General features: G+C 33.4%; 50 protein-coding genes, 2 tRNA genes and 1 rRNA gene (1 of these 53 running past the window's edge). 35 read left to right on the plus strand and 18 right to left on the minus strand.

Annotated features, from left to right (window positions below; genetic code table 11):
• Positions 1–76, plus strand: a 5S ribosomal RNA gene (rrf, locus tag C1S72_RS14585); the annotation flags it as partial.
• 151 nt (positions 77–227) lie between these two features.
• Here the strand turns inward: rrf and C1S72_RS13975 are convergent.
• Entirely contained in the window at positions 228–1,370 is a 1,143-nt protein-coding gene (locus C1S72_RS13975) for an acyl-CoA dehydrogenase (protein WP_104736364.1), read from the minus strand.
• 92 nt (positions 1,371–1,462) lie between these two features.
• Between C1S72_RS13975 and C1S72_RS13980 the strand changes: the two genes are divergently transcribed.
• The 9 genes from C1S72_RS13980 (at position 1,463) to C1S72_RS14020 (ending at position 8,751) form a co-directional block, all read left to right on the plus strand.
• Positions 1,463–2,530, plus strand: coding sequence for an anhydro-N-acetylmuramic acid kinase (locus C1S72_RS13980; protein WP_104736365.1), 1,068 nt, complete (start codon positions 1,463–1,465; stop codon positions 2,528–2,530).
• A gap of 89 nt (positions 2,531–2,619) precedes the next feature.
• On the plus strand, positions 2,620–3,846 hold the full coding sequence (locus tag C1S72_RS13985; protein WP_104736366.1) for a Glu/Leu/Phe/Val dehydrogenase dimerization domain-containing protein: 1,227 nt from the start codon (positions 2,620–2,622) through the stop codon (positions 3,844–3,846).
• 11 nt (positions 3,847–3,857) lie between these two features.
• Entirely contained in the window at positions 3,858–5,249 is a 1,392-nt protein-coding gene (gene nhaD / locus C1S72_RS13990; RefSeq protein ID WP_104736367.1) for a sodium:proton antiporter NhaD, read from the plus strand.
• Between the two features lie 52 nt (positions 5,250–5,301).
• On the plus strand, positions 5,302–6,003 hold the full coding sequence (locus C1S72_RS13995) for a MotA/TolQ/ExbB proton channel family protein (RefSeq protein WP_104736368.1): 702 nt from the start codon (positions 5,302–5,304) through the stop codon (positions 6,001–6,003).
• A 1-nt stretch (position 6,004) separates the two neighbouring features.
• The gene (locus tag C1S72_RS14000; RefSeq protein ID WP_104736369.1) at positions 6,005–6,397 is read left to right on the plus strand and encodes an ExbD/TolR family protein; all 393 of its coding nucleotides are present in this window, start codon (positions 6,005–6,007) and stop codon (positions 6,395–6,397) included.
• Position 6,398: 1 nt separating this feature from the next.
• Entirely contained in the window at positions 6,399–7,280 is an 882-nt protein-coding gene (locus C1S72_RS14005) for an energy transducer TonB (protein ID WP_104736370.1), read from the plus strand.
• A 6-nt stretch (positions 7,281–7,286) separates the two neighbouring features.
• A complete protein-coding gene (locus tag C1S72_RS14010) occupies positions 7,287–8,504 on the plus strand; it encodes a bifunctional folylpolyglutamate synthase/dihydrofolate synthase (RefSeq protein WP_104736371.1) in 1,218 nt (405 codons plus the stop codon).
• A 64-nt stretch (positions 8,505–8,568) separates the two neighbouring features.
• Positions 8,569–8,643, plus strand: a tRNA-Val gene (locus C1S72_RS14015).
• Positions 8,644–8,676: 33 nt separating this feature from the next.
• A tRNA-Val gene (locus tag C1S72_RS14020) sits at positions 8,677–8,751 on the plus strand.
• Between the two features lie 57 nt (positions 8,752–8,808).
• On the opposite strand, the gene C1S72_RS14025 is transcribed toward C1S72_RS14020, so the two are convergent.
• Positions 8,809–10,098: a UDP-N-acetylmuramoyl-tripeptide--D-alanyl-D-alanine ligase gene (locus C1S72_RS14025; RefSeq protein WP_104736372.1), complete on the minus strand. Its 1,290-nt coding sequence runs from the start codon at positions 10,096–10,098 to the stop codon at positions 8,809–8,811.
• Between the two features lie 67 nt (positions 10,099–10,165).
• Positions 10,166–11,860, minus strand: a complete 1,695-nt coding sequence (gldJ, locus tag C1S72_RS14030) for a gliding motility lipoprotein GldJ (RefSeq protein ID WP_191860764.1) — start codon at positions 11,858–11,860, stop codon at positions 10,166–10,168.
• A 263-nt stretch (positions 11,861–12,123) separates the two neighbouring features.
• Between gldJ and porU the strand changes: the two genes are divergently transcribed.
• From porU to C1S72_RS14065, 7 genes are all read left to right on the plus strand, one after another.
• Positions 12,124–15,996 carry a type IX secretion system sortase PorU gene (gene porU, locus C1S72_RS14035; protein WP_104736373.1) on the plus strand — a complete coding sequence of 1,291 codons (3,873 nt, stop codon included), beginning with the start codon at positions 12,124–12,126 and terminating at the stop codon, positions 15,994–15,996.
• Positions 15,997–16,029: 33 nt separating this feature from the next.
• The gene (porV, locus tag C1S72_RS14040; protein WP_104736374.1) at positions 16,030–17,268 is read left to right on the plus strand and encodes a type IX secretion system outer membrane channel protein PorV; all 1,239 of its coding nucleotides are present in this window, start codon (positions 16,030–16,032) and stop codon (positions 17,266–17,268) included.
• Between the two features lie 94 nt (positions 17,269–17,362).
• Positions 17,363–17,845 (plus strand): cytidine deaminase, encoded by a 483-nt coding sequence (gene cdd, locus C1S72_RS14045; protein ID WP_104736375.1) that lies wholly within the window; start codon positions 17,363–17,365, stop codon positions 17,843–17,845.
• Between the two features lie 90 nt (positions 17,846–17,935).
• On the plus strand, positions 17,936–18,934 hold the full coding sequence (pdhA, locus tag C1S72_RS14050; protein WP_104736376.1) for a pyruvate dehydrogenase (acetyl-transferring) E1 component subunit alpha: 999 nt from the start codon (positions 17,936–17,938) through the stop codon (positions 18,932–18,934).
• A 3-nt stretch (positions 18,935–18,937) separates the two neighbouring features.
• Positions 18,938–20,611, plus strand: coding sequence for a pyruvate dehydrogenase complex dihydrolipoamide acetyltransferase (locus C1S72_RS14055; RefSeq protein ID WP_104736377.1), 1,674 nt, complete (start codon positions 18,938–18,940; stop codon positions 20,609–20,611).
• A 91-nt stretch (positions 20,612–20,702) separates the two neighbouring features.
• On the plus strand, positions 20,703–21,710 hold the full coding sequence (locus C1S72_RS14060) for a M28 family metallopeptidase (RefSeq protein ID WP_104736378.1): 1,008 nt from the start codon (positions 20,703–20,705) through the stop codon (positions 21,708–21,710).
• On the plus strand, positions 21,703–22,386 hold the full coding sequence (locus C1S72_RS14065; RefSeq protein ID WP_104736379.1) for an SDR family NAD(P)-dependent oxidoreductase: 684 nt from the start codon (positions 21,703–21,705) through the stop codon (positions 22,384–22,386). Before C1S72_RS14060 ends, C1S72_RS14065 begins: the two co-directional genes overlap by 8 nt.
• A gap of 3 nt (positions 22,387–22,389) precedes the next feature.
• Here C1S72_RS14065 and C1S72_RS14070 read toward each other — a convergent pair whose 3' ends face one another.
• Positions 22,390–23,088: a class I SAM-dependent methyltransferase gene (locus C1S72_RS14070; RefSeq protein WP_104736380.1), complete on the minus strand. Its 699-nt coding sequence runs from the start codon at positions 23,086–23,088 to the stop codon at positions 22,390–22,392.
• Positions 23,089–23,598, minus strand: a complete 510-nt coding sequence (locus C1S72_RS14075; protein ID WP_104736431.1) for a DUF3124 domain-containing protein — start codon at positions 23,596–23,598, stop codon at positions 23,089–23,091.
• A 104-nt stretch (positions 23,599–23,702) separates the two neighbouring features.
• On the opposite strand from C1S72_RS14075, the gene ctlX reads away from it, so the two are divergent.
• Entirely contained in the window at positions 23,703–24,635 is a 933-nt protein-coding gene (gene ctlX, locus C1S72_RS14080; protein WP_104736381.1) for a citrulline utilization hydrolase CtlX, read from the plus strand.
• Here the strand turns inward: ctlX and C1S72_RS14085 are convergent.
• Complete coding sequence (locus C1S72_RS14085) at positions 24,632–26,701, minus strand: ATP-binding protein (RefSeq protein WP_104736382.1); 2,070 nt, start codon at positions 26,699–26,701, stop codon at positions 24,632–24,634. The genes ctlX and C1S72_RS14085 overlap by 4 nt on opposite strands.
• Before the next feature lie 386 nt (positions 26,702–27,087).
• On the opposite strand from C1S72_RS14085, the gene C1S72_RS14090 reads away from it, so the two are divergent.
• The 3 genes from C1S72_RS14090 (at position 27,088) to C1S72_RS14100 (ending at position 29,768) form a co-directional block, all read left to right on the plus strand.
• Positions 27,088–27,291: a hypothetical protein gene (locus C1S72_RS14090; RefSeq protein WP_104736383.1), complete on the plus strand. Its 204-nt coding sequence runs from the start codon at positions 27,088–27,090 to the stop codon at positions 27,289–27,291.
• A gap of 120 nt (positions 27,292–27,411) precedes the next feature.
• A complete protein-coding gene (gene argS, locus C1S72_RS14095; protein ID WP_104736384.1) occupies positions 27,412–29,190 on the plus strand; it encodes an arginine--tRNA ligase in 1,779 nt (592 codons plus the stop codon).
• Between the two features lie 107 nt (positions 29,191–29,297).
• The gene (locus C1S72_RS14100) at positions 29,298–29,768 is read left to right on the plus strand and encodes a hypothetical protein (protein WP_162920001.1); all 471 of its coding nucleotides are present in this window, start codon (positions 29,298–29,300) and stop codon (positions 29,766–29,768) included.
• Positions 29,769–29,808: 40 nt separating this feature from the next.
• Here the strand turns inward: C1S72_RS14100 and C1S72_RS14105 are convergent, their stop codons facing one another.
• From C1S72_RS14105 to C1S72_RS14115, 3 genes are read right to left on the minus strand one after another with little or no spacing between them, the layout of a single operon-like run.
• On the minus strand, positions 29,809–32,097 hold the full coding sequence (locus C1S72_RS14105) for a TonB-dependent receptor plug domain-containing protein (RefSeq protein WP_104736386.1): 2,289 nt from the start codon (positions 32,095–32,097) through the stop codon (positions 29,809–29,811).
• A complete protein-coding gene (locus C1S72_RS14110; protein ID WP_104736387.1) occupies positions 32,090–32,992 on the minus strand; it encodes a FecR family protein in 903 nt (300 codons plus the stop codon). The genes C1S72_RS14105 and C1S72_RS14110 overlap by 8 nt, the downstream gene beginning before the upstream one ends.
• 54 nt (positions 32,993–33,046) lie before the next feature.
• On the minus strand, positions 33,047–33,562 hold the full coding sequence (locus tag C1S72_RS14115; RefSeq protein ID WP_104736388.1) for an RNA polymerase sigma factor: 516 nt from the start codon (positions 33,560–33,562) through the stop codon (positions 33,047–33,049).
• Positions 33,563–33,663: 101 nt separating this feature from the next.
• Between C1S72_RS14115 and C1S72_RS14120 the strand changes: the two genes are divergently transcribed.
• From C1S72_RS14120 to C1S72_RS14135, 4 genes are all read left to right on the plus strand, one after another.
• Positions 33,664–35,997, plus strand: a complete 2,334-nt coding sequence (locus C1S72_RS14120; RefSeq protein WP_104736389.1) for a LamG domain-containing protein — start codon at positions 33,664–33,666, stop codon at positions 35,995–35,997.
• A 126-nt stretch (positions 35,998–36,123) separates the two neighbouring features.
• Positions 36,124–37,452: a signal recognition particle protein gene (gene ffh, locus C1S72_RS14125; RefSeq protein ID WP_104736390.1), complete on the plus strand. Its 1,329-nt coding sequence runs from the start codon at positions 36,124–36,126 to the stop codon at positions 37,450–37,452.
• A gap of 35 nt (positions 37,453–37,487) precedes the next feature.
• Complete coding sequence (locus C1S72_RS14130; RefSeq protein ID WP_104736391.1) at positions 37,488–37,859, plus strand: four helix bundle protein; 372 nt, start codon at positions 37,488–37,490, stop codon at positions 37,857–37,859.
• 45 nt (positions 37,860–37,904) lie between these two features.
• Positions 37,905–38,786 (plus strand): bifunctional 5,10-methylenetetrahydrofolate dehydrogenase/5,10-methenyltetrahydrofolate cyclohydrolase, encoded by an 882-nt coding sequence (locus C1S72_RS14135; RefSeq protein WP_104736392.1) that lies wholly within the window; start codon positions 37,905–37,907, stop codon positions 38,784–38,786.
• Positions 38,787–38,788: 2 nt separating this feature from the next.
• On the opposite strand, the gene C1S72_RS14140 is transcribed toward C1S72_RS14135, so the two are convergent.
• The 8 genes from C1S72_RS14140 to C1S72_RS14175 form a co-directional block, all read right to left on the minus strand.
• Complete coding sequence (locus C1S72_RS14140; protein ID WP_104736393.1) at positions 38,789–39,211, minus strand: VOC family protein; 423 nt, start codon at positions 39,209–39,211, stop codon at positions 38,789–38,791.
• A 13-nt stretch (positions 39,212–39,224) separates the two neighbouring features.
• On the minus strand, positions 39,225–39,794 hold the full coding sequence (locus C1S72_RS14145) for a hypothetical protein (RefSeq protein ID WP_104736394.1): 570 nt from the start codon (positions 39,792–39,794) through the stop codon (positions 39,225–39,227).
• Between the two features lie 80 nt (positions 39,795–39,874).
• Positions 39,875–40,630 carry a 23S rRNA pseudouridine(2604) synthase RluF gene (gene rluF, locus C1S72_RS14150; RefSeq protein WP_104736395.1) on the minus strand — a complete coding sequence of 252 codons (756 nt, stop codon included), beginning with the start codon at positions 40,628–40,630 and terminating at the stop codon, positions 39,875–39,877.
• 17 nt (positions 40,631–40,647) lie between these two features.
• Positions 40,648–41,445, minus strand: a complete 798-nt coding sequence (locus tag C1S72_RS14155) for an alpha/beta fold hydrolase (RefSeq protein ID WP_230401668.1) — start codon at positions 41,443–41,445, stop codon at positions 40,648–40,650.
• Positions 41,446–41,468: 23 nt separating this feature from the next.
• Positions 41,469–41,834, minus strand: coding sequence for a cupin domain-containing protein (locus C1S72_RS14160; RefSeq protein WP_104736397.1), 366 nt, complete (start codon positions 41,832–41,834; stop codon positions 41,469–41,471).
• 1 nt (position 41,835) lies between these two features.
• The gene (locus C1S72_RS14165) at positions 41,836–42,810 is read right to left on the minus strand and encodes a YitT family protein (protein ID WP_104736398.1); all 975 of its coding nucleotides are present in this window, start codon (positions 42,808–42,810) and stop codon (positions 41,836–41,838) included.
• Positions 42,811–42,832: 22 nt separating this feature from the next.
• Positions 42,833–43,384, minus strand: coding sequence for a hypothetical protein (locus C1S72_RS14170; RefSeq protein WP_104736399.1), 552 nt, complete (start codon positions 43,382–43,384; stop codon positions 42,833–42,835).
• Positions 43,385–43,415: 31 nt separating this feature from the next.
• Positions 43,416–44,951 carry a helicase HerA-like domain-containing protein gene (locus C1S72_RS14175; protein ID WP_104736400.1) on the minus strand — a complete coding sequence of 512 codons (1,536 nt, stop codon included), beginning with the start codon at positions 44,949–44,951 and terminating at the stop codon, positions 43,416–43,418.
• Positions 44,952–45,066: 115 nt separating this feature from the next.
• On the opposite strand from C1S72_RS14175, the gene C1S72_RS14180 reads away from it, so the two are divergent.
• The 4 genes from C1S72_RS14180 to C1S72_RS14195 all read left to right on the plus strand — a co-directional run bounded on the left by C1S72_RS14180 (position 45,067) and on the right by C1S72_RS14195 (position 51,621).
• On the plus strand, positions 45,067–45,699 hold the full coding sequence (locus C1S72_RS14180; protein ID WP_104736401.1) for a 7-carboxy-7-deazaguanine synthase QueE: 633 nt from the start codon (positions 45,067–45,069) through the stop codon (positions 45,697–45,699).
• A 53-nt stretch (positions 45,700–45,752) separates the two neighbouring features.
• Positions 45,753–48,626 carry a sensor histidine kinase gene (locus C1S72_RS14185; RefSeq protein WP_104736402.1) on the plus strand — a complete coding sequence of 958 codons (2,874 nt, stop codon included), beginning with the start codon at positions 45,753–45,755 and terminating at the stop codon, positions 48,624–48,626.
• Between the two features lies 1 nt (position 48,627).
• Positions 48,628–49,272: a response regulator gene (locus C1S72_RS14190; protein WP_104736403.1), complete on the plus strand. Its 645-nt coding sequence runs from the start codon at positions 48,628–48,630 to the stop codon at positions 49,270–49,272.
• 93 nt (positions 49,273–49,365) lie between these two features.
• Positions 49,366–51,621 carry a tail fiber domain-containing protein gene (locus C1S72_RS14195; protein WP_104736404.1) on the plus strand — a complete coding sequence of 752 codons (2,256 nt, stop codon included), beginning with the start codon at positions 49,366–49,368 and terminating at the stop codon, positions 51,619–51,621.
• A gap of 69 nt (positions 51,622–51,690) precedes the next feature.
• On the opposite strand, the gene C1S72_RS14200 is transcribed toward C1S72_RS14195, so the two are convergent.
• Complete coding sequence (locus tag C1S72_RS14200) at positions 51,691–52,233, minus strand: DUF2911 domain-containing protein (RefSeq protein WP_104736405.1); 543 nt, start codon at positions 52,231–52,233, stop codon at positions 51,691–51,693.
• Positions 52,234–52,494: 261 nt separating this feature from the next.
• Here C1S72_RS14200 and asnB point away from each other — a divergent pair, with 261 nt between their 5' ends.
• The 6 genes from asnB to C1S72_RS14230 all read left to right on the plus strand — a co-directional run.
• Positions 52,495–54,156 (plus strand): asparagine synthase B, encoded by a 1,662-nt coding sequence (asnB, locus tag C1S72_RS14205; protein WP_104736406.1) that lies wholly within the window; start codon positions 52,495–52,497, stop codon positions 54,154–54,156.
• Positions 54,157–54,274: 118 nt separating this feature from the next.
• Complete coding sequence (locus tag C1S72_RS14210; RefSeq protein WP_104736407.1) at positions 54,275–55,003, plus strand: DUF6090 family protein; 729 nt, start codon at positions 54,275–54,277, stop codon at positions 55,001–55,003.
• Positions 55,004–55,007: 4 nt separating this feature from the next.
• Positions 55,008–55,763: a DUF6090 family protein gene (locus C1S72_RS14215; RefSeq protein ID WP_162920002.1), complete on the plus strand. Its 756-nt coding sequence runs from the start codon at positions 55,008–55,010 to the stop codon at positions 55,761–55,763.
• A gap of 28 nt (positions 55,764–55,791) precedes the next feature.
• Positions 55,792–56,499: a DUF6090 family protein gene (locus C1S72_RS14220; RefSeq protein ID WP_162920003.1), complete on the plus strand. Its 708-nt coding sequence runs from the start codon at positions 55,792–55,794 to the stop codon at positions 56,497–56,499.
• Positions 56,496–57,275 (plus strand): DUF6090 family protein, encoded by a 780-nt coding sequence (locus C1S72_RS14550; protein WP_104736410.1) that lies wholly within the window; start codon positions 56,496–56,498, stop codon positions 57,273–57,275. Before C1S72_RS14220 ends, C1S72_RS14550 begins: the two co-directional genes overlap by 4 nt.
• A 2-nt stretch (positions 57,276–57,277) precedes the next feature.
• On the plus strand, positions 57,278–57,671 hold the 5' portion of the coding sequence (locus C1S72_RS14230) for a DUF6090 family protein (RefSeq protein WP_104736411.1). Its footprint extends 365 nt past the window's final position; only the first 394 of its 759 coding nucleotides appear in the window; it begins with the start codon at positions 57,278–57,280; the stop codon falls past the right edge of the window.

Here is a 57,671-nt window from a genome sequence, read left to right on the forward strand (position 1 = left end):
CCATTCCGAACAGAGTAGTTAAGCCCGTTAGCGCCAATGGTACTGCATCTCGTGGGAGAGTAGGTCGCCGCCTTTTTTAAGACTCAATCATTTTTTTGGTTGAGTCTTTTTTTTTGCTTGCTTTGAGCAAAAAATATAAGAGTTGTTTAATTAAAAACAAAGATATATTAAACTAAAAAAGCCTAGTAAAAACTAGGCTTAATTATTTGAATTATTTGTCATCTTATTTATCCTCTAATTACACCTCTAGAAATTACAATTTTTTGGATTTCTGAAGTACCTTCATAAATTTGGGTGATTTTAGCATCACGCATTAAACGTTCAACATGGTATTCTTTTACAAACCCATTACCACCATGTATTTGCACGGCCTCCACTGTTTGTTCCATAGCTACTTTACTTGCATATAATTTCGCCATGGCACTAGACATATCGTAATTATTACCCTGATCTTTATCCCAAGCAGCCTTCATGACTAACATTCTTGCTGCTTCAATTTCTGTAGCCATATCTGCCAGTTTAAATGCAATGGCTTGATGATTACAAATTTCAGTACCGAATGCCTTACGTTCTTTAGAATATTTAAGTGCCAATTCATAAGCTCCTGAAGCAATACCCAATGCCTGTGCTGCAATACCAATTCGTCCACCAGATAGTGTTTTCATGGCAAATTTAAATCCAAATCCATCTTCACCAATTCTATTTTCTTTTGGCACTTTTACATCATTAAATTGAAGTGTATGAGTATCACTACCTCTAATTCCTAATTTATCTTCTTTTGGCCCTATATCAAACCCTTCCATGCCTTTTTCAACAATAAAAGCATTTATACCTCGATGACCTTTTTCTCTGTCTGTTTGAGCTATAACTAAATAAACATCAGATCTTCCACCGTTGGTGATCCAGTTTTTTGTTCCATTTATAACATAGTGGTCACCTTTATCAATTGCTGTTGTAGCTTGTGATGTAGCATCACTTCCAGCTTCAGGTTCACTTAAACAGAAAGCGCCTAGATATTCACCAGTTGCTAACTTCGTAAGGTACTTTTGTTTTTGTTCCTCTGTTCCATAAGCCTCCAAACCATAACAAACCAATGAATTATTTACAGATACCATAACAGAAGCTGAAGCATCAATTTTTGATAACTCCTCCATTATTAATACATATGAAATAGCATCCATACCACTTCCGCCATATTTTGGGTCAACCATTATTCCTAAAAAACCTAATTCACCCATTTTACGAACTAATTCGTCCGGGAAGGTTTGCGCGTTGTCACGTTCTATGACTCCAGGTAATAATTCAGTTTGTGCAAAATCGCGAGCAGCATCGCGTATCATCATATGCTCTTCAGTAAGTGTAAAATCCATAATTTGATTTAATTGTTGAATTGATAAAATAAGACTGCAAAGATACTTTATTATTAGCATTTTTTCAATAAGGATTTATATTTTTACAGAATATGACAAAGTCAAACTATAAAGTGATTGGAGTAATGTCAGGAACGTCATTAGATGGAGTAGACCTGATTTACGTCGATTTTACTTACCGAAAAAATAAATGGTATTTTGATATTCTTCAAGCTGAAACAATTAAATATACGAATCAATGGCATGATCTTTTAGGAAAATTAGTTGCTTTTTCCTCTGATGAGCTAAAGCAGATAGATATCGCATACACTCAATTTCTTTCAAAAGTTATAAAAGATTTCATAAGTAAGTATAAAATACTACACATTGATGCTATTTGTTCTCATGGACATACAGCTTTGCATCAACCTGAAAATGGAATGACATATCAAATAGGAAATTTGAATGATCTTTCAAAGTTGACTCAAAATATAGTGGTTTGTGATTTTAGAAAGCAAGATGTCGAACTAGGAGGTCAAGGAGCGCCATTAGTGCCAATAGGTGATGTGTTATTATTTTCAGAATATGATTACTGTCTAAATCTTGGCGGGTTTGCAAATATTTCAACAGACATAAATGGTAAACGTATTGCCTACGATGTATGTCCTGTTAATATAGTTTTGAATCATTACATGAATAAAATTGGAAAGGAATATGATGATAAGGGCAACCTCGCAACTACGGGTAAAATTAATGATAAACTTTTTAGTGAATTAAACGCTTTGAGTTTTTATAATCAGGATTCCCCTAAATCACTAGGATTAGAGTGGGTAAAGGAAAATATGTTTCCACGAATTGATGCTTATAATCTAAATGTAAAAGATATTTTAAGAACGTTTGTTGCCCATATAGCTTTTCAGATTTCAAACGAAATCAGAGATAAGCAAGATGCTAGAGTTTTGATTACTGGAGGCGGAACCTATAATGACTTTCTTATTTCTGAAATAAAAAAGCAAACTAAAAGCACTCTAATTATTCCAGAAATAAATTTAATAGAATTCAAAGAGGCTTTAATTTTTGGGTTATTAGGCGTATTAAAAATTCGTAACGAAATTAATTGTTTGGCGAGTGTTACTGGAGCGAATATAGATCATAGTTCGGGTAAAATATATCTACCTTAAAATTATTGTAAAATTAATATTTAAGGCTTTATAGTTTTTTATATTTGTTGAATTCAAACTGACTAAAGAAATTAAATACCATCAAATAAATGAAAGACTTACTTCATAAGTATGAGAAAAAAGAACCCGAAATTGTATTTAATTGGAAAGACCCAGAGACCGAAGCTGAAGGCTGGACAGTAATAAACTCATTAAGAGGTGGTGCCGCAGGAGGAGGAACTAGAATGCGAAAAGGGCTAGATATGAACGAAGTACTGTCGTTAGCTAAAACCATGGAAGTTAAGTTTACAGTTTCAGGTCCATCCATAGGAGGTGCTAAATCTGGTATTAATTTTGACCCAAAAGACCCAAGAAAGAAAGGTGTTTTAGAACGATGGTATAAAGCTGTTTCACCACTTTTAAAAAGTTATTATGGTACTGGTGGTGATTTGAATGTTGATGAAATACATGAAGTTATTCCTATAACTGAAGAAAGTGGTGTTTGGCACCCACAAGAAGGTGTTTTTGAAGGCCATTTTAAGCCTTCTCAAGCCGATAAGATAAATCGTATAGGTCAATTAAGACAAGGTGTTATCAAAGTTATCGAAAACCCTAACTATTCTCCTAGTGTTGCACTAAAATATACAGTTGCTGATATGATAACAGGTTTTGGTGTGGCCGAAGCTGTCAAGCATTACTATGATATTTATGGAGGTAACATAAAAGATAAACGTGTTGTTGTTCAGGGTTTCGGAAATGTCGGTTCGGCCGCTGCATTCTATATTTCGAAAATGGGAGCAAAAGTAGTTGGTATAATTGATATTGCAGGAGGATTGATCAAAGAAGATGGATTTTCCTTTGAAGAAATCACAGACTTATTCCTAAACAAAAACGGAAATACCCTATCAGCTGAAAATTTAATTCCTTTTGAGGAAATGAATAAACGAATTTGGTCACTGGAAACTGAAGTTTTTATGCCTTGCGCAGCTTCAAGATTGATTACCAAAAATCAGATTGATGAAATGATAGGAAGTGGATTGGAAGTCATTTCTTGCGGTGCTAACGTGCCATTTGCAGATAAGGAAATATTTTTTGGTCCTATTATGGAATATACTGATGGAAAAGTGAGTCTGATACCAGATTTTATATCAAATTGTGGTATGGCACGCGTATTTGCATATTTCATGGAAAGAAAGGTTCAAATGACTGATGAAGCCATTTTTAATGACACGTCTAAAATTATTAAAAAAGCTTTGCAAAAAGTTAATGAACAAAGTCAATTTAAAACAGAAATAAGTAAAACCGCATTTGAAATTGCTTTAGGGCAGTTAATTTAAAAGAAAACTATATGGAATCATTAATTATAATTGTATTTGTTGTAGGCTATCTTGCCATAACACTTGAACATAATTTAAAAATTGATAAATTAATTCCTGCTCTGGTCATGATGTCCTTGTGTTGGGCTTTAATAGCTTTAGGATTAGAGCATTTTCCACAATGGTTTGATTCAGCAAAGCATACATTATTGGAAAATTTTGGACTGCTAGACCATGAAGAAAAAATGCATCTAATGGAAGAAACATTGTTGCATCACCTCGGAAAAACTGCTGAAATTTTGGTATTCTTGTTAGGTGCCATGACTATCGTTGAAATTATTGATTATTTTGATGGATTTTCAACAATAAAATCTTTTATCAAAACAAAAAGTAAACGAAGAATTCTCTGGATATTTGGTTTTTTAGCATTTTTCTTATCAGCTATAATTGATAATTTAACTGCAACCATTGTACTTATTTCTATACTTCAAAAAATTGTTCCGGACAGAAATGTTAGAATTTGGTATGCAGGATTAATTATTATTGCCGCAAATGCTGGCGGAGCTTGGTCACCAATTGGAGATGTAACAACGACTATGTTATGGATAGGTAAAAAGGTTTCAACAGGACATTTGTTCATTTACTTGTTTATTCCTTCTTTATTATGTATGCTAGTACCGTTTTTTATCGCATCTTTTTTGCCCGCGTTCAAAGGTCAACTTGAACATTCTGAGCAAGATGAAAAACCAAAGAGTCGTTATAGTTCAACCATGTTATACTTGGGATTAGGAGGTATTGTTTCAGTACCAATTTTTAAAACAGTGACACATTTACCACCTTATGTTGGTATGATGTTGGCACTTGGTGTTGTAGCCGTTTTCGCTGAAATATACAGTTCCTCAAAGTTTAGTTTAACAGAATTAGACTCTACCGAAAGTGATGCGCACAGTGCGCATAGTCCAGTACATCATTCATTGTCTAGAATTGAAATGCCCAGTATTTTATTCTTTTTAGGAATTTTAATGGCTGTAGCTGCATTAGAGTCTTTAGGTATATTATTTGGTTTTGCTACCTCATTACAAGAGAATATGCCTATGTTAGGTACGGAACTGCACCATGAGGGTGTTTCGGATTTGGTTGTATTGTTATTGGGAGTTGGTTCAGCGGTAATTGATAATGTTCCTCTTGTGGCAGCTAGTTTAGGCATGTTCTCTGTGCCTATGGATAATGAATTATGGCATTTTATTGCTTATTCTGCAGGTACTGGAGGAAGTATGTTAATTATAGGTTCGGCTGCAGGTGTGGTTGCCATGGGAATGGAAAAAATTGATTTTTTCTGGTATTTAAAAAAGATTTCTTGGCTGGCACTCGTTGGTTTTCTGGTAGGAGCTGTCGCATTTATGTTTACAAGAACAATCTTTTAGATATAATTTAGTTATAAATAAGTCGTTATAAATTTGAAACAACATAATTAGTATGATAAATACAATAATTCAAGAAGTTCAAGATGGCTCTGAAGTATTAACAGATGGTGAATCAGTTGAAAAAACATTATCTATCATTGAATTAATTACGAGTGGTGGAACGGCAGGAATGCTAATAATATTGTTATTATTTGTTTTATTAATAGTAGCCTCATATATATATTTCGAAAGACTTTTTGCTATAAAAGCTGCTTCAAAAATTGATAATAATTTTATGAATCAAATAAAAGACCATGTTAGTAATGGTAAAATTGATTCTGCTCAAATGCTTTGCGCCCAAGTAAATTCACCAGTTTCTAGACTCATAAACAAAGGCATTACCAGAATTGGAAAGCCATTAGAGGATATCAATACAGCTATAGAAAATGCTGGTCGATTAGAAATTTATGGTTTAGAGAAAAACGTGAGTATGCTGGCAACCATTTCAGGTGCTGCTCCCATGATTGGGTTCCTAGGTACAGTAATTGGTATGATTTTGGCAATATTTGAGTTAGCGAATGCAGGAGGAACTATTCAGATGGATGTATTAGCCAGTGGTTTATATACTGCCATGACTACAACGGTAGCTGGTTTAATTGTTGGTATTGTGGCTTATATAGCTTACAATCATTTGGTAGTTAAAACAAACAAGGTGGTTTATCAAATGGAAGCCCACTCGTTGGAGTTTCTAGATCACTTAAACGAACCTATATAATATGAATATCAGAGGAAGAAATAAAGTAACACCAGAATTCAATATGTCTTCTATGACTGATATTGTTTTCTTACTGCTTATATTTTTTATGATTGCATCTACTTTGGTAACTACTAGTGCCATTGATATTCTTTTGCCAAATGCCAATGGTAAAACTGAAAACAAAAAATCAGTTGCTGTAAGTATAACCAAAGACTTACGTTATTATATTGATGAAAAACTAGTTGGAGAGAGTGTTCTAGAAAGCGAGTTGTTAAATTCATTATCAAATCAAGAAAATCCCACTGTTGTATTAAGAGCTGAAAAAACTGTACCAGTGGATAATGTGGTTAAGGTGATGGATATAGCTAATAGAAATAAACTAAAAGTCATTTTAGCAGTTAAGCCTAATTAGAATGAAGTATTTTGAGACCAAACATGAACGTAATTCAGCAAAAATAACAACGTTAATCGTTGTCATTTTGTTATTGTTATTGTTTGTTGTTGGTCCACCATATATGGATCCGCCCATTGAATATGGTGTTGCTGTTAACTTTGGCAATAGTCCTGTTGGGCAAGGTAATATTCAGCCAAAAAAACCTATTAAGTCAGAGCCAAGAGAGATACAAAAGCCTATAGAAGAGGTTTCTGAACCAGAAAAAGCGATTCCAGAACCTGCCGCTTCTGAAAAAATAAAATCTGAAGATGTTTTAACTCAAGCTAACGAGGAAGCCATAGCCATCAAAAAACAAAAAGAAGCTGAACGAAATGCTAAATTGGAAGCAGATAGAAAAGCCAAAGCCGAGGCAGATGCCAAAGCCAAGGCAGAAGCTGATAGAATTGCCAAACAAAAAGCAGAACAAGAAGCCAAAAAGAAAAAGCTTGATGCACTAATAGGAGGCGTAAGCAAATCTGAAGGTGCTGAAACTGGAGGAGAAGGTAATGACAATTCGCCAGGTGATAAAGGACAATTAGATGGTAATCCTTATGCGCCAAGTTATTTTGGTGGATCAGGACCTGGAAAAGGAGGTGTTGGGTATGGACTCAATGGTAGAGGAAGACCTTCCAACAAAACATATAAACAAGATTGCAATGAATATGGTTTAGTTGTAGTAAGAATAGAAGTAGATAAAAATGGCAATGTTACTAAAGCTGAACCTGGAGTTCAAGGAACAACCAATACTGCATCATGTTTATTAGAACCAGCTAAAAAGATTGCACTTTCTTTTCAGTGGCCAGCTGATAGTAATGCTCCTACTAGACAAGTGGGCTTTGTTAGTATTAACTTTGAATACTAATTTTCAATGACATTCAAAGATACTATAAAGTGGATGTTTTCTAAACTTCCAATGTATCAAAGACAAGGTAAATCGGCTTACAAAGCAGATTTAAGCAATTCTGTTAATCTGGCTAAACATCTCAATAATCCACAAGAAAGAATAAAATTCATTCATGTAGCTGGTACCAATGGTAAAGGTTCTACTAGCCACATGTTGGCTTCTATATTACAAGAATCGGGTTTAAAAGTAGGCTTGTTTACTTCACCTCATTTAAAGGATTTTAGGGAACGCATTAAGGTCAACGGTAACATGATCAGCAAGCAATTCGTTATGGGTTTTATTAAGCGTAATGAAGCGTTTTTAAATGATAACAAATTGTCCTTTTTTGAAATGACATCAGGAATGGCCTTTGACTATTTCGCTAAACAAGATGTTGATATAGCTGTTATTGAAGTTGGATTGGGAGGAAGATTGGATTCAACTAATATTATTAATCCTAAAGTGTCGGTAATTACTAATATTGGTTTTGATCATATACAATTTTTGGGAAATACATTGGAAAAAATTGCTTTTGAAAAAGCAGGAATAATAAAACAAAACACACCTGTTGTCATTGGAGAATGGCGTAAACAAACGGAACACGTTTTTAGACAAATAGCAAAGGAGAAAAATGCACCTATATTTTTTGTGGATAAAGAAAGTGTCTCAAACTATCAATCAGATTTAAAAGGTGCTTACCAGCAAGCTAATATCAAAGCAGTTGTTAAGACAGTTGAAGTTTTAAATACGCTTGATTTTAACATTTCAAAAGTCAATTTAAAAAGAGGTTTACTGAATACGGTTAAAAATACGGGTTTACTGGGCCGTTGGCAAACATTACAAGAAAAGCCCAAAGTTATTTGTGATACAGCTCATAATAAAGAAGGACTGGAAATTGTGATGAAGCAATTGATGACAGAAAAATTTAATAAATTATTTATGGTATTTGGAGTTGTGAACGACAAGGACTTAAATGCATTGGTTGGTTTACTTCCCAAACAAGCTTATTATTTTTTTTGTAAACCAGATGTCCCTAGGGGATTAGATGCTGATATTCTCGCAAAAGAATTGAAGGTAAATGGTTGTTTTGGAGAGGTTTGCAATAGCGTTAACGAAGCTTTAAATAAAGCAAAAGAAACAGCAAGTATTGATGATTTAATTTATGTTGGAGGTAGTACTTTTGTGGTTGCTGAAATTATTTAATTTTTTTCGCGAAAAAAGTTTTGCAGTAAAAAAAACTACTTTATATTTGCAATCCAATTACAGAGGGCGATTAGCTCAGTTGGTTCAGAGCACCTCGTTTACACCGAGGGGGTCGGGGGTTCGAATCCCTCATCGCCCACAAAAGTCCGTTTCGAACGGACTTTTTTATTTTGGGTCATTAACTCAGTTGGTTCAGAGTGTTACCTTGACAGGGTAGAAGTCACTGGTTCGAATCCAGTATGACCCACAAAAAAGCCCTACATAAACTAATGCAGGGCTTTTTTTGTGCTATTTTACTTTTCTTTTATATCAAATCCAACACGCGTTCCAATGCCATGCCTCTTGATCCTTTAATTAATAGTGTAGCGTTGTTTGTGTTTAGTTTTAAATTTTCTGCATGATTTCTAAAATCTTCAAAAGATTTAAAAAAATCAATGCTCTCATATTTACTTTCATGCTGATAAAAATTTTCTCCCACAAAAAAACTAGCTTCAAATGCCATATTTTTTACCAAATCTACTATCTTTTTATGTTCAAAAACAGCATCAGTTCCTAATTCAAACATATCACCTAAAATGACAATTTTATTAGAATCATTTAAATCTTTGAAATTTGTAAGAGCAGCTTCCATACTAGTTGGGTTTGCATTGTAGGCATCCAAGATAATTTTATTATTACCTTTTCTAATTATTTGAGAACGATTGTTTTTTGGTACATAAGTTTCTATAGCATCTTTTATTTCTTGTTTAGAAACATTAAAAAAACTACCTATGGTAATGGCTGCTGAAATATTGGTGAAGTTATAAGCTCCAATGAGTTGGCTGGAAATTTTAATCGTATCAAATTCAACAGTAACAATTGGGTTTGAGCTCAATAGATTAATTTTATAATCACCATTATTAGTATAGGTTCCAAAAGTAACGGTTTCAGCGTTTTTGGTTTTTTCTAATTGAATAGGATCATTCGCATTGACAAATATAGTTTTATTATGAGCTATTAAATGGTCATACATTTCAGATTTCCCTTTAATAACACCATCAATTCCTCCAAAGCCTTCTAAATGGGCTTTACCAAAGTTAGTGATATAGCCATAATCTGGTAAAGCAATATTACAGAGGAACTGTATTTCCTTTTGGTGATTGGCTCCCATTTCAACAATGCCTATTTCGGTTTCTTTAGTCATTGATAAAAGCATTAATGGTACACCTATGTGATTATTTAAATTACCAACTGTAGCTGTCGTTCTGTGTTTTTTTGAAAGTACGGTATTTATTAGCTCTTTGGTTGTTGTCTTTCCATTACTACCAGTAAGAGCTAATATTTTAGTTCCTAAATAGTTTCTATGAAATGTGGCAATGTCTTGAAGTGTTTTTAAAACATCATTTACAAGAATTGTTTGAGAGTTGTGATAAAAATCAGGGTTATCTATAATAACATATTTGGCACCTTTTTTTAGTGCTTCTTCGGTGAATTTATTGCCGTCAAAATTCTCACCTTTTAAAGCAAAAAACATGGAGTTTTCATTAATCTTTCGAGTGTCTGTGCTTACAGATTCACACTCTAGAAATTTGTGATGTAATCTATCTATCTTCATAAAATAAAAGTATAAAAAAAGTCCTGACTATTATTGTCAGGACTTATAAATTTATTTGAAAAAACTTTTAGTTTTTTGTCTTGTTTTTAGTTTCAGATTTTGAACCTACACGAGACATAGCACATCTAAATCCAATATAATCTGTAGCCATATCTTGAGGAAAATAACGACGTTGAGCAGGATCTAACCAATATTCTCTGTCTTTCCATGATCCTCCTTTGTAAACACGAACTTCATCATTTATTAAAGATGTACGTTTATCGGACTTGTCATATTCTCTTATAAGTTGACCTGAAGAGTCTGTTTCAACACTATGTTTAGGTGAGTTGTACATTTTTCTTGTAACACTATTTCTTTCACCATCAACAGCTTCTTCATCATCACCAAAACTCTCACGGTAATAACGTGAAGAACTTTGATCACCATCTCTAAAGTTTCTATTGTCACTTCTATCAAAATTAGTTCTCAAGTAAGTCTCGTCTTCGTCAACTGGAACTTGAGCAATTTCACCTGGAAGATCTCTAGCTACTACCTTCCCGTTTGGTAAGGTATCAAATACTATTTCACCTGGCATAACTACTTTTACTGTACCATCTTCATTCAATTCATTTTTTGAGTATACATTTCCACGGTAGTAGTTGAAATCGTTGAATTCGTCATCAACAATTGGTCTATAAACATCAGCAACCCATTCAGCCACATTTCCAGCCATATCATATAAACCATAATCATTAGGTTCGTAAGATTTGACGGCATTTGTAATATCGGCACCATCATCAGACCAGCCTGCAATTCCACCGTAATCTCCTTTTCCTTGTTTAAAGTTGGCTAATTGGTCACCACGAACTTTACGTTTTCCTGAACGTGTATATTGACCATCCCAAGGGTATTTTTTACGACCTCTGTATATATTGTAATTTCTGATTGATGTTAATCCCAATGCTGCATATTCCCATTCAGCCTCTGTTGGGAGCCTGTATTTTGGAGAAATTATTCCAGTTTCTCTTGAAGCATATACATTAATAGTATCTCCAGAAGCAGTAGTTTGAACACGTCTTCTAGTATTGTCTGGATTAGTAATACTATCATTACCACCATACACTTTGGTTGGTGCATTGATATATGTATCTGTGCTAAATGTGGCATCAGATGAAACGGAATTTAGTTTAGCATCTCTAACAATATAGCCAGCATCTTCTAAATACATTTCATTTACACGGTCTGAACGCCAATTTGCAAACTCAACCGCTTGAATCCAACTAACGCCAACTACAGGATAATCTTGGTAGCCAGGGTGACGTAAATAGTTTTCAGTCATAACTTCATTATAACCTAAACGATTTCTCCAAACTAAAGTATCTGGAAGTGCACCATTGTAAATTTTTCTAAAGTTATCTTCAGTCGGTGGGTAAACACGTTTAATCCAATCTAAGTATTCTAAATACATTAAATTGGTAACTTCAGTTTCATCCATATAGAATGATTGCACGTGCTGTTGGTTTGGTGTATTGTTCCAATCATGCATAACATCGTCTTGAACTTTACCCATGGTAAATGTACCACCCTCAACCATTACAAGACCAGGAGCAGCTTCTTGCCCTTTAAAACTTGTATTGTATTGGAATCCTCCATCTCTGGAGTTTATGTCCCAACCAGTAGCTCTGGAGCTGTTCGAGCTTGATGATCTTTTACAACCAACCATCGTGACTGATACTGCTAAAACAAGTAGTATCTTGATTGTTATTACTTTTTTCATATCCATACTTTTAAGTAAGCCATTAATATTTTTGGTGACGCAATATAAGAATTATACCTAAGAATACAAGCAATTTTTTGATTTTTAAGTAAAAAAACATGCATTTCGTCCTATTTATCATGCAATACAACGATGATTTTTGTGTATTTCAACGCTGTTTTGATACATGATAACGTCAGATTTTATATTTTATTATTGTAAATTTGCTTCGTTTTTTAAAATTATATCATTTTTCATAATAACACATGTTAAAACACGTTATTTGTGTAATGAAAAAGAAGATTACACTACTAGCCATATTAGCTACTTTTGCAGTTTTTGCGCAACAACGTACATTCAATATTACTTGGGGAACGGCTAAAATTGTTGAAACAGAATCGTACAGGATTTCTGTGCCTAGTTTCAATTCGGAACATTTTAGCTATGATGTTAGTACTGGTATTCAATTCACAGCGCAATGGGATATTCAGCAAGTAATTGATGAGAATTCGGTAAGAGTTACAAATGTTTCTTATGCCCCAATATCTAGGGCAGAACTGGCAGGTTTAGATCTTAACTCTATATCAAGTCAATTAAAATACGAGCTTCATAACGCCAAAGCAAGAGATAAAAATTCTGCTTTTTTTACATTATCACCAATAATAAATGAAAACGGCTCTTACAAGAAGGTGACAGCGTTCACAGTTTCTTATCAAAATTCAAACTTTAGTTCTAGAAATTCATACAGAAGGAATATTACCAATTCTGTTTTGAGTTCTGGAAGTTGGTATAAATTTCAAGTTGATAAAACAGGCGTCTATAAAATTTCTAAAAACTTTTTAGAGCAATTAGGAATTGATATCAATAATATTGATCCAAGACGTATAAAATTATATGGAAATGGTGGTAGAATGATACCTTATGAAAATTCAGAACCATATCCTTATGATATTCAGGAAAACGCCATAAGAATTATTGGTGAAACCGATGGTTATTTTAATGATCAAGATTATATATTATTCTATGCCGAGGGTCCAAAAGGATATGATGCGAGTAGAAACACCAATATTAATTGTTATACAGATTACACTAATTATTTTATAAATATAAGTCCAGGAAATGGTAAGCGCATTCAACCCTTTATACAGCCTTCAGGCAATATTGATTTGGTTGTAGATACTTTTGATAGTTATAAGTTTCATGAATTAGACGAGTATAATTTAGCAAGTGTTGGAAGGAGATGGTTTGGGGATAAGTTTGATATTGAAACCAATAAAACATTTGAATTTAATTTTCCAGATATTATTACCAGTGAGCCCGTAAACTTGAAGGTTATTGTTGCTTCAACTTCTGAAATAGCCACCAGCATGCAGGTAAATGTAAATGGCAATGCTGTGTCAACATTAACCATTCCTGCGGTAAGCGATGCCACTTTGGCTAGTGAAGCTGTTTATGAAGGGATGATAAATGTAAGTTCTGGCAATATTAATGTAGCTCTAAGCTATGATAATGGTGGAAACCCTTCAGCAAAAGGTTATATTGATTACATTTCATTAGAAACTAAACGTAATCTTAATTATCCGGGAGGTCAACTTACATTTTATAATAAAGATGTAGAAACTGCTTCGGGTATTGCGCAGTATAATGTGTCTAATACAGCTCAAGTCAAAGAGATATGGGATGTGACGGATATTTACAATGTAGGGAATTTTCTTAATACAGATTCCAATGCAACGATGAGTTTTACGTCGCCATTAGGAACTTTAAAAAAATATGCCGTGGTTGGTAATAATAATTTTTATCAACCTATAATGGTCTCTAATCCATCGGTCAGTAATCAAAATCTTAAAGGAACTATCTTCAATAATGCTCAAGGTGTTTTTGAGGATATTGATTACATCATTATAACACCTAATAATTTTTATAATCAAGCAGAGCGTCTTGCTCAAATTAATAGAAATCAATACGGCTTGAATGTTAAGGTTGTGAGATTGACTCAAATATATAAGGAATTTAGTACAAGTAATCAAGATATTGGAGCGATAAGAAATTTTGTAAAATATGTATATGATAATGCGAGCACTGATCAAAGACGTTTAAAATATCTATGTCTTTTTGGTGATGGATCTTATGATTATAAGAATAGACTTTCCTATAATACAAACAACGTCCCTTCTTGGCATGCTTATGATAGCTTTACGCTTACTGGGTCTTTTGTGTCGGATGATTTTTATGGCATGATGGATGAAAATGAAGGAGGTATGCAAACCTTTAATAAATTAGATATTGCTGTTGGAAGAATTTTGGCTGAAACACCTCAACGAGCTAAAGAAATGGTTGATAAAATAGAGTCTTATTACGTGGATGCATCCTATGGAAATTGGCGAAATAATTTTTTAGTTGTTTCTGATGACGTAGATGAGGCTTGGGAAAAAGATTTGCAATTAACAACTGATAGAATTGCAAATGAGGTTTCGGAAGAAAAACCATTTATTAATGCAATTAAAATTCACTCTGACGCTTACCTTCAAGAATCTTCAGCAGGTGGTGATCGCTATCCGCGTGTTACAGTTGCAATGGCAAATGCCATAGAAACAGGAGCATTGGTAGTGAATTATTTTGGACATGGTGGTGAAGATGGGTTAGCTAAAGAAAGAATATTTGAGAAACCTGACGCACAAAACTTAAATAACGTATGTAAACTCAACTGCTTTGTGACAGTAACTTGTGAATATACAAGATTTGATAATCCTTTAAGACCTACTGCTGGAGAGTTTACTTATTGGAATAAAGATGGTGGAGCCATAGCGTTAATTACAACAACTAGGCAGATTTTTGTAAATGTTGGAAGAAATTTTAATGAAACGTTGAGTGAGTATTTATTTTCATATAGTGATAATGATGATTACAGCGATTATGAATACCCAACTATGGCAGAGGCTTTAAGACTTACAAAAATTGATCCTTTAGTATCTAGTGCTGGTCAGAAAAGATTGGTGTTCTTTATTGGTGACCCAGCTATGAAATTGGCTTTCCCAGAACCAAATATACGTCTGACTAAAATTAACGATGTTCCAGTAGCACAATCGACTGAAGTATTACAAGCACTAAGCCGCGTGAAGCTTTCTGGTGAAGTTGTTGATTTACAAGGTAATTTGCTTAATAATTATAATGGTGTCTTGTCAGCGGTTGTTTATGACAAGAATATTGAAAGACAGACATTGGCAAATGATCGAACTAGAGAAAACGGCCAGTTAATTAGAATGAATTTTGAAACATTAGGCCCTGCCATTTTTAGAGGTCAAGCATCCGTTTCAAATGGTGAGTTTGAATTTGAATTTATAGTTCCTAGAGATATTGAAATTCCTGAAGGTAATGGTAAAGTTAGCTTTTATGCTAAAAGAAATGATGCTTTAGAGAATCAATCAGGTGCTAATGTTACCGATGTTGTAATCGGAGGTTTAAATACCAATGCACCTGAAGATAATACAGGCCCAGTAATCAATCTATATATGAACGATGAAAGCTTTGTGTCTGGTGGTATTACAAATGAATCGCCTAGTTTATTGGTGAAACTTGAGGATGACAATGGCATAAATACTGCCAATGGAATTGGTCATGATATCGTAGCCATCTTAGATGGTGATGAAACAAATCAATATGTGCTTAATGATTATTATGAAACGGAATTGGATAACTATCAACGTGGTTCTGCAAACTACCCGCTCCGTGATTTAGAACCAGGATTACACACTTTAACGCTAAAAGCGTGGGATGTTTATAACAATTCATCAACATCAGAAATTCAGTTTGTTGTTCATGATGAAAATCAAAGTCTTGTTATTAACAATGTACTAAATTATCCAAATCCCTTTGTTAATTACACAGAATTTTGGTTTAATCACAATAGTTCAGACCCTTTAGACGTTTCAGTACAGATATTCACTGTTTCTGGTAAATTGGTTAGAACCTTAAATGGTCAAACAAATACATCAGAATGTTGTGGGAAAGGAACTTCAGCATTATCAAGGGATATTATTTGGGATGGACGTGATGATTTTGGAGATAGAATAGGAAAAGGTGTCTATATCTATAAGTTAACGGTTAGATCACCGTTTTTAAACAAGACCGTTGAAAAAATTGAGAAACTTGTAATACTATAATAAAAAATTATATTTGCTAAATAAATTGAATACATGAAAAACCGAATTTTAATACTCATTGTAATTTTAACAGCATCCTTTGTTAAAGCACAAACTGTTGTGTTGCCAAATAATTTTGATTCCCGAGTCATTACAACTGGTGTGCCATTTTTGCTAGTGGCGCCCGAAGCTCGTGGTGCAGCTATGGGAGACATGGGTGTGGCAACATCTGTTGATGTTTTCTCACAACAATGGAATGCCTCCAAATATGCTTTTTCTGAAACCAAACAAGGTGTAGGCGTTAGTTATACGCCATATTTAACCAAAATTGTAAAAGATATCTCGTTAGGATACCTGACATATTTCAATAAAATTAATGAGCGAAGTGCTTTTGCTGCTAGTTTTAAATATTTTGGATTGGGCGAAATAGAATTGGTTCAAGATGAAAATTCGACACCGCTAATAGTCAAGCCTAATGAAATGGCATTAGATGCATCTTATTCTCTAAAGTTAAGTGAACAATTTGCTATGGGTGTGACCATGCGTTATGTGCGTTCTGATTTAAAAATTGATGCCGTTGATCCCGAGGCTATCGCAGCTAATACATTTGGAGTGGATATTTCAGGTTATTATCAAAGTGAGGAACAAGCCTATAACAGTTTTAATGGTAGAACTAGATTGGCGTTTGCCATACAGAATATTGGTCCAAAATTTAAATATGATGAAGGCGGACAGGAAAACTTTCAGCCAACAACATTACGTTTAGGCGGTGGTTTTGATTTTATTTTGGACGATTTTAATAAAATTTCTGTTACGGCTGAAGTTACTAAACTGTTGGTGCCAACACCTCCTGTTTATGGTACAGAATATGAATATACTGATACAAATGGAAATGGGCAATATGATCCTGAAGAAGATGAGTTAGGTGCTGTTGTTACACCAAATGTTATAATTGATGGTAAAGATCCTAACGTTGGATTTTTTCAAGGGATGTTTCAGTCATTCGGTGATGCGCCAGGTGGTTTTAGTGAAGAGATGAAAGAATGGACTTGGGCATTGGGTGCTGAATATACTTATCAAGATTCATTTGCTATTCGCGCTGGATACTTCCATGAGGCTGAAGAAAAAGGAGCAAGACAGTTTTTTGCTATAGGAGCTGGATTTAAGTATAATATTATTGGTGTTGACCTTTCGTATTTATTCTCATCGTCTAAAGTACAAAACCCATTAGAGAATACTTTGAGGTTTTCACTGTCATTTAATATAGACAGAGGAGCTTATCAAGAATATTAGTAAAATGATATCGTAAAAATAATTCAAAAAACTATTGCATTGCAATAGTTTTTTTGTCTAAAATAGTTTCTTAATTTAGTGCCTATACTACAATATGAAAGAAGTAAAAATAGAATCAGTACTGCAAGTGTTTGATAATTTTGATGAATTACCAGTAAATGTAGCATCTTTAATGAAACAAGCTATGGCCGCTAGAGAAAACGCTTATGCACCTTACTCAAAATTTAGTGTTGGAGCTGCTATTTTATTAGACAATGATGAGGTTGTAACTGGCAACAATCAGGAAAATGCATCGTATCCTTCAGGATTATGTGCAGAGAGAACGGCCATTTATTATGCTGGAGCCAAATACCCAGATGCCAAAATTGTTAGAATAGCCGTAACTGCTGGTTCAAGAATTCATCAAACAGTTACACCTATTCCTCCTTGTGGTGCTTGTAGGCAAGCCATTGCTGAATATGAAGTTAAACAAGATGCACCAATAGAAATTTATTTTATGGGTGAAACTGGCAAAGTTGCGAAATCAAACTCTCTAGCCAATTTATTACCATTAGTTTTTGATAAATCATTTCTATAACGATTTCGGAGTAAATTTTACGATTTTCAGTTTTTTCATTACTAACTAAAGTGTTACTTTTGTTAATCGTTTACTTAATTAACGTAACCAATGCAGAAAATAACAAAAGAAGTTTACCTTAATTGGTATGAAGATATGTTGTTCTGGAGGAAGTTTGAAGATAAACTTGCTGCAGTTTACATCCAACAAAAAGTAAGAGGATTTCTTCACTTATACAATGGTCAAGAAGCTGTGCTAGCTGGAGCTTTACACGCTATGGATTTATCCAAAGATAAAATGATTACTGCTTACAGAAACCACGTACAACCAATTGGTATGGGAGTTGATCCAAAACGAGTGATGGCAGAGTTGTATGGAAAAGCAACTGGTACTTCACAAGGTTTGGGTGGTTCCATGCACATTTTCTCAAAAGAGCATGGTTTTTATGGAGGTCATGGTATAGTTGGAGGTCAAATTCCTTTAGGTGCGGGTATGGCATTTGGAGATAAGTATCATGAAACAGGTGCTGTAACTCTTTGTTACATGGGAGATGGAGCTGTAAGACAAGGGTCTTTACATGAGACTTTTAATATGGCCATGAACTGGAAATTACCAGTCGTATTCGTTTGTGAAAATAATGGATATGCTATGGGGACATCTGTAGAAAGAACAGCAAACCATACTGATATTTGGAAACTCGGACTAGGTTATGAAATGCCTTGTGGACCTGTTGATGGTATGAATCCTGTGAAGGTTGCTGAAGCTATGCATGAAGCTATAGAAAGAGCTCGTAGAGGTGATGGTCCAACATTTTTAGAGATGAAAACCTATCGCTATCGAGGACATTCCATGAGTGATGCTCAACATTATAGAACCAAGGATGAGGTTGAAGAATACAAGAAAATAGACCCAATAAATCAAGTAAAGGATATTATTCTTGAAAAGAAATATGCTACTGAAGCCGATATTAAAAAGATTGATAAACGCGTTAAAGATTTGGTAAGTGAATGTGAAAAGTTTGCTGAAGAGTCCCCATGGCCAGAAAAGAGCCTGATGTATGATGCTGTTTATGAACAAGAAGATTATCCATTTTTACAACATAAATTATAAGCTATGGCAGAGATTATAAATATGCCTCGTTTGAGTGATACCATGGAGGAGGGAACCGTTGCTACTTGGTTAAAGAAAGTGGGTGACAAAATTGAAGAAGGTGATATTCTCGCTGAAATTGAAACTGACAAAGCCACTATGGAATTTGAGTCATTTCACGAAGGGACTTTATTGCATATTGGTGTTCAGGAAGGCGAAACTACTAAAGTTGATGAGCTTTTGGCAATTATAGGTGATGAAGGAGAAGATATTTCAGACTTGTTAAATGGTAGCACCAAAAACACGGCTGACAATAAAACTTCTGAAGAAGAAGATAAGAACGCAGATGATAATTCAAAAAACGAAGAATCAGAATCAAAGAAGCAAGATTCTTCTGAAGAAGCTTCAAATGACGATAGTAAAACAGAATTACCCGATGGTGTGACAGTAGTAACCATGCCGCGTTTAAGTGATACCATGGAAGAAGGGACTGTCGCTACATGGTTAAAGAAAGTAGGAGACAAGGTTGAAGAAGGTGATATTCTTGCTGAAATTGAAACAGATAAGGCTACAATGGAGTTTGAATCGTTTCAATCTGGGACTTTATTACATGTTGGGTTGCAAGAAGGTGAATCGGCTAAAGTTGATGCTTTATTAGCCATAATTGGACCTGAAGGAACAGCGGTTTCGGATATTGCAAAGAATTTTAAACCACCTGGAGATACTTCTGAAGCTAAAAAGGAAGAATCAAAGCCTGTAGAAAAGCCTAAAGCCGAACCTAAAAAAGAAGCTGTTGCTTCGAATCCAGTAGAAGCAACAAAATCAACTACATCAACTTCAAACGGAAGACTATTTGTTTCTCCGCTGGCTAAAAAAATGGCGGAAGAACGCCATATTAATCTGTCACAAGTCAAAGGATCAGGTGAAAATGGTCGCATTGTTAAGCGTGATATTGAAAATTATAATCCTGCAGCTAGTTCAGCAGCATCTGTTGGTAAATTTGTGCCTTCTGGACAAGAAGATTTTGATGAGGTAAAGCATTCACAAATGCGTAAGGTTATTGCCAAGCGCCTTGCTGAATCTAAATTTACTGCGCCTCATTATTATTTGAATGTTGAGTTTGATATGGAAAATGCCATTGCTTTTCGTCAGCAATACAATTCAATTCCAGACACGAAAATTTCATATAATGATATTGTAATAAAGGCTTGTGCATTGGCTTTAAAACAACATCCACAAGTCAATTCGCAATGGTTTGACGATCGTATGCAATTAAATAACCATGTGCATATTGGTGTTGCGGTTGCTGTACCTGATGGTTTGGTTGTTCCTGTTGTGCGTTTTGCCAACGAACAAAGCTTACCTCAAATTGGTGCAGCTGTTAAGGATTATGCTGTAAAAGCTAGAAATAAGAAGTTAACTCCTCAAGAAATGGAAGGCAGTACGTTTACTATTTCCAATCTTGGTATGTTCGGAATCGAAAGCTTCACATCCATTATAAATCAGCCTAATTCAGCCATATTATCAGTTGGTGCTATAAAAGAAAAGCCTGTGGTGAAAAACGGACAAATTGTTGTGGGTAATACCATGAAATTAACCATGGCTTGTGATCATAGAACTGTTGATGGTGCAACAGGGTCAGAGTTTTTACTAACACTCAAAGGATATATTGAAAATCCAATTACCATGTTGGTATAATCTAGAATAAGCTAGTAAGAATAATATAAATCCCACTACAAATATTTCAAGTGGGATTTTTTTTATCTTTAAACAAATTAAAATTCTATCAATGAAAAGCATTCTTATAATCTTTACTTTTTTATTGTTTTACAATTGTAAAGCAACAAAGACAGAAGTATCTAATACCAATAAAGAAGAAACTACATATAGCGTTCCAGCTAAAGATGTAAAGGTGAATCTTGAAGCGTCTGATTTTAAAAAATCAATCAAAGAAAGTATGTTTTTTCTCGCTTCAGATGATCTAGAAGGAAGAGCTACAGGTTCAGTTGGTATTGAAAAGGCTGCAGTATTTATAGAAAATTTTTTAATGACAAATGATATCAAACCTTATTTTGAAACCTATCGTGACAGTTTTAGACTTAAGGATATTATAGGTTATAATATTGTTGGAGTTGTTGAAGGAAATGACCCCAAGCTCAAAAATGAGTATATAATTCTCGGAGGTCATTACGATCATATTGGAATGGGAAAAGAAGTTAATGGCGATAAGATTGCTAATGGTGCCAATGATGATGCATCAGGTACTATTGCAGCTATGGAGTTTGCTAAATATTTTGCGAAAAGCAAAACTAATAAACGCAGTATTCTGGTAACCTTATATGCGGCAGAAGAAATGGGGTTAAAAGGTTCAGGGCATTTAGCAGAAAGATTGAAAGCAGAAGGTATAAATGCTTATACCATGATTAATTTTGAAATGATAGGTGTGCCAAGAGCATCTGATAAATCTTTATCGTATATGAGTGGGTATGAACGGTCGAATTTTGCTGAAACACTTAATAAATACGCTGGAGAGGAGGTTGTAGGATTTTTTCCTCAAGCAAAAGAATTTCAACTGTTTATGAGGTCAGATAATTATCCGTTTTATAAGGCTTTAAATATTCCTGCACATGCCATTTCAACATTTGATTTCTCCAATTTTGATTATTATCATCATGTTGATGATGAAGCCGATAAAATGGATTATGATCATATGGCTAATTTTGTTGTAAAAATGATTCCTGCATTGCAAGGTATGATGAATACTGAAAATAAAGAAGTTGTATTGAAAGATGAGTAAGAATATAATTATTACAGGAACAAGTCGTGGTATTGGTTTTGAGTTAGTACATTTATTTGCCAAACAGGGATTCAATATATTGGCACTGTCTAGAAATGCACAACCTGTAAATAACATGCATTTTGATAATATTACGTCATTTGCATTTGATTTGTGTAACCAATCTGATTATCAAAAAGTATCTAAATTCATTGACAAAGAATGGGGACATGTCGATGTCTTAATTAATAATGCAGGAATGTTATTAAACAAGCCTTTTGTTGAAACAACTATTGCCGATTTTGAAAAGGTTTACCGAACTAATGTTTTTGGTGTTTCTGAAATGATTAGAACAGTATTAGCTTTCATGAATAAAGGGAGTCATGTTGTTACCATTAGCTCGATGGGTGGCATTCAAGGTAGTATGAAATTTCCAGGACTTTCGGCTTACAGCTCAAGTAAAGGGGCAGTCATTACATTAACTGAATTATTGGCAGAGGAGTATAAAGATTCTGGTATATCATTTAACGCTTTGGCTTTAGGTGCTGTGCAAACTGAAATGTTAGAAGAGGCATTTCCAGATTATCAGGCACCTACTACAGCTTTAGAAATGGCAAATTACATTCTTGATTTTGCCTTAAATGGACAAAAATTTTACAACGGAAAAACGCTGCAGGTATCCAACTCAACGCCTTAAATATTATTTTTTTGCAATGCCAATCATAACATAACGATTGTGTTTGGGAATTAATTTTTCAATCAAAGTATCTAGTTTGCCGAGCATTTGACGTTGCTTTTCTGTTTTTCCAAAGGCACCAAAAAAACCTACTGTTTTATATTCAAGACTTTTGTAAGAATTAAATAGTTTTACAATGTCATTCAATTTCATATAATACCACTGACTTCCCCAGCCTACAAATTTCTTTCTAGCATACATATGTAAAAAAGAACCCTCCAAGTTTTCAATAAACACCACACGTCCGCCAGGTTTTAAGCTTTTATAAATAGAATCAATTGTTTGTTGTTCCAAACGCTTACCTGAATCAATGCTGACGCCTCCTAACACCGACTTGAAGACTACTAAATCAAAATGATTTTCATAAGGAATATTTGATGCATCTATGGCTTTATAGGTTATGTTTTGTTCGCAACCATGCTTTTTGTGAAGTGCAATGGTTTTATCCAATTCATGCTGTTGATCTGTATAACTTACATCTGAACAAATGACTTGGTTGTTATTTAATGCTAGCCATAATGACAAACCACCTTGTCTTGCACCCAATTCAAGACATTGATAACCTTTGTCTTTGACATCTAAATGTTTTTTCCAAAAATCAAAACTTTTAGACCAGTTTACAATATCCCAAGCTATAATATCGTCTATTAATTCCTTTTTCATTTAATTTATGGTAACACCTTGAGTAGTAAAAGAAATTCCTAATTGTTCAATAGTTGAAATCATAACAGCTTCAAAAAAAGGTTCGTGTAGCGATTCATTTATAGCCCAATCAAATACAAAATTGGCACCTGCACCACCAGTAGTATCTCTTTCATCAATAACTATTTCAATGGTTTCAAGTGGTTTAATATAAATAGGATAATCAAAGTAAGTGCGTATCAAGTTACCTTTAGTATCATAATATGCTGCTTTATTCAAATAAATAGATTCACTAGGGTTTATATTTCTCAAGCTTACTGTAGCGGTTAGATTTATGGTAAGATGCTCTGACTCGCTATAGATTTCAGAATATACAGGTAGATAGCTTTGCCCAATTCTTAAGCTGTCACTAATGTCAATTGTGACACGTCGTTTCTCCCAATTAACTGGGTCAATGGAACTTATTTCTTTGTCATTCTCACAGGACAAAAAACTAAAAATTAGTATCAGAGGTATGAAAAAATATCTCATTAAAAATGTTTTAACATTAATGTTTTTCAATTTAACAATTTTATTGTTTTGTAGCATGGCTTTTCATTTTAAAAAGAAGTAATTTTGCATAATTTTAGAATACTATGCATCAAACAACAAATACCATTTTAATGATTCGTCCTGTAAGTTTTAGGATGAATGAGCAAACAGCTGTAAATAATTACTTCCAGGAAGACTTAGATTTAAAAAATGCTGAAATTAATGCTAAAGCACAGGAGGAGTTTGATGCTTTTGTTGAAAAATTGCGTGCTGTTGGTGTTAATGTTATTGTTGAAAATGATGATAAATTAATGGACACGCCTGATTCTATTTTTCCAAATAATTGGGTTAGCTTTCATGAAAATGGTGATGTTGCGTTATACCCAATGTTTGCTGAAAATAGACGTAAAGAAAGACGCGATGAGGTTTTTATTAGACTTGAAAAAGAAGGTTTCAAGATTGAAAACATTGTTGATTATACAAGTGCCGAAGAAGAAGGTGTATTTTTGGAAGGTACAGGTAGCTTGTTGCTAGATAGAATAAATCATAAAGCATATTGTGCTTTATCACCAAGAGCAGATGAAGAACTCTTTATTGAGTTTTGTGAAGATTTTGAATACACTCCCATAGTTTTCACAGCAAATCAAACTGTTGATGGTGAACGTTTGCCTATTTATCATACCAATGTTATGATGTGTTTGGCAGAAAAATTTGCGGTAATCTGCTTGGATAGTATTGATGATAAAAAAGAGCGCAAGCAAGTTGTTAAGAGTCTTAAAGAAGATGGTAAAACAATCATAAGTATAACTGAATCACAAATGCATCAGTTTGCTGGAAACATGTTGCAGGTTAGAGGACATTTAAATCAACGTTATTTGGTAATGAGCCAAGCTGCTCATAATAGTTTAACTGAAGCTCAAATTACAGAAATTGAAAAATTCTGTCCTATTATATCTAGTTCGTTAGAAACTATTGAAACATGTGGTGGTGGTAGTGCTCGTTGTATGATGGCAGAAGTATTTTTGCCAAAAAATTAAGTGTTTTGCGGATTGGATTTAGGTAGTTCTACGTAGAACGTACTGCCTCTATTAAGGTCGCTTTCAACCCAAATCTTACCGTGATTTAAATCAACAAGTTCTTTACAGATGCTTAAACCTAAACCAGTTCCTTTCTCGTTGCCAGTTCCCACAGTGGTAAACGTACTGTTTTTAAACAGTTTCTTTTGATTTTCAGGAGAAATACCCACGCCAGTATCTGAAATACTAATAATGGATTTACCGCTGCTTATGTGGTTTGATATGGTGATGGTGTCACCTTCCTTACTAAATTTAATAGCATTAGTCAATAAGTTTTGGATGACTATCTCTACCATACTTCTATCGGCATACACAAAATCACGCAGTGTTTTGTTTCTCAACAAAATACCTTTTTTGTCCATTTTTTGTTCCAGTAACTGCACTTTTTCTTCAAAAACCTCTTGAATATCAAACAAAGAAGGGTTTGATTCCAACGATTGCATTTGAGATTTTGACCAATTAAGTAAATTGAATAGTAACATGGAGGCATTATTAGCATTCTCACTTAACTCGGGAATCAGATTGTTGAATTCACTTTGAGAAAGTTGTCCATCTTTTAATAAATCAATAAACCCTTTAATAGATGTCAAGGAGTCTTTTAAATCATGTGAAACAATTGAGAACAATTTATCCTTCACTTTATTGATGTCTTCTAAATGCTTCGTTTGCTCTAAAATGGCTTCGTTTTGTAATTCAATCTTTTTGTTTTTATCTTCTAAATCTTGTGTGTACTGCAGGTTATTATTTCTTTTTAAATAGGTTAATATAAAAAAGATAAGCACTATTGAAAGTGCAGCAATAAGCCCATATACAACAAGCTTTAAGTCCTTAATCCTCTTTTCGTTTAAGAGGGTTTCTTTATTGTGTTCATCAATAAGTGCCGTGTTATTTGATGTAGCCGTTGAGGTAATATTTTTTAGTGTAGATTCGTCAATGTCAGAATAACTAGGTTTAATAATCTTTTCTTTATCTAATTTGCTTTTTAACTCATAATAATCCCGTTGCCACTTAAATGCACGTTCAAAATTTCGGCTGGTCGAATCCAACTGCCTTCTTAATTCATAATTTTTTAAGAGTTCTGATTTGTTGTTAATGGCCTTGGCAATATTTCCAGCTTCGTTTAATCTAATATCGGCAAGTTTGGTTCTTTTTTGCTGAATATTCAATTTTCCTAAATTGTTCAATGAGATTAAAAGACCAAGTTGATTATTTGTCTTTCTATTAAGTTGTAATCCTTCAATAAGATATTCTGATGCTTCTTCGTAATCTTTAAATTGGAGATACTCACCTCCCAATCTTGGTAAAATTTCGCCTCTTAAGGAGTCATTATCAGTGCCAATTAGGTTTAGTACTTTTTCGTAAAAATCAATAGCTTTTCTATTTTCTTTTTCTTCAGAATATAGTTCTGCTAGCGTTTTGTAGGTACTTATAATTCCTGCTTGGTTTTGTAATTCTTCCTCTATTTCAAGACGCTTCAGGTTAAACTCAATTGATTTTAATCTATCATTGGTTTTTTCATAAGCTGTAGCCAGGCTTTTATAAGCGGAACTCAATTCACGCTTTAAATTACGTTTTTCCAATTCCTCAATAGCTGATAGCGCATGCTGAAGTCCTTTTTTATAATTTCCACGCTCAATTTCAATGAGTCCAATGCTATTATTTACCTTGGCAACACTTAAAGTATCTTGTTGTGCTAAAAACAATTCTTTAGATTTAGAATAATTGGCAATGGCATTGATATAATCATTCTTTTTGGCGTAGATTTTTGCTTTGTAGTATGTTATTTCGGCTATGCCTTTTTCATAATTCAAATCATTGGAAAGCTTTTCGCTTTGCGCAATGTATTGCAATGCTTTATTGTAATCCCCTTGATTATAAAGCACTTTAACAAGACGTAATGAGGTTTTTACTTTGGAGGTGTCAGCCTTTTGGAAAGCAAGCTGTATGGTAAGACTGTCCTGTTCCATGGTTTGTGAAAAACCAGTAAAAACAGAAAGGAAAATAATTAAAGTAATTAATTTCTTCATACAGTAAATACACAACAACAATTGGTATATCTTTTTTCTGAAACAGAAAACAAGGATATCATTGAAGCTTGTGATATGTTAGTTAGTTTAAGAAAGCTCATTAATTTGGGGATTAATAGCATTACTAAACAAAAATTAACAAAACCCTTGCAAAAAGCTAATTTTTAGGTTTTAATGCCAAAAAATTAGTTGAAATGGATGCCTGTTTTTTTGTAAAAAAAGTACTACTCGATTAACGGCATAAATCTTGGAAAAACGACACTTTTATCGATGAAATGCACAATGGCTCTAATGTCTAAATTAGATATCCTGATTTGTCATAAAACAGCGCGAATTTGAATATTGTTTTTTTTCAGTATATTCATTAGAATTTAAACCAAAAACATATGAATAAAACAGTTAAAATGATCTTACTAGTAGTTGGAATTATATTGGTTATTTACGGTATTTATACCCTTATTGCACCAGAAGCTTCAGTAGGAATAGGTGATTTAAGTATTGAAGCTCAAGATAATGATAATTCATATATCACTATTGCTTTAGGAATCGCATCTGTAGCATTAAGTTTTTTGGGTGGTAAAAAATCATAAACATTAAATTTTAGTGTAAAAAAAGCCTGTTTACAACTACAAACAGGCTTTTTTATTATCACATATTTACAAGTGTCACTTTAATAAAAGTTTTATCTTTGCAGTCTTAAAAAATCAGACATGAATCTTCAGGAAACGCTTTTAAAATCAGTAAAGCAAGCTGTAAAGCAAATTTATAATAGTGATTTATCAACTGTTGAATTCCAAGCCACGCGTAAGGAGTTTCCAGGTGATATTACGGTTGTTATTTTTTCTATGTTACGCGTGGTAAAAGGCAATCCTGTTCAAATAGGAGAGAACATTGGTCAGTATTTAATGGAACATGTTGATGAGGTCAAGGGATTTAATGTGGTTAAAGGATTTTTGAATGTTGAGATTCAGGATAGTCATTTTCTTCAGAGTTTTAATGACATTTTTAATGATGAAGCATTTGGTACCATCAAGCCAAAACCGAATGATAAAGCGGTTATGGTTGAATATTCTTCGCCAAATACAAACAAGCCGTTGCATTTAGGTCATATACGTAATAACTTGCTGGGTTATAGTGTTTCTGAAATTTTAAAAGCCTCTGGCAAAAAGGTTTATAAAACTCAAATTATCAACGATCGTGGCATTCATATTTGTAAGAGTATGTTGGCATGGCAACGTTTTGGTAATGGCGAAACTCCTGAAAGCACTGGTGTAAAAGGCGATAAGTTGGTTGGGAATTACTATGTAAAATTTGACCAAGAGTACAAAAAAGAAATAACCCATTTGATTTCTGAAGGTCAAACTGAAGAAGAAGCTAAAAAGAAAGCGCCGATTTTAGTTGAAGCTCAAGATATGCTCCGTAAATGGGAAGCAGGTGATGAAGAAGTTGTAAAGCTTTGGGAAACCATGAATGGTTGGGTGTATGATGGGTTCGATATCACGTATAAAAATCTGGGCGTTGACTTTGATAAACTATATTACGAAAGTGAAACCTATTTATTAGGTAAAGAGTTTGTTGAAGAAGGTCTAAAAACGGGTGTTTTTTATAAAAAAGATGATGGTTCAGTCTGGTGTGATTTGACCGATGATGGCTTGGACGAAAAAATTGTACTACGTGCTGACGGAACTGCTGTTTATATGACCCAAGATATTGGAACCGCCATTCAACGTGTAAAAGACTATCCTGACGTAGGAGGAATGGTCTATACGGTTGGGAATGAACAGGAATACCATTTTAAGGTTTTGTTCCTAATCATTAAAAAACTAGGTTTTGAATGGGCAGAAAATTTATACCATTTAAGTTATGGTATGGTCGATTTGCCTAGTGGTAAAATGAAAAGTCGTGAAGGCACTGTAGTTGATGCTGATGATTTGATGGATGAAATGGCGCAAACTGCCGAAGACATCTCAAAAGAGTTAGGCAAATTAGATGGTTATTCTGAAGCTGATAAGCAAGCACTTTACCATATTATTGGATTGGGAGCCTTAAAATATTATATTCTAAAAGTTGACCCTAGAAAACGTATTTTGTTTGATCCCAAGGAATCTGTAGATTTTCAAGGAAACACAGGGCCTTTTATTCAATATACCTATGCCAGAATACAGGCAATTTTACGTAAAGCAGATTTTGATTACAGCAATCACGTAGCACCTGTAAACTTACATGATAAAGAACGTGAGCTGATTAAGCAAGTTCAATTATTCCCAGAAATGGTACAACTGGCAGCTAGTAATTTCAGTCCGGCTTTGATTGCTAATTATACGTATGATTTAGTAAAGGAGTTTAATTCATTTTACCAAAACGTCTCTATCTTAGGGGCTGATGACCAAGCAGAAAAAGTATTTAGAGTACAATTATCACATGTAGTTGGCAGAACAATCAAACAAGCATTCGCGCTATTAGGAATTCAGGTGCCTGATAGAATGTAGAGTCTATTTAACATAAATAATACTTTATTTAATCACTATTATAAAATTTATAGTTTAAAATTGAAAGCAATAAATTTCTTTTTAATAATTTTACTGAAAATTAAGTTATGAAAAAAATAGTTTTATCCACGAAAATTTTAATTCTTTCAATGTTATTTGTGCTCCCGTCATGCTCATCATCTAGTGATGATGATGCAGGTAATGGTGGAGGAGGCCCAATAGGGACTCCTCAACATCAAGTTTTAGAAACATTGTTAATAAATGAATCATGGACGGTAAGTTATTATTACCACAATGACCAAGAGGAAACAGATAGCTTTAACTTTTATGGTTTTGATTTTTTTCAATCTAATAGAGTTGAATCTTCTGATGGTTTCGAAACTTATATTGGGACGTGGTCAGTGACTGATGGATCAAATGATGATATTTTAGTTAATCTATCTTTTGCTTCACCTGAAGTTTTTTCTCAACTAACAAAAACTTGGAAAATTATTAATTTTGATGAGAGTTTTGTTGAATTGGTTGAGAATTCTAACAGTGGTGGTAATCCAGATAAGGTGACTTTTAGAAAAATATAAATACCGTAATTACTGTCTTCTAGGAAATTGGATATAACTTTTAGAAACTAATTTTAAAAGTTAGATTTGGTGTTATACCCAAAGATTGCGTATTGATTTCGGTAACCGTGTTTTGGTTGTTTAGCTGATAATAGTTGTTAATGGTATTTTTGCTATTAAATAGATTCCATATTGAAGCACCTAAATGTGCCTGCCATTTTTTGGTAAGCTTAAATTTGTATGTCGCTGAACAATCGGTTCTAAAATAACTTGAAAGATTACTGCTGTTTGGTTCATTATAGTTTATATTTCCAATGGCTATAGGGTTTTCAGTATTGTAACCTGTTGTAGGTCTTCCGGAATGCCAATTCATGCCTAAAGCCAATTTTAAATTATTTATACTATAGGTTCCGGCAAAAGTAATTTGGTGTCTTATGTCAATGTTATTGGGAAAGTCAATGCCATTATTAAGATCATTAAAAGTGTAATCATTTTTACTTAACGAATAGCTTAACCAAGTACTCCAGTTATCAAATTGCTGGTTAATTAAAAAATCTAAACCTGATATTATATAGGTGCCGCTGGTGTTGGTATATTGATATTGGTTTTGAAACCCTTGACTTCTAGAGGTAATACCTTCAACCTGTTTGATATATCCTTCCAAACTAACTAGCAGTGATTTCTTTTTATAATGTGTTCCCAATGATAATTGCTGACTTTGAATAATTGGTATATCGTCATTATTAGAAAGTATCCAGCGCCTTTTTTCAACACCTAGAAAATCATCTTGTAAATCAATTATTTGAGAAGCCGTCTGACTTTTCAGTTCGGCTAATAGTTCTAACCTAAAGTTTTTTGAAATCTTTTGATTGATTGCCAATCTAGGCTCCATAAAAAAGTCAGAAAACTGTTCAATATAATTAGCGCGAAGCCCTAATCTGGCATAGGTTTTTCCTGAATTAGACTTAAAACTAACTTCGTTAAATAGACCGTGTGCCCGAAGCACTTCTTTCACGTAACGCCTATATTCAGGATTAGAAACGTCTTCTAGGTTGCTCATGCCAATTTCTGCATATTGATAGCCTCCTAAATAATTTAAATTACCATTTATTTGATAATTGGCTTGAAATTCAAACCTATTGTCTCTGACATCATTTTCTTGGATGAGCCGTTGATTATTACTTACATCGTTGTTTTTTGAGTTTAAATCATAATTAGATAATGAGGCGGTAATTGTGGTTTGTAATTTGGATTGCCAATTTCGTTTATATTCAAATCCCAAAGCCATACTTTCTTGTATCAGTTTACTGGTTGAAGATTGACTGAAGCTGTTAGCAATTGAAGTTTCGTGATAATCCAAGGAATTAAATATTTTCAGACCACTTATAGTTATTTGATCTTTTGTGGTGGGTTTTAATATCACTTTAGATGAAACATCATAAAAATAAAAGCGTTCGTCTTGGGTAATACGATTACTGTTTTGTTGAGTTAAATCTGAATCTTGAAAAATCCTATCAAAATACTGGTTGTAAGTAGGTGTATTAAAAACATCGGTAAGCGACCGTCTTGCTGAAACTTGAACACCAATTTTTTTAGTAATAGGTACTTTAATATAACCATCTGCGGCAATTAGATTACTACCAAATCCACCTTGAACTTTATCATGAATACTATCAGAACTATGCATATTAATTATTCCTGAAACACCGTCGCCAAATTGGGCGCTTGTACCATTTTTAGAAATTGATACAGCATTGATTAATGAGGGATTGAATGCAGAAATCAAACCAAAAAAATGACCTGATTGATACATTTTTATGCCATCCCACATAATAAGATTTTGATCATTTGTTCCACCTCGAATATTAAGGTTAGATACACGCTCATCAACACTAGTTATTCCCGGAAGTGCTTGAATAGTTTGTAAAACATCAGGTTCAATCAAGCCAGGTAATATGCCAAATTCATCAAGATTAATTTCAGAGGTGCCATCAGTTTTTATGGAAATTCCTTCAGTTAAGAATTTGGTGATAAGCACTTCGTCTAAAAATTGAGTGTCAGTAATAGAATTTCTTATAACATAGTTATTAGTACCTATTTGCTGAAATACCAAAAGGGTTTCTTTTTGTAAGAATGTGATGAGGGTTTCAAGAGATAGGTCTTCATCAGGAAGCCTAACAGTTTTACCAATCACATGCTCATCGGCATAGGAAAAACGAACTTGATATTGTTCTGATAACATTTCTAGAACATCAGAAAGCGGCTCCTTATTAGTTTGATTTTGAGCACGAACTAAAAGAAAATTACATAAAAATAAACAGGTAATAATTATTGTTTTAATACTACTCACGGTTTAGTACAATCACACTGTTTTTAATGTTAAAGTTAAGGTTTAAAGGTAGCGTAATAGTCTTTAGAGCTAATTCCTGATTGTCGTGAACAAAACTTCCTGTGTATAATCGTTCAGTATCAATGGCATCAGAATTAAATGAAACTTTGTATTGCCGTTCAAATTCACGTAACACATACTTGTAAGGAATACTCTTAAAATAACTTTCGTTACCCAGCCAACTTGGTTTTTTCTTTTTTTCTTTTTCTTGAGCAATATATTTCCCATCAATAATTAAAAACTGGTCCCCAGGTTTTAACACTTTGGTTTTTGTATTAGCAATGACTTTTACAGAACCTTCATAGCAAGTTACTTCAAAATAGTCATGTCTGTTTTTTACATTGAATTCAGTACCAAGAACAGTTATGTTTCCTGAACTTGTTAAAACGGTGAATTCTGATCCTTTTTCAACATCAAAAAAGGCTTCGCCATCCAAATGTACATCTCTTTTTGAATTCCAATTCTTTTTATTGAAAGTAAGTGATGATTTAGCATTCAGTGTTACTAATGTTTGATCTGGTAAGGTGATTTCAGTCTTTTCTGCTAAAAGGGTTTCCGCTGTGGTATCAAGTGTTGTTGTATAATAATACATGCTGAAAATGACTGCGATAACAGCGGCAATTCTTAAAAATGGTTTAAACCAAGCCGTATTGTTTTTTGTATTGTTACTTGTTGAAATTTTCTCTTGAATTTTAGAATATACTGATTCATTATCAAATTCGGGAGCTGAGAAGTCCTTTAGAGCATGTGATAATTTTTTCAAATCAGGATAGTCATCCAATGCTTTGAAAGCGCTTTCTTCTTCCGCATTCAAGTCGTGATCTAACCATTTTTTTATTAAATATTCTCTATCCATAATCAGTATTTCATATATATAACAGACTTGACTCTTTTTCTCCTACCTAAAGTATTAAATTTCCTCAATTTCTTTTCGTAATTGTTTTAATGCACCATAAATACGTTTCTCAACAGCTTTTTGTGAAATATTCAAAATTTCAGCGATTTCTCTATGCTTCTTGCCTTCAATACGGTTCATTAAGAATGCCACACGTTGTGCTTTGGTTAAGTTAGAAATAGCCTTTTGTAATTTTAGTTTATATTCTTGTTCCTGCATTAGGAATTCCGGATCTTCATGGGTTGACGATTTGGGCTTGGTTTCCTGAAATTTTAACACGACTTTTTGATGGGCAATATCATTCAAGGTTAAATTGTTGGCAACCGTAAACAAAAATGATTTAGCCTTTGAAGGTTTGACATCTTTGCACTTTTGCCAAAGCTTTACAAAAGCTTCTTGGACTTTGTCCTGCGGATTTATATGACTGCCAAATTTGTAATACAGAAAATCGTGTAAATCTGTTGCATAGTCCTTAAATGCCTTTGAAAATAAAGCTTCATCGCATATGTGGTTGTTTAAATCTTTGGGCATTTTTAGGTTTTATGTTCGTAAATGTATAAAAAAAGAAATACAGAGGTAGGACATTTTTAAATACAACTGTTATATTGTAAATAACCAATAAAATTCATGTTATGAAATTTAGATTATCACTTTTGTTACTACTTATGATGTTATTTGTTGGCGTATCCTGTCAAGAAGAAGCTAATGAAGAAACCCCTCCAAATCAGGAAGAGACTATTGCGCCAAATTCGACTTTGGCCAATTTAATGCGACACACATCATCCAATGACGGAACGATTGATAATATTATGGATGGTAGCGATTGTTTTTCGGTGAATTTACCAGTAACCATTGTTGCTAATGGTATTACGCTGACTATTGAGTCGATAGATGATTTTAGTTTGATTGAAGCTATTTTCAATGAGAATATGAATGATGAGGATTCTATAGAATTTTTGTTTCCTGTCACCATTATTTTAAATGATTATACAGAAATTAATATAGAATCTGTTGAAGAACTGGATACTTTTATTGAGAGTTGCGTGACTAATGAAGACGTTATAGAATGTGTAGATTTTGTTTATCCTTTGGTGTTTTCAATTTATAATACCAATTTTCAAGTAATCGATACGGTTGAGGTCAATAATGACTATGAACTGTATATCTTTTTAGAAGGATTGGAAACAGATAATCAAGGAGCTGTATTGGCTAGTTTAAATTTTCCAGTCTCTCTTGTTTATGTAAATGGTAATACGGTTGAAGTTACTAATAATCAAGAATTGGAAGAGGCTATCAGTGCCGCCAATGAGAATTGTGACACTGATTGCACCGAAGAGTTTGTTGTGACAAACTTACAGGAATGTTTGTGGAATATAACTAGTTACAATAATACAGGTGATCTGTCAGAATACTATTTAAATTTTAAAGGACATGATTCGCTACAAGTTACGACTTCGAATTTTTCAACTATTGAAGCCAATTGGGTAATGTCAAGTAGTAATACAGGTTCCCCAGAATTGGTTATTTCTAATTTTATTGATGATGTAAATGGTTCTTGGTTAATTGATAGTTGCGATGAAGAAGTCTTTCAATTTACCCAAACAGACACTATTACAGGAAATGAAAACACGATGGTTTTAGAGCAAGATTGTGAGTTATATGATTTGTTTAGTGACTGCTATATGAATTTAATTGATTCGTCAAATTTTCAGCTTATGAGTTGTGATGAAAATAATGATGGGTTAGAAGTTTTTAATCTAACCGAAATAGGTGATTCGATTTCTTGTTCTATTCCAATCTCTTTTTCTTATTATACGAGTTCAAACGATGCTTATAACCAAGTAAATCAGATTCCAAACCCTGAATCTTATGAATCAGCTTCGGGTATGGTGTTTATTTTGATAAAAGCGTTTTATGAAGAAAGTTATTATGCGTTTCCGATTGACCTAATTGTCCGAGATTGCGGTGATTTATGTTCAGAGGAAGAACTAGATGCTTATTTAGTAGAATGTATATGGAATGTTGTTGATTTTGATAACAGCAATGATTTAGCAGTTTATGATTTAGACTTTAATTCTGATGGTACTGTTGTTATCACTGGAAATGGCTTAACAATTGTTTCAATGTGGTCAACATCACAATCGGGTTCCGGAACTATAGTTGAATTTAGTAATGTGGCCGGGCCAGATATACAAGCTATATCTGGAAGCTGGTTGATAGTTGAGTGTAATGAGGATAGATTGGTAATGGAATCAATTAATAGTATATCTGAAATGGTTATGGAGCAGGATTGTGCCAATTGTGATAATCCGGGTATATTGACTGATGATTTAGTAATTTATATACCGTTTTCCAATGAAACAAACGATTTAATGAATGATTCTGCTGAAGTCATTATAGGAACTGGATCCTATGTTGAAGATCGTGCTGGAAATGTTTCCTGTGCCACCGCTTTTGATGGAACTCAAAGTGTTGAGGTTCCAGTTTCTGCTTTTAATCAAATTGTTCAAGGGGACAGTTTTACAATAAGTGTTTGGTTTAAAATGCAAAACACTAACGCAGGAAATTTAGAGGTGTTTTTTAGAAAGCCTGGTAATGCTACAGTAGGTTTTAATTTAGGTGTCTATGATTTAAATACACCCTTATTTTTTGATAATTTAAACACGTCACTTTGGGACAATGATTGGAATCAAGAGGTAGATGTTATTTGGGATAATACAGACTGGCATCATTTGGTTGTTACAGTAGATTCTAATAACACTGTGAGATTATATAGAGACGGTGTCTTGAGAAATATTAATGAGAGTTCCGATTTGAGTATAGGTGCAGATCCAACATCTCATTATCTTTTAGGAGAGGGTTTTCAGGGCCATTTAGATGATTTACGCGTTTACAAACGTACATTGAGCGATAATGAAGTAGGCGATTTATACAATTTAGAAGCAGATTGTTATACTTGCTTGTAATGCTAATTTTTGGTTAATTAGTTTAAGTGAAAGGCTACTGGAAACAGTAGCTTTTTTTGTTTGATTAAACTTTATAAATACACTACAAATACTTAAATTTGCAATTCTTAAAATTACAAGAATCCTATGTTTAATAATTTAAGTGAAAAGTTAGATAAAGCGTTACATGTCTTAAAAGGTCATGGTAGTATTACTGAAGTTAATGTTGCTGAAACTTTAAAGGAAGTTCGTAGAGCGCTTTTAGATGCCGATGTTAATTTTAAAATTGCCAAGGAATTTACAAATCGTGTAAAGGAAAAAGCACTTGGTCAAAACGTATTGACAACGTTACAGCCTGGTCAGTTAATGGTTAAAATCGTAAAAGACGAGTTAACCGAACTTATGGGTGGTGATGCCGAAGGAATCAACCTATCAGGAACACCAAGTATTATATTAATGTCTGGTTTGCAGGGTTCTGGTAAAACAACTTTCTCTGGTAAACTGGCCAATTACTTAAAAAATAAGAAAACAAAAAAACCATTATTAGTTGCATGTGATGTGTATCGTCCTGCTGCTATTGACCAGTTGCATGTTGTTGGTGAACAGATAAATGTTGAGGTTTTTAGTGATAAAGGCAATCAAGATCCTGTTGCCATTGCGCAAGCTGGTATTGCTCATGCTAAAGCCAATGGTCACAATGTGGTAATTATAGATACTGCTGGTCGTCTAGCTGTAGATGAAGCCATGATGACTGAGATATCCAATATTCACAAGGCTATTCAGCCACAGGAAACCTTGTTTGTGGTTGATTCCATGACTGGTCAAGATGCTGTTAACACAGCTAAAGCCTTTAATGATGTACTGAACTTTGATGGTGTTATCCTTACCAAGTTAGATGGTGATACGCGAGGTGGTGCTGCCATTTCTATTAAATCGGTTGTCAATAAACCTATTAAGTTTATTGGTACTGGAGAAAAAATGGAAGCTATTGATGTGTTCTATCCGTCACGTATGGCAGACCGTATTTTAGGAATGGGTGATGTGGTTTCGCTAGTAGAAAGAGCTCAAGAGCAATATGATGAAGAAGAGGCTAGGAAACTTCAAAAGAAAATAGCTAAAAATCAGTTCGGATTTGATGACTTCTTAAAGCAGATCCAACAGATTAAGAAAATGGGTAACATGAAAGATTTAATAGGCATGATACCTGGAGCTGGAAAAATGATGAAAAACATTGATATAGATGATGACGCTTTTAAAGGTATTGAGGCTATTATTCATTCTATGACGCCAAAAGAACGCGCTAATCCTGCTATTATAAATTCAAGTAGAAAAAAACGAATAGGTAAAGGTTCGGGAACTTCGGTTCAAGAAGTGAATCAATTACTAAAACAATTTGATCAAATGAGCAAGATGATGAAAATGATGCAAGGTGGTGGCGGTAAACGTATGATGCAAGCTATGAAAAACATGAGGTAGTTTTTGAGTAAGCAGTCACAGTTTTCAGTAATAATATGGACTTTAAAGAATTATTAGCCTATAAAAAAGCATTCGATTTATCTATGGGTATATTTGAGATTTCGAAATCATTTCCAAAGGAAGAAACTTATTCTTTAACTGACCAAATAAGAAGAAGCTCACGTTCAGTATGTGCAAATATATCAGAAGCGTATAGAAAAAGAAGATATGTCAAACACTTTATAAGTAAGTTGACAGATGCTGATGGAGAGAACTCTGAAACGAGTACTTGGTTAGATTTTGCTTTGAAATGTAATTATATTTCTAAAAAAGAATATTCCAATTATATTGAACAAAATAGACAAGTTGGTAAACTAATTAATTTCATGATTAATAATCCTAGTAAATTTGGTGTAGAAAATATTTGATAATACATCAAACTGGAAACTGGGACTGAAAACTTATTATAAAAGATGACCATTTTAGACGGAAAAAAAGTAAGTAACGACATCAAAAACGAAATAGCCGAAGAGGTTAAAAAAATGAAAGCCAAAGGAGAGAAAGTTCCGCATTTGGCAGCAGTTATTGTCGGTAATGATGGCGCTAGTTTGACGTATGTAGGCAGTAAGGTCAGGGCTTGTGAGCGCGTTGGTTTTGAGTCGACCATGGTTCGTATGTCAAATACAACTAGTGAAATTGAATTATTAGATAAAATTGAAGAATTAAATGAAAACCCAGATATTGATGGATTTATTATTCAATTGCCTTTGCCACGTCAGATTAATACTCAAAAAGTTTTAATGGCTGTTCATCCAGATAAGGATGTGGATGGTTTTCATCCTATGAATTTCGGTAAAATGGCACTAGACATGTCCACGTTTATTCCAGCAACACCATTTGGTATTTTGGAGTTGTTAGATAGATACAATGTAGATACAAAGGGAAAGCATACAGTTGTAATAGGGAGAAGTCATATTGTAGGAAGACCAATGAGTATTTTAATGGGTAGAAAAGGGTTTCCCGGAAATTCAACTGTAACACTTACACATAGTCACACAAAGAATATAACTCAAATTACTTCTCAAGCTGACATTATTATATCGGCACTTGGAGTCCCTAATTTCTTAAAGGCTGAAATGGTAAAAGATGATGCTGTAATTATTGATGTTGGAATTACAAGAGTTCAAGATGAAACTTCACCAAAAGGTTATGTTATTACAGGAGATGTGGACTTTGAAAATGTTAGCAAAAAAGCTAGTTTTATTACGCCAGTTCCTGGCGGTGTAGGACCAATGACAATTGCTATGTTGTTAAAAAACACGTTGTTGGCTAGGGAAATTCACAATAATAAATAAGATTATTTAGCAAATAACTGATCTATGTCCTTAAAGGCTTTAAACTCTAAAGCATTTCCTGCTGGATCTAGGAAAAACATCGTAGCCTGTTCGCCAACTTGACCTTCAAAACGAACATAAGGCTCAATGATGAATTGGATGCCTTTATTTTTTAAATCTTCAGCAAATTCACGAAACGTATCCCAAGGTAATACAACACCGTAATGAGGGATAGGTACATTTTTACCATCAACAGCATTGGTGTGAAGTTCTTCTTTTGATTTTGGTTTGTAATGAATTACCAATTGATGACCAAATAAATTGAAATCAACCCAATGGTCACTACTTCTGCCTTCTTCGCAGTTTAATATATCGCGATAAAAAATTCTAGACTCATTTAAATTATGAACAGGAATAGCGATGTGAAATGGTGAGAGCTTTGACATATTCAAATATAGACTAATTCTCGTCTCGAACGCAATCTATCTTCCAAGTTGGAAAAACTACGGATTCTGATTTGTCAACCCATTCACCAACCCATTTATAACCCGTTTTACTAATATCGTAAAAAGTTAATCTAAAAAAGCCTTCAGTGCCATTTGGCGCTAGCTGTTCTCTGTATAAAACGATATTACCATTTTCTTGTTTATTGCCTTCCCATGTTGGGAATTTTGTTGAAGGAGTCTTGGAACTGTACCAGTGTACATACCATCTGCTGCTGTCAGCAATATATTGCCGTATACTTCCAGAATGTGAGCCATCTGATTTAAGTGTTTCATCTTGAACGGCCATGCCATTCATAATATATTTCCATGTCCAAGTCATGGCTTCGGGATCAGTCCAAGAGCCATCTTGATTACGTTTTGTAGAGGTGCAGTTGCAGCTTCCAATCATTGGCGCATAATCTGTTATTTGATTGGGAGCTTCAGGGTTCGGCTGTCCAAATGGAAAATCTTTACTACTTGTGAATTCATATTGAGAAAATGAGCAGAAAGATGACAGAAAAAAAACAATTAATAGTGCTTTCATGGTTGTTAGTTTTCTTAAAGTTACCAATCAGAATGATAAAGCTGCTGTTAATTAATAATAAATTAACATCTTAAGTAGTCTTATTTTGAGCGTCTTGAATGAGATTTTGGAACAAATGTTTTAGTAGATTCTTCCAATAATGTATTAAGTTCTTTTAATTCACTATCTGTAAATTCTCTATATTTTCCAACAGGAACATCCAGTAAAATATTCATGATGCGTACACGTTTTAGTGTTTGCACTTCATAGTTTAAATATTCACACATACGTCTAATTTGTCTGTTTAAACCTTGTGTGAGAATAATTTTAAATGTGTGTGAATCTAACTTTTCAACATAGCATTTTTTGGTAACGGTATCAATGATAGGAACGCCATTTGCCATACGTTCTATAAAAGTTTGAGAAATAGGCTTGTCAACAGTTACAATGTATTCTTTTTCATGATTATTACTGGCACGTAAAATCTTGTTGACTATATCACCGTCATCGGTTAAAAAAATCAAGCCTTCACTGGGTTTATCTAATCGACCAATGGGAAAAATACGTTTCGGATAATTTATAAAATCTATGATATTATCTTTTTCAACGCGTGTGTCTGTAGTGCAAACAATGCCAATAGGTTTATTGAAAGCTAGATATACAAATTTATTTTTGTTGTTCTTCACTTCTTTGCCATCTACGCATACCACATCATCAGGACTTACTTTGGTCCCCATTTCTGGCACTTCACCATTAATTGTAACGCGACCTGCATCTATAAGTTTGTCCGCTGCACGACGAGAGCAATAGCCAGCTTCACTTAAATATTTGTTGAGTCTGGTTAAATCTTTATCCATGTAGCAAAGATAGCATATTAGTTTTCCAAAAACTCATAGATGTGGTTTGAAATGCTTTCGTCATTCATAGAATGACCTAATCCAGAGGTTGTAATAAGTTTACTGTTTTTAAGGCTTTTGTTGATAAGGATGGCATCATGATATGGGATGACATCATCTTTTTCGTCATGAATAATTAATCCTTCTAGATTTAGCAATTCTAATTGTTTGGCAGTTGAAAAAGAAATGGTTTCAACATTAAACCTTTTTTTTATTAATGCAATTATGGCATTTTTTGTGCGCTTGCTGTAGCCCATCATTTTAAAATAGCGTTTTAATACATCTGTAAATTCTGATGGAGAACCAATTAAAATAAGTTTTTTTAAATTAGAATTTTCAGGATTGCTTTGTGAAAAAGCTGAAGCCATGCCTCCAACAGAATGTCCAATAATGATGTCCGGTTTAAATTTTTTTGCAACACCTTGTATGAATTCAGCATAAAGCAAAGCATTAAAGCGACTACTTCCTGATCTCCCATGCGCTGGAGCATCAAGAGCGATAATATTATAGTTAAGTTTTTTTAATGGCTCAATCAAATATTGCCATCTAGCCGAATTACTTTCCCAACCATGAGCTAACAGTATGGTTTTGCCTTTTCCCAACCAACGATAGGTCATCACGGGTGTACCATTCACCAAAAGTTCCTCCCTAAATGAGGTTCCTAAAAAATCAGATTGTTCTTCATTTATTCGGCCTTTTAAAGGTCTCGTAAATAAAAATAAAGCCAATCTTGCTCCTAATTTTTTGGAGAATAAACTAACGATGTTAATAAACAAGCCTATTAATTTTTGAATGACAATCACGATGGTTCTCTATTTACTAAATCTATAGAAAATGCGGGTTTACAGATGGCTAAATATTCACAAGGTTCAGTAAAAGGGTTGGAGTATTGAACTCTTGTGTTTTTAGTGATTTTTATGGATTGACCAGCTTCTAAAACGATAGTTTCGCCTTCAATAATAAACTGCTTTTTCCCTTTTATAATAAATGTAAATTCATCAAATTCTGGTGTTTGATATGGTTCGCTCCAACCAGGAGGCGCAATCATATGTGCAATGCTAATATCTGAATTACTAGTGCTCGCCAAGCCAAAATGTTCTTTTATAATTTTTCCATCTGTAGTTGGAACAATAAAAGGAGATGTTTGTACGCTATATTTTTTCATATTACTTAAGAGGGCGTTTTTTTATCATACCGCCTTTAATGTCTTTTACTAACCCTTTTATAATAAAGGCTTCTTTATCAATTTTATCTATTTCAGTTTCTAATTTTGCTAACTCTAAACGCGTGGTAACGGTATAAATAATATCTCGTTTGGTGCTAACGCCATTTTTTCCATAACCACCTTTTCCTTCATATATTGTGCACGCACGTCTTAATTTATCAATTAGCATGATTTTTATGTCTTCATGATGAGCAGAAATTATAGTTACGCCAACATATTCTTCTACACCATCAACAACAAAGTCCACTGTTCTGGCAGCTGCTAAATAGGTTAGCATGGCGTAAAGTCCAGTTTCTATGGATAGTACGTAAATTCCAAATGAAAAAATAATTAGATTAATTAAAAGCAAAACATCTCCAATGGTTAATGAAAGTTTTCTACTTAAAAAAATAGCCAAAACTTCTGTGCCATCAATTACGCTGCCTCCTCTCATGGCCATACCAATACCTAGTCCAAGAAAGAATCCACCAAATACGGCAATAAGCAACTTGTCATCTGTTATGGTTGGGTAATCAATATAGTGTACTACAAACGCTAAAAGCATAATGGCTACAATGCTTTTAATGGCGAATTTTACATTGAACATTTTGGCACCCAAAATGATGAAAGGGATATTTACTAGAATAAGAAAATAACTTAATGGAATTTCCGTGACTATTTCAAGCAGTAAGCTAATTCCGGTGGCACCGCCATCAATAAAACGATTGGGTAAAAGAAATCCTTTTAAACCAAATCCGGCTGAAAACACGCCAATGATAATAAATATAGATTCCTTGACAGCATGGCTTAATTCTACCTGTAAACTTCTTATTAGCGGAACAAGTTGCTTATTAGAAATATCTTTTGAAGCATTTTGCGCTTCAAGCTTTTTCTTGGCAACAAAAGTGAGTAATTTAGAAACTATTGATGATTTCATTAAGGTCTTTTAAGGTCTCGTTTTACCATCCAATCATAAAATATTTAATCTTTGCTTTCTCTGGAATTTGAATGGCTTCAATTTCAGCGTTTAAATTGAATTGTAATTCGGCTGGTAATTCTTTTTTATCAATTGTAAAAAAGGCGTCTATTTCATTAACAAAAACAACCACATTTTTAAAGGTGTTTTGAATACTTGATATTTTATAGTTGTTTTTTATAACTCCAAATGTGCTATTCGTTGATAAGCCTTTTGCTGTTTTATAACGTGAATCTATAATTTTAATAGTTGCTATTGTTGCAGTTGAGTCAGAAGCTTTACTAGGTGTTAATACTAACAATGGTTTCCCTGAAGTATCAAATACTTCAATGTCTCGACCATCATCAATAAACTGATTGTTGTTCTTTACAAAACCCAATGAATCATTTTTGTAAATAGTTTTTAGATCTTTTACTTGAGTTGAATCATTAAGAAGACCAATGCTTTTTTTACTTATTAAAAATGGATCTTCTTGTTTACTGCATCCAACAAATACTAATAGGGTTAATATAAGAGGTATTAAAATTTTATTCATGCTTGTTATTTCAGTTTAAATTTAGATTTTATTATTTCATGACTTTTGTAAGTATACCAAAAACACTTCTAATAAAAGTAGCGCTTGTCAATACTTTAACAATTGGGTTCATGCGTGTACTTTTTCTGGTGCTTCCAGTTTTTCTTTTGGATTCAGCTTTTTTAAGTGCTTCTTTTTCCTTTCTTGCTTTTTCTTTAGCTTCTTCAGCTTCGGCTTGTTCTATTTTTTTGTTAAGCATTTCATAAGCACTTTCTCGGTCAATTTCTTCATTATATTTTTTCACTAAATCAGAATCAGATAATAGATTTCTCAATTCTGTATCCGTTAAAATGTCCATACGACTCATGGGTGCGCGCATCATAGTTGCTGCCAATGGTGTCGGTCTCCCTTTTTCATTTAATGCAGAAACCAATGCTTCACCAGTTCCCAATGAGGTTAAAACGTCAGCCGTATCATAATATTCTGTGTCAGGATAATTTTGCGCAGTTAGTTTTATAGCTTTTCTATCTTTAGCCGTAAAAGCGCGTAACGCATGTTGAACTTTTAATCCCAATTGACTTAAAACCGCTTCAGGAACATCCGTTGGGTTTTGAGTAACAAAATACAACCCAACACCTTTACTACGGATGAGTTTAACGATGCTTTCAATTTGATTTAACAATGCTTTTGAGGCTTCGTTAAATATTAAATGTGCTTCATCAATAAACATAATGAGTTCAGGTCTTCCCGAATCGCCTTGTTCAGGAAATGTAGAATATATTTCAGCCAATAGGCTCAACATAAAGGTTGAGAACAGTTTTGGCTTATCTTGAATATCTGTTAATCTAATGATGTTTATGTAGCCACGACCATCTTTATCTATTCGTAAAAGATCATCTACTTCAAAGGATTTTTCCCCAAAGAATAGTTCACCACCTTGTTGTTCAATTTCGATTATTTTACGCAAAATAGCACCAGTTGATGCTGTTGAAATCCTACCATAAGCTTCTTGGAACTCTTCTTTGCCTTCGCCTGTGGCATATTGTAATATTTTTTTGAAATCCTTTAAGTCGAGTAGAGGCAGTTTATGATCGTCACAATATTTGAAAATTACCGATATTATTCCAGCTTGAGTTTCAGTAACATCTAAAATTCGAGAGATTAAAACTGGCCCAAATTCGCTAATTGTTGCGCGTAGTCTAACTCCATTTTGTTCTGAAAGTGTTAAAATTTCAACCGGAAAAGCTTTAGGATTAAAGGGAAGCCCGATGGCTTCATGACGTTCATCGATTTTTGGATGTCCTGGACTTGGTTGCGCCAATCCACTTAAGTCCCCTTTTATATCCATCAATAAAACAGGTACGCCTTTTTCTGAAAGGTTTTCTGCTAAAACTTGGAGAGTTTTTGTTTTTCCTGTACCTGTCGCTCCAGCAATTAAACCATGTCTATTCATGGTTTTTAGTGGAACATTCACAAAGGCATTCTTAACGGTTGTCCCATCTAACATAGCAGAGCCTAAAGTTATATATTCACCTTTGTTGGTATTCCCTTCCGTAATATGTTTAAAGAATTCTTCCTGTCTACTCATTTTCAAAAATTTCCATAAAAATACTAATCTTATGGCTATATACAGAAACTATTCTAAACAAAATCTTACGAATTCAGAGCATTAGCTTTCAACTTAATAACTATCTTTGCAAGCTATGACACGAAGTGAAAGACAAGAGCTAATAGATAAAGGACTTTTATTGCCTTTAATGGAAGAATTTTACACCATACAAGGTGAGGGCTATCATAAAGGAACTGCCGCATATTTTGTAAGAATAGGTGGGTGCGATGTGGGTTGTCATTGGTGCGATGTTAAAGAAAGCTGGTTGGCGGAATTACATCCACCTACTGAAACTGAAAAGATAGTTGAAAATGCCGTTAAATATAGTGATACCATAGTAGTCACAGGTGGCGAACCGTTAACATGGGATATGGGGCCGTTAACACAACAGCTAAACTCTAAAGGCGTTCAAACACATATTGAAACTTCAGGTGCTTATAAGTTAACTGGACAATGGGATTGGATTTGTTTGTCACCAAAAAAGCTCAAATTACCAACCGAAGAGATTTATCAAAAAGCACATGAATTAAAATGCATTATTTATAATAAAAGCGATTTTAAATTTGCTGAAGAACAAGCCGCGAAAGTAAATAAAGATTGTATTTTGTACTTACAACCCGAATGGAGTAAACGCGAAAAGGTAATTCCTGAAATTGTAGATTATGTCATGAAACATCCGAAATGGAAAGTTTCTCTTCAGACTCATAAGTATTTGAATATTCCTTAATTTTTGAGAAGTATTTGAGCAATTAGAAATAAACAATTAAATTTAGTTCTTATATGCGAAAATACGTTTTCTTCTTTCTGTTTATTTTACCCTTATTAACTGTTGGGCAGAAATACAGCTTCAAGCAATTTACTACTCAAGATGGTTTAGCACATAATTCTATTAATGAAATTATTCAAGCAAAAGACAATAGAATTTGGTTGGCTACTCCCGGAGGATTGTCTAGTTTTAACGGAAAGGATTTTAATAACTACAATGTAAATAATGGCTTATCTTCTAATTATATTAATACTGTTTTTGAAGATTCCAAAGGTAGGATTTGGATTGGAACTCGCGCTAAAGGAGCTTCAATTATTCATGAAAATAGTATAACAAATTTAACCAATTTACATCCAGATGGAGTTCTAGATATCGCTGCATTTCTGGAATCAAAAGATGGTACAATTTACATGTTTAGTAAAGATGGGTTTCTGACTTATAAAGAAGGTGTATTGTCTAAATTGGAAGTGGAGAACAAATCCAATACCAAAATTATACATTTTAATGTCACTTGGTTTGATGAGAATACAATCTATATAGCTACGCTTAATTATGGCATAGCAAAACTTACACTAAACCCTGCTAAAATTGAATTTATTGATAATAATACGCACGACTTAAATAATATTTGTTATTCCGTACTAAAAGATGGTAATGCATTATGGGTTGGGACTTATGGAGAAATGGTCAGTTTAGAGTCTGATAAAGTTACTATTAAAGAAAAATTTAATAACACGAACTATGACCAAAATAGAGTTTATGGCATATATCCTTTAAACAACCAAGAATTGCTATTGGCTTTTGAGGGTAATGGATTTGGAATTTATAATAAATTAAATAAATCCTGTAAAATTATAAATCAAGAAAATGGGTTACCAACACCTTACATTTATAAAGTAATCAAAGATAATGAAGATAACATTTGGTTAGCAACAGATGGACATGGTTTAATAAAATATAGAGACTTCTCATTTAAATTATACAATACCGAAGTCGGATTTAATTCAGATGAAATTATAGGAGTTTTGCCATTTGATGATGAAATTATGGTTGCGACCGACCAAAGTCTCATATCTCTAAAGGATGAAAAAGTTAATACTATTGTAGATAAACCAATTTACGGTATTTCAAAAGCAGCTGATGATAAGATGTTGTTTTCAACATTTGATAGCATATTCCGCTTAAATAATGAAAATATCCCAAACTTAATTAAGGATGGGCATTTCAGACATTTTTATAACGATTCAATTCAATCAATTTTTTATAGAAGAGAACATTATGAATTTTTGAAGGAAAACGATTTTAAGATTATAAACCATAACAATAGGAATAAGTATTTTTTGGGTATAAGAGCGCTAAAAAATCGCTATATTTTTGCGCATAGAAATGCGCTGCTTCAGTTTTATAAGGGGCAATTAAAGGAAATTGATATTGAAGATTTTGAAGATTCATATTTTTTTGGAATAGATTCTTATGGAGAGAATAATATAGTTTTAGGAGATCTTAATAAAGAACAACTTTCATTCTTATCTTTTACTAATGATTCTATTTCTATTACTAATTTCCCACTTAGTCGTTTTGGAAAATTAGATAATTTGAATACCCTTAAAGTTAATAAGGATTATTTATGGTTAGGAACCCAAAAATTTCTTAAAAAGATTGATTTAAATTATTTATTACAAAAAGATTCGGTGGTTTCTAAAAATTACTTTTTTAATAAAGATTTTTTTAACGCTTCATTTAAAGGCGATAGTAACCATAATTTAGAATTCACAGATAATGGACTATTAGTAGCAGCATCTTCAGATGGTTTACTATTATTTGATGAAGAAAAATACAACTACAACATAACTGCGCCAAACATTAACCTTAACAAGGTGTCAGTGTTCTCTGAAACACTAAACGATAGCTTATATCGTAAGAATAATGTTCTAGAACTTCCTTATACAAGTAATTACCTTACATTTAATATGGAAGCAATTACATTTTCTAATCCAGAAAATGTAACGTATAAATATAGACTAAAAGGTTTAAGAGATAGTGATCTTTGGTCTGGTGATACAAATGATGATACAGTAGTATACTCATATCTTCCTCCTGGAGATTATGTTTTTGAATTTACTGCAAGCAATGGGAATGGCATATGGCAGGAAAATATGTATTCATACCCTTTTAAAATAAAAGCTCCCTTTTGGAGGTTGCCTTGGTTTTGGATTGGTTTTGTATTATTAAACTCATTACTCGCATTAATAATTATAGTTTGGAGGAATAAAGTCCAAAAAGAACAATTAAAAAGATTTTCAAGAGATTTAATTAAGGCTCAAGAAGAAGAACGTACACGTGTTTCTAAGGATCTACACGATAGTGTTGGGCAGCAATTAACCTTAATAAAAAAGAAAGCTCAAAATAATAAACAAGAAGAACTTTCTTCATTAACCAATCAAGCTTTAGAAGAAGTAAGAAGTATATCCAGAGCCTTGTACCCATCTAACCTAAAACAACTTGGGCTTACTGAAAGTATAGAGCAATTGTTATACGATCTTGACGAACAAACAGAGCTCTTTGTTTCAGTAGATATAGATCCTATAAACAAATTATTTAACGAAGAGCAAAGCTTAAATATTTATCGTTTTATTCAAGAAGCAGTTAATAATGTAATTAAACACGCTCAAGCAAAATCACTAGAAGTTGTTATTGAACATAAAAACCAAATTGTTAAACTTTCTGTCATAGACAATGGAAAAGGGTTTGATAATATTGCTGCGTTAAGACAAAAAAGTTTAGGACTAAAAACCATGACAGAACGAATACGTATATTAGGAGGAGAATTCCACATTATAAGTACTTTAAATAATGGGACAACAATAGAAGTTACAATACCAGTGTAAAATGAGTGATAAGATATCTTTACTAGTGGCAGATGATCATCCTATACTTTTAAAAGGATTGGTGGATGAGTTGGAAACATTTAACTATAATGTAGTTGCGGCAGTAAATAATGGTGCAATGGCTTTAAGTGAAATAACTTCACTTAAACCTGAAGTAGCTATACTAGATATTCAAATGCCTTTACTTACAGGTTTTGAGGTCATTCAAAAAAGTAAAGACAAAAACCTAAATACAAAATTTATTATTCTCACCTCTCACAAAGAGAAAGGCTTTATTTTAAAAGCACAAAAATTAAATATTCATGGCTATATATTAAAAGATGAACCATCGGTAGAGCTTCATAAATGTATTCAAGCAGTAGCAAGTGGAGAAACCTATTTTAGTTCAGAATTTAAGCGTGTAAACCAAGATGAAGTATCACCAGAATTAGAAAAAATGAAGTTCTTATCTCCTTCAGAAAGAACCATTGTGCGTTTGGTTGCACAGGGTAATTCTTCAAAAGATATTGCAAATATTATTTCTATTTCTTCACGTACAGTAGAGAAGCATAGATCTAACATTATTAAAAAGTTAGATTTGACAAATGAGATGGATGCACTTTCTAATTGGGCACAGGAGCATAAGGATTTTATTCTTTCCATATAGTACTACGTAGGCCTACGTAGTTTTTACATAAACTACGTATTTTATTCGCTGTTAATATAAAATATCTTGCAGTAACAGTTAAAATCATTCGTTATGAAAGCTAGATATATCGTTGCCCTGTTTAGTTTAATATTTCAAATAACCATTGCGCAAGTGGGTATTGGAACTACAAGCCCTTCGGCAAGCTTAGATATTAAATCTTCTAGTCAAACGACACCAAGTAATACAGATGGACTATTAATTCCAAAAATAGATGAGTTTCCATCAAGTAACCCTGGCGTTAATCAAGATGGTATGCTGGTATATGCAACTGGTAATGGTGCGCCTGCCAAAGGGTTTTATTATTGGGATAACGCCACAACATCTTGGGTGTTTTTAATCGAAAAAAATTATGGAGACACCAATTACTTAGGTGCTAACCCAACAGGCTTGGAAGCTCTTGATGAAGGCAATGGTATAGGCTGGCGGTTAATAGATAAAAACCCTGCAAACTATGGAAATATAGGTTTAAATGCAGTAGATCATAGTCATTCAAATAGTGCAAGTGGTACTCGTGGAGCAACGGGTGAAAATTCTACTGCAATTGGATTAAATACTGAAGCATCTGGAATTAATGCATTTGCAATCGGGAATGGTACAATTGCTTCAGGTGATTATTCAATAGCATTGGGAGCTGGTACCAATGCATCGGTTATTCACTCTACGGCAATGGGCCTAAGTACAACAGCTTCTGGTATTACATCTACCGCATTGGGACGCAGCACAATTGCTTCTGGTGAAAATTCTACTGCAATGGGATTAAATACAGAAGCATCTGGTGTTAATTCAGTAGCAATGGGAAACCAAACAGAAGCTACTGCTAGTTTTTCGACTGCTATAGGATATAATAATGTTGGTGGAGGTAACACTACAGCTTGGGTATCTACAGACCCCTTGTTTGAAATTGGAAATGGAGTTTTTGGGAGTTCTAATGCGCTTACAGTTCTTAAAAATGGGACCATAACAGCACCATCCTTTGATATTTCTGAAATTACAAATAATAAAGCCTTAATAACAAAAGAATATGCTGATGCAAATTATATTGATGCAACATTTAGCGGCGACTATAACGACTTAACCAATCAACCAACAATAACAAACCCAACGGGCTTGGAGCGTATAGTTGATGATGGTGGTGGTACGGCTGGTTTTCGATTAATTGGACGTGATCTTACACGTCATGGTAGTCTTGGATTTGAAGCAGTTGATCTTTCTATTTCTAGTGAAGTGGTTACGCAAGCGACAGGAAATCCATATCGTGTTGGAAATGGTCCTATGGGAAATTATGCATTCACTTCCGGATTTAATTCCTCTGCAAAAGGTTATCTTGCTTCAGCTCACGGTTATGGTACAAGATCGGAAAGTGTAGGTGCATTTTCTATTGGTCTATTTAATGTTGGAGCCCCAGGAAATCCTACAGTTCATGTTGGAACTGATCCTATTTTTGAAGTAGGTAATGGATTAAGTAATACTTCAAGATCTAATGCCTTAACTATTTTAAAAAATGGTAATGTGGGTATTGGTACAACTACACCATCTTACCCATTGCATGTTACCTCATTTATTAATGGGCTTAATAGTGCACCAGCATACTACCTTAATGCTAGTGTTGGTTATGGTGCAAATGGTTCAGGATGGACGTACAGTATTGCGGCTTCAAGAGCTATGTTCTCATCTCTTGGTTTTGCAACGGGTTCTGATGAACGTATTAAAAACATCGTTGGTATTAGTGATAGCAAAGAGGATTTAAAAAGCCTAATGAATATAGAAATTACAGATTATAGCTTTAAAGATTATAAAATGAAAGGCGATATGGTGTCTAAAAAAGTTATAGCACAACAAGTAAAAGAAGTATTGCCAAATGCTGTAAATCTATCAACAGAGTTTATCCCTAACGTATACCAACTTGCTGCAGTAAAACAATTGAATAATGGAAATATGTCATTGCAATTTTCAAAGTCAATTTCGCTCTCAAAAGGAGATACCATTAAACTTGTTACTAAAGATAATATAGAGGTTTTGGCTGAAGTATTAAAAGTTTCAGAGAAGTCTTTAGTTATTAAAAAAACTATTAATGATTTTGGTAATCAAATATTTGTATTTGGTAGTCAAGTAGAAGATTTTCATAGTGTGGATTATGACGCCATTAGTATGTTGAACGTAAGTGCAACACAAGAACAACAAAAACGTATTGAGCAACAACAAAAAGAAATTGAGGCTTTAAAATTGAAATTGCAGAATTTTGAAACCTTATCGAGTAGGATTGAAAAAATAGAAGCACAACTAGCACCAACCAACCAAAAACTATAATTTTTAATAGTTAAAAACGCCTTGAGAAATCAAGGCGTTTTTTTGTAGTGGGTATGTAATTCTTGATGATTATTTTGTAAACGGTATAGCAACTCTTGTTTTTCCCCATCCCATGTGCATAAGTGCACCGTTATCTGATTCTTCAAAAGTAATTGAAAAGGCTTCTAAAAACTCACCTGAAGTTTTTGGTATGTCTATTCGAGCTACATCATTCGATTCTTTGTAGGAATATGCTCCCCAAACATTGATGTCTTTATTGATTATAATTGTCCACATTTCTTCGCCAGGAATAGTAAATAGCGAGTATGTTCCAGCATTTATTGTTTGTTCTCCCATTTTCATGTTCGTGTAAAATGTGATTTGAGCTGCTTCATTAGCACCTGTACGCCAAACTTTTCCATTAGGAGCTAATGAATTTAAATCTCTTCCTTTAAGTTGAGGTCTGCTATAAATTACTTTAACTAATTTATTGGATTCCTTATAGCTTGTTGGAAAAGAAGCTGCATCCATAGGACTCTTGTTTAATCCTTCAAAATCTTGCGCAGAAACATTCACGGCTAATAGCATGACGAATGCTACGGTAATTGTTGAAATAATTGATACTTTTTTCATTGAAATAGATTTTTCATTTTCACAATTGTGAAAAACGGTTAATTAATAGGTGTAAAATTATTGAATTGATAATCTTAAAGTCGAAAGGTTCTGTTAAAGTTTACAACATTAAGAAAATTATTGTTTTTCAGTATTTTTAAATTACAAATTATACATTAATATATTATATTGGTTATAATATGAAATTAAATTGGTCAATAAACTATTTATTGTTAAATTATATATCATATTTGTTTAATAATTATAACAAAATTTTGAATTATGTGCGGAATTGTATGTGCTTTTGATTTAAAACAAAATACAGAGGAATTAAGACCTCAAATATTAGAGATGGCAAAAACTATTCGTCATAGAGGACCTGATTGGAGTGGAATATTTGATAATTACAAAGCTATTTTAGCTCATGAACGATTGGCTATTGTCGACCCGACTTCAGGTAAACAACCCTTATTGAGTGAAGATAAAAAACTCATACTGGCAGCTAATGGCGAAATATATAATCATAGAGAATTGAGAAAGCAATTTCCTGATTACAAGTTTCAAACCGAAAGTGACTGTGAAGTGATTTTGGCACTATATAAGAAAAAAGGAGTTGATTTTGTTGATGACATGAACGGCATTTTTGGTTTTGCTATTTACGATGTTGATAAGGATGAATATTTTGTGGCACGAGACCATATGGGAATTATTCCTTTGTATATAGGTTGGGACAAGCATGGTACCTTTTATGTTGCTTCGGAACTTAAGGCTTTAGAAGGGGTTTGTTCAAAAATTGAATTATTTCCTCCGGGTCATTATCTATCAAGTAAAGATGGACAGCTAGTAAAATGGTACCAACGAGACTGGGAAGACTTTGAAGCCGTTAAAGACAATAGAACAGAAATTGCTAAAATTAGACAAGCATTAGAAGATGCTGTTCATAGACAACTTATGAGTGATGTGCCTTATGGTGTGCTGTTGTCAGGAGGTTTAGACTCGTCAATAACATCCGCAATTGCCAAAAAGTATGCTGAACGGCGTATTGAAGCAGATGACAAAGAACAAGCTTGGTGGCCGCAATTGCATAGTTTTTCGGTAGGATTAGAAGGATCACCAGATTTGGCTGCTGCTCGAAAAGTAGCAGACCATATAGGAACAGTTCATCACGAAATTAAATTCACCATTCAAGAAGGGTTAGATGCAATTCGTGATGTGATTTACAATTTAGAAACGTATGATATTACAACCATTCGCGCCAGCACACCAATGTATTTAATGGCTCGTGTTATTAAATCTATGGGGATAAAAATGGTTTTGTCTGGTGAAGGTGCAGACGAATTATTTGGTGGGTATTTATACTTTCATAAAGCACCAAATGCTCAAGAATTTCATGAAGAAACAGTCAGAAAATTAAGCAAACTTCATATGTACGATTGTTTACGTGCCAATAAGAGTTTAGCGGCTTGGGGTATAGAAGGTCGTGTGCCGTTTTTAGATAAAGAATTTATGGATGTAGCTATGCGAATCAACCCGGAAGATAAAATGATAAATGGTGAACGCATGGAAAAATGGGTAATTCGTAAAGCGTTTGAAGATATGTTACCAGAAAGTGTAGCTTGGAGACAAAAAGAACAATTTAGTGATGGTGTGGGCTATAGTTGGATTGATACCTTAAAAGAAGTGGTAGAAAGGGGTGTTTCAGATGATCAAATGGCCAATGCGCATTTCCGATTCCCAATACAAACTCCACAAAACAAAGAAGAGTTTTATTATCGCTCCATTTTTGAAGACCATTTTTCAAGTGATGCTGCGGCTAAATGCGTACCACAGGAACCTAGTGTAGCCTGCAGTACAAAAATAGCTTTAGAGTGGGATGAAGCCTTCAAGAACATGAACGACCCATCTGGAAGAGCAGTCGCGAAAGTACACGATGATGCTTATTAATTAATGTGTTCGTAAATTATTGAAAGCCAGTTTTTAAACTGGCTTTTTTATTTCAAAAAATGGTTATCTTTAGACATTAACCAACCAATAAGATTTCCGTTTTACGGTAAAATTGTATATGATTAAATTCTTCAGACGAATACGTCAAAATCTTCTTGTAGAGAGTAATAACTCAAAATATTTTAAATACGCTATTGGTGAAATCGTTCTTGTGGTGATTGGAATTTTGATTGCATTGCAGATTAATAACTGGAATGAAAACCGAAAAAGCAACCAGTTTCAAACCAAAATTTTAAAAGAAATTAAAACTTCTATACAACTAGATTTAGAACGAAATCAATCCATATTGGAAGAGCGAATATTACCGAAAAGAAAGGGAATAGAGAACTTGATAAAAAATATGCACAGTAATGAAAAAGCACATGATAGTATTATTAGAAAGAATTTTAATGATGCAAGTACAGGTATACTTTTTACATATGATAAAGGTGCATACGAATCTTTAAAAGCAATAGGTTTAGATAAAATAACTAATGATTCTTTAAGAAATAGATTGATCCGTTTTTATGAAAACTGGTTGCCACGTGGTAAAGAACTCATTAGAGAATATAACGAAACATATTCTCAAAGAATTAAGTTACGTGAAAAGGTTCTTGAACTTAGCTATGTAAATGGAAAAACTTGGTACGTAAGAGCTCGGTTAAATACAAAGGACTTAAAATCTAATAAAGACTTACTGAAATTACTGGATATTGAAGGTGATATTTATTGGAATAACTATAGAGTAATAGTACCAATTATTAAAGAAGCCAAAGATATCATTTCACTTATTGATAAAACAATATAAAACAATGATTAAATTCTTTAGACATATCCGCAAATCACTTCTAGAACAAAATAAAACGGGTAAGTATTTCAAATACGCCATTGGTGAAATTATCCTCGTTGTTATTGGAATTCTAATAGCATTACAAGTTAGTAATTGGAATAATAACAATCAGCTAAAGAAAATTCAAATAAAATATCTACAAGAAATTGCAAATAATTTACAAACTGACCTAGGAGATGTTAGGTTTAATATAGAATTTAATAAGATTAGACTGAAAGCCTGTCAAGTCGTTTTGCAAAGCCTAAATGAGCAGGATGTGTATTCAGACTCGTTAGATGTTTATTACGGAAGTCTGCTATATACCACAAGATCTGTTGTGAATTATAGTGCCTATGAAACTCTGAAATCTCGCGGACTTGAAATTATTTCAAATGATGATTTACGACAGACTATTACGAAGCTTTATTCTTTTCATTATCAAAATGTCATTGATTTTGAAATTCAAGACGATCATGCATTACAATATCAAATTGTTATGCCAGCTGTGTTAAAGAGAATTTCTGTGAAGAAAGATTTAAGCAAAGACCTCAAAGCAGGTGAGCAGTTAGGCAGACCAATAAATTTTGAAGCCCTCAAAAAAGACGAAGAATTTAAAAATGCATTAGTCATGAATGAAGATTTGAGAGTATATATGTTAAATAACTACAGAAATTTGGAAGCGAAAGTATTAGAGTGTTTAGACCAAATAAATATAGAATTAATGAATTTAAATGATTAATTTTTTTCGAAAAATACGCTTAAACCTTATGAGTGAAAACAAAACTGGTAAATACATCAAATACGCTATTGGTGAAATTGTTCTGGTTGTTATAGGTATTTTGATTGCCTTGCAAATAAATAATTGGAACGAAAGTCGAAAAAAAATACAACTAGAAATAAGTATCTTAAAGGATATAAAAAGTGACCTTAAAGATAATATTAGTAATTTAACAGAAGGCATTAAGCATACAAAATCCAGCCTATCTAATAATACAAAAATCATAGAATTTTACGAAAACAAAACGCCCTTTAATGACAGTTTGCTGGTTTATTTTTCTAATTTCTCGGGTTATTGGGACCCGGATTTCACCTATGCTGGATTTGAAAACCTTAAAAGTATTGGCGTCAATCTAATATCTAGTACACCATTAAGAAGAGAAATTATCAATCTCATTGAAGTTGAAATGGACATTTTGGATAATTCAGACATGTCAAGTATGAATCAAATTAATACAACATTATTTCTACCACTTGCAAAAAAGTATCTACGTAGAAATATAACACTCAACCAGGAATATTTGCCGTATGTTCCTACTGATTACGAAACCATGATGCAAGATGAAGAATTTTATAATGTTTGTACAGAAATAGGCTACAGGCAGTTAAGGTCATATAAAAGATTTGAAAACTTTAATAAAAAGGCCAATAACCTAATTTCTAAAATAGATCAAGAAATAGAAAAACTCGAAAAATGATTAAATTCTTTCGCCACATACGGCAGTCATTACTAATGGAAAATAAAACCAGTAAATATATTAAGTATGCTATTGGAGAAATTGTTCTGGTTGTCATCGGCATTTTATTGGCACTTCAAATAAATAATTGGAACTCAAAAAGGCTTATGAAATCGAGCAATAAGGTCTTTTTGGAGAAAATTATTAACGATTTAGAAATGAATAAAAATCGTATGAAGATTTTAGCTTTTGAATCTGCTGAACTACCAAAAAATTATATACCATTAGAAAAGGCACTCTCTAACTGTGACTCATTATTTAAATTAACGTATCGAGGTTTGCAAGAATCTGATTTGGAATTTATTTTAAATAACAATCTGGGTGCTGGCGGAGCCTATTTAAATTTACATAATAGTACATATGAGGAATTAATTAATACAGGAAAGCTCTATACTATCGGGTCTGATTCACTAATAAATGCTATTAAAAAATATTATAAGCGCTGTGAAAGAGAGGAATTGTATAACAAAGGAAATTCAGAAACTATGCGCGAGGGATTCCGTATTATGCGAGATGGGTATTATAAAATGATACTTGACTATAATAAAGACAGTCTAAATTTTAAAATTAATAACTACACTTGGTTTTTTGATAAAAATTCAGAAAAATACCAAAACATACAAATTGGTTTGGCTTTAATTGAAGGTGGTCAACAGACTAATTTCAAAAAGATGGAACAAATTATTAACTATTCTGATAGCTTAATTTTTGCTATTAATAAAGAATTGAAAGACTAACCATGATTAAAGTTTTCAGAAAAATCCGATTTAAACTTATGGAAACAGGAAAAACAGGTAAGTATTTCAAATACGCTATAGGAGAGATTATACTAGTGGTTATAGGTATTTTAATTGCACTTCAAGTAAATAATTGGAACGAAAAAAGAAAGTTAGATAACTATGAAAAACAACTACTCATTCAGCTTAAAAATGATCTAGAGCGAAATTCTGGAGATTTAAAATTCAATATAAGAATGCAAGAAAATTTGATAGAATCTTCGGATGTAATAGTAAATCATATAAACAAAAAATTGCCATATTCAGATACTCTAAAAGTTCATTTTGCTAATACTGCTGTTTGGACAAAATTTATTGTTAATGCTGGGGCGTATAAAACTATTGAATCTAAAGGAT

It is taken from the genome of Hanstruepera ponticola, assembly GCF_002940745.1.
Taxonomy (GTDB): domain Bacteria; phylum Bacteroidota; class Bacteroidia; order Flavobacteriales; family Flavobacteriaceae; genus Hanstruepera; species Hanstruepera ponticola.

Excerpts from the sequence above, each read along its gene's own strand:
- C1S72_RS13975 (WP_104736364.1), bottom strand. The coding sequence starts at position 1,370 with ATGGATTTTACACTTACTGAAGAGCATATGATGATACGCGATGCTGCT.
- C1S72_RS13980 (WP_104736365.1), top strand. The coding sequence starts at position 1,463 with ATGACAAAGTCAAACTATAAAGTGATTGGAGTAATGTCAGGAACGTCA.
- C1S72_RS13985 (WP_104736366.1), top strand. The coding sequence starts at position 2,620 with ATGAAAGACTTACTTCATAAGTATGAGAAAAAAGAACCCGAAATTGTA.
- nhaD (WP_104736367.1), top strand. The coding sequence starts at position 3,858 with ATGGAATCATTAATTATAATTGTATTTGTTGTAGGCTATCTTGCCATA.
- C1S72_RS13995 (WP_104736368.1), top strand. The coding sequence starts at position 5,302 with ATGATAAATACAATAATTCAAGAAGTTCAAGATGGCTCTGAAGTATTA.
- C1S72_RS14000 (WP_104736369.1), top strand. The coding sequence starts at position 6,005 with ATGAATATCAGAGGAAGAAATAAAGTAACACCAGAATTCAATATGTCT.
- C1S72_RS14005 (WP_104736370.1), top strand. The coding sequence starts at position 6,399 with ATGAAGTATTTTGAGACCAAACATGAACGTAATTCAGCAAAAATAACA.
- C1S72_RS14010 (WP_104736371.1), top strand. The coding sequence starts at position 7,287 with ATGACATTCAAAGATACTATAAAGTGGATGTTTTCTAAACTTCCAATG.
- C1S72_RS14025 (WP_104736372.1), bottom strand. The coding sequence starts at position 10,098 with ATGAAGATAGATAGATTACATCACAAATTTCTAGAGTGTGAATCTGTA.
- gldJ (WP_191860764.1), bottom strand. The coding sequence starts at position 11,860 with ATGGATATGAAAAAAGTAATAACAATCAAGATACTACTTGTTTTAGCA.
- porU (WP_104736373.1), top strand. The coding sequence starts at position 12,124 with ATGAAAAAGAAGATTACACTACTAGCCATATTAGCTACTTTTGCAGTT.
- porV (WP_104736374.1), top strand. The coding sequence starts at position 16,030 with ATGAAAAACCGAATTTTAATACTCATTGTAATTTTAACAGCATCCTTT.
- cdd (WP_104736375.1), top strand. The coding sequence starts at position 17,363 with ATGAAAGAAGTAAAAATAGAATCAGTACTGCAAGTGTTTGATAATTTT.
- pdhA (WP_104736376.1), top strand. The coding sequence starts at position 17,936 with ATGCAGAAAATAACAAAAGAAGTTTACCTTAATTGGTATGAAGATATG.
- C1S72_RS14055 (WP_104736377.1), top strand. The coding sequence starts at position 18,938 with ATGGCAGAGATTATAAATATGCCTCGTTTGAGTGATACCATGGAGGAG.
- C1S72_RS14060 (WP_104736378.1), top strand. The coding sequence starts at position 20,703 with ATGAAAAGCATTCTTATAATCTTTACTTTTTTATTGTTTTACAATTGT.
- C1S72_RS14065 (WP_104736379.1), top strand. The coding sequence starts at position 21,703 with ATGAGTAAGAATATAATTATTACAGGAACAAGTCGTGGTATTGGTTTT.
- C1S72_RS14070 (WP_104736380.1), bottom strand. The coding sequence starts at position 23,088 with ATGAAAAAGGAATTAATAGACGATATTATAGCTTGGGATATTGTAAAC.
- C1S72_RS14075 (WP_104736431.1), bottom strand. The coding sequence starts at position 23,598 with ATGAGATATTTTTTCATACCTCTGATACTAATTTTTAGTTTTTTGTCC.
- ctlX (WP_104736381.1), top strand. The coding sequence starts at position 23,703 with ATGCATCAAACAACAAATACCATTTTAATGATTCGTCCTGTAAGTTTT.
- C1S72_RS14085 (WP_104736382.1), bottom strand. The coding sequence starts at position 26,701 with ATGAAGAAATTAATTACTTTAATTATTTTCCTTTCTGTTTTTACTGGT.
- C1S72_RS14090 (WP_104736383.1), top strand. The coding sequence starts at position 27,088 with ATGAATAAAACAGTTAAAATGATCTTACTAGTAGTTGGAATTATATTG.
- argS (WP_104736384.1), top strand. The coding sequence starts at position 27,412 with ATGAATCTTCAGGAAACGCTTTTAAAATCAGTAAAGCAAGCTGTAAAG.
- C1S72_RS14100 (WP_162920001.1), top strand. The coding sequence starts at position 29,298 with ATGAAAAAAATAGTTTTATCCACGAAAATTTTAATTCTTTCAATGTTA.
- C1S72_RS14110 (WP_104736387.1), bottom strand. The coding sequence starts at position 32,992 with ATGGATAGAGAATATTTAATAAAAAAATGGTTAGATCACGACTTGAAT.
- C1S72_RS14115 (WP_104736388.1), bottom strand. The coding sequence starts at position 33,562 with ATGCCCAAAGATTTAAACAACCACATATGCGATGAAGCTTTATTTTCA.
- C1S72_RS14120 (WP_104736389.1), top strand. The coding sequence starts at position 33,664 with ATGAAATTTAGATTATCACTTTTGTTACTACTTATGATGTTATTTGTT.
- ffh (WP_104736390.1), top strand. The coding sequence starts at position 36,124 with ATGTTTAATAATTTAAGTGAAAAGTTAGATAAAGCGTTACATGTCTTA.
- C1S72_RS14130 (WP_104736391.1), top strand. The coding sequence starts at position 37,488 with ATGGACTTTAAAGAATTATTAGCCTATAAAAAAGCATTCGATTTATCT.
- C1S72_RS14135 (WP_104736392.1), top strand. The coding sequence starts at position 37,905 with ATGACCATTTTAGACGGAAAAAAAGTAAGTAACGACATCAAAAACGAA.
- C1S72_RS14140 (WP_104736393.1), bottom strand. The coding sequence starts at position 39,211 with ATGTCAAAGCTCTCACCATTTCACATCGCTATTCCTGTTCATAATTTA.
- C1S72_RS14145 (WP_104736394.1), bottom strand. The coding sequence starts at position 39,794 with ATGAAAGCACTATTAATTGTTTTTTTTCTGTCATCTTTCTGCTCATTT.
- rluF (WP_104736395.1), bottom strand. The coding sequence starts at position 40,630 with ATGGATAAAGATTTAACCAGACTCAACAAATATTTAAGTGAAGCTGGC.
- C1S72_RS14160 (WP_104736397.1), bottom strand. The coding sequence starts at position 41,834 with ATGAAAAAATATAGCGTACAAACATCTCCTTTTATTGTTCCAACTACA.
- C1S72_RS14165 (WP_104736398.1), bottom strand. The coding sequence starts at position 42,810 with ATGAAATCATCAATAGTTTCTAAATTACTCACTTTTGTTGCCAAGAAA.
- C1S72_RS14170 (WP_104736399.1), bottom strand. The coding sequence starts at position 43,384 with ATGAATAAAATTTTAATACCTCTTATATTAACCCTATTAGTATTTGTT.
- C1S72_RS14175 (WP_104736400.1), bottom strand. The coding sequence starts at position 44,951 with ATGAGTAGACAGGAAGAATTCTTTAAACATATTACGGAAGGGAATACC.
- C1S72_RS14180 (WP_104736401.1), top strand. The coding sequence starts at position 45,067 with ATGACACGAAGTGAAAGACAAGAGCTAATAGATAAAGGACTTTTATTG.
- C1S72_RS14185 (WP_104736402.1), top strand. The coding sequence starts at position 45,753 with ATGCGAAAATACGTTTTCTTCTTTCTGTTTATTTTACCCTTATTAACT.
- C1S72_RS14190 (WP_104736403.1), top strand. The coding sequence starts at position 48,628 with ATGAGTGATAAGATATCTTTACTAGTGGCAGATGATCATCCTATACTT.
- C1S72_RS14195 (WP_104736404.1), top strand. The coding sequence starts at position 49,366 with ATGAAAGCTAGATATATCGTTGCCCTGTTTAGTTTAATATTTCAAATA.
- C1S72_RS14200 (WP_104736405.1), bottom strand. The coding sequence starts at position 52,233 with ATGAAAAAAGTATCAATTATTTCAACAATTACCGTAGCATTCGTCATG.
- asnB (WP_104736406.1), top strand. The coding sequence starts at position 52,495 with ATGTGCGGAATTGTATGTGCTTTTGATTTAAAACAAAATACAGAGGAA.
- C1S72_RS14210 (WP_104736407.1), top strand. The coding sequence starts at position 54,275 with ATGATTAAATTCTTCAGACGAATACGTCAAAATCTTCTTGTAGAGAGT.
- C1S72_RS14215 (WP_162920002.1), top strand. The coding sequence starts at position 55,008 with ATGATTAAATTCTTTAGACATATCCGCAAATCACTTCTAGAACAAAAT.
- C1S72_RS14220 (WP_162920003.1), top strand. The coding sequence starts at position 55,792 with ATGAGTGAAAACAAAACTGGTAAATACATCAAATACGCTATTGGTGAA.
- C1S72_RS14550 (WP_104736410.1), top strand. The coding sequence starts at position 56,496 with ATGATTAAATTCTTTCGCCACATACGGCAGTCATTACTAATGGAAAAT.